The organism is Paraburkholderia sp. UCT31 (assembly GCF_014397655.1).
Taxonomy (GTDB): domain Bacteria; phylum Pseudomonadota; class Gammaproteobacteria; order Burkholderiales; family Burkholderiaceae; genus Paraburkholderia; species Paraburkholderia tuberum.
In genome coordinates, this window is record NZ_VZQP01000013.1 from 1 (window position 1) to 56,769 (window position 56,769).

Consider the following 56,769-nt stretch of genomic DNA (forward strand, 5'->3'; position numbering starts at 1 on the left):
CGACGACGGGGAGCTCCTCGGCGCGGCGTTGCGGCAGCGGTTCCGGGCTACGCCCTCCACCGCTGCCGCAACGCCAGTACTCTCATCCTGATTGACGCGCTGCTCTCATCTTGTTTGACGCGCGGCACTCAAGTATTGCTTAGAGTCATTGAAGTAGTAAGTGCCCGTTAGCAAAAGCGCCGACTTCCGCCTGGTGGTGAACGTGATACGCTCGGTGTCACGGTTTTTCCGTGACACCTGTCAGCCCTCCGACCCGACGCGCCCTTGTAGACAGGGGTTTAGAGCGATTTGGCGGGTACGTCCCTGATTCGCCACCAGCTTCAAGAAAAAGCCGCTGTCCCACAAGGACAGCGGCTTTTTTGTTTTGAAACGCTGCCACGAAGCCTGACGACCGCTGGGCATCCGAGTTCAGGCAGACGCAGCGACACACCACTCAACGTTGGGGAAATAGCGGCAACAATGCGCGCATTTTCCAGACGGATACCCCGGCTATGCCACGTTAGCTCAGGTCGTGAAGAGATTGAGCCGGTGTCGGGTGAAAGAGCAGCAGCACCACGGTCATCAGACCGAAGGCTGCGCCCGCATAAAAGGTCGCGGCTGCGCCCAGACGTTCCCACAACTGGCCTGCGATAACGCTCGAAACCAGCGTCACGATGCCGCTTAGCAAATTGAAGAAACCGAACGCAGTCCCGCGCAGATGCGCAGGTGCCGTGTGCGCGACCATCGTAGCGAGCAGGCCTTGCGTCATCCCCATGTGCAGCCCCCACAGCGCTACGCCTACGACGACTATGCTCCAGTGGGTGCCGTGTGCAAGCACGAGGTCGGCGCCAATCGACACGATCAGACCACCTATCAGCAGCCGCGTATGCCGCATCGTGTCCGCGAGCTTCCCGAACGGATAAGCGGACAGCGCGTAGACGATATTCATTGCCACCATGACGAGCGGAACGAGCGCAATCGGTACGCCGCTGCCCATCGCACGAAGCACCAGAAAAGCCTCGCTGAATCGCGCCAACGCAAAAACGGCGCCTATCCCTACGACCCACCAGTAGTCCAAACCAAGCTCCCTGAGACTCTGCCACCGCACAGGATTGCTTCTTTTGGCGCGAGGCTCGTGCTCAGGCTCCGTGATACCAAACGTCAACAGCGCAACCGCGAGCACACCAGGAATGACGGCAAGCCAGAAGGCAAGCCGAAAATTATCTGCCCATATCAGCATGATGAGAACGGCCAGCAGCGGTCCGAGGAACGCACCGACCGTATCGAGCGACTGGCGCAGGCCGAAGGCCGCGCCACGCAGGTGCTGCGGCGTGACATCCGCGATGAGTGCATCGCGAGGCGCACCGCGAACGCCCTTGCCGACACGGTCAATGACGCGCGCCGTCACCACGACTCCAACCGACGACGCAATGGCAAAAAGCGGCTTGCTCATTGCGCCGAGCGAATACCCTGCTACGGCGAGCCACTTTCGGTTGCCGAGGTAGTCACTCAGCGTTCCCGAAAACACCTTGACCATCTGGGCCGTGGCCTCCGCGATGCCCTCGATGAGCCCGATCGTGCCGGCGCCGGCGCCAAGGCTTGCCAGCAGAAACATCGGCAGCAGGCTGTGGATGATTTCGGATGAGATGTCCATGAAAAGACTCACACATCCTGGAACCCACACGCTGCGTGGAATCTGCCGGACGACATTGACTTGCGGTTCGTTTCGCATTCGATAGGGATGGCATCAAATAACACGTTCGAACGGCGCAGACGCATGCGAGCAGCAAGGCAGCCCGCTACGACCGTTACATCTCATCTGGCTTCGCTGACTCGGATACCCGTCCTCTCACGCCCGAATCGAGTGCGCTCCCTGACACACATCAGTGCACACCTTCCCCGCCCCAGGGCAAAAACTTGCCCTTCGCCGCACAAAGCTAACGATCAACCCTCGGTATGGCCCCTGGCACACTTCCCGCTTTAAAGAGCGCGCAAGGAGCCGGCGCAACTCCGGTTCGACAAACAATCTGGAAATGGACGGCTAGGGTTCCGGCCTGCTTCACGCAGGTGCTGGTCCGAGAGCTGTCGACCTCAGGCGAGGTTACACGGCGGGATAAAAGCCCGGGAGAGAACGCGATGTTTGCGCTGCTCCCTGCCGTCGCTAACCGTCCCCTCCGAGGTCAACCCATGTTCAAGCTCGTTCGCTGTCTTGGCATTGCCGCCGTCTCCCTCGCCACCTTCGCCTCGAGCCCCACGTTCGCCGCGGGCCGCAACGACTTCAAGGTCTGCTGGACCATCTACGCCGGCTGGATGCCGTGGGGTGAGGCGAAAACCCAGGGCATCGTGTCCAAATGGGCCAGGAAATACGGCATCAATGTCGACGTCGTGCAACTGAACGACTACGTCGAGTCCATCAATCAGTACACGGCCGGCAAGTTCGACGGCTGCGCGATGACCAACATGGACGCGCTCACGATTCCCGCCTCCGGCGGCGTGGATTCGACGGCCCTGATCGTCAGCGACTACTCGAACGGCAACGACGGCGTGCTGATGAAGGGCAAGGGCAAGCAGATCGCCGACCTGAAGGGCCAACAGGTCAACCTCGTGCAGTTTTCCGTCTCCCACTACCTGCTCGCACGCGCGCTCGAAAGCGCGCACATGAGCGAGCGCGACCTCAAGGTCGTGAACACCTCGGATGCCGACATCTCGGGCGCATTCGCGACCCCCACGGTTCACAATGCGGTCACCTGGAATCCGATGCTCGCCGATCTGAAGTCGCAGCCGAACGTCAGCGAAGTCTTCGACTCCAGCAAGATCCCCGGCGAAATCATGGACATGATGGTCGTCAACACGAAGACGTTGCAGCAGAACCCCGCCCTCGGCAAAGCGCTGACCGGTGCATGGTTCGAAATGGTCGCGCTGATGCACACCGACTCCGCGGCCAGCACGTCCGCGCTGACCGCGATGGCGAAGGCCTCGGGCACCGATCTCGCCAACTTCAAGGGCCAACTGGCGACGACCGCCCTCTTCTATTCGCCGCAAGCCGCGCTCGACTTCGTCACCAGCGCCGACATGCCGAAGATCATGACGCGCGTCGCGAAGTTCTCTTTCGATCACGGCCTGCTCGGACAGGACGCGAAGAGCGCGGACGCGGTCGGCATGGCGTTCGACAAGGGCGTCGTCGTCGGCAACAAGAACAACGTCAAGCTGCGTTTCGATCCGACCTACGTCGCGATGGCGGCCGCGGGCAAGCTCTGAGCCGGACCGTCCAGGCACTCGCCGGGGGCTCGCTATCGCGGGCTCGCACCCCAGCTTTCCAACCAGGCGCTCACCATGCGACTCATCAATCGACATCCGAGCCGGATCGGCGGCTTGATGCTGCTCCTGCTGCCGTTCGTCGTGCTGTTCGCGGTCTACTTCACCGGGTCCTCGATGCGACTCTCGCTCAATCCCGATGACAAGCTGCTGCCGAGCGCGGCGCAAATGAGCGACGCGATGAAGTCGGCCGCCTTCACCGAGGACAAGCGCACCGGCGAGTATCTGTTGTGGACCGACACGCTGTCGAGCTTGCGGCGGCTCGGCATCGGCCTTATCGTCAGTGCCGTGATCGCACTGGTGGCCGCGATCGCGACCGGTTCGTTTCCGCTCGTCAGCGCGACGCTGTCGCCATTCATCACCGTGATCTCAATGGTGCCGCCGCTGGCGGTGCTGCCGGTCCTGTTCATCGTGTTCGGGCTCGACGAGTTGTCGAAGGTCGTGCTGATCGTCGTCGGCATCACGCCGGTGATCATTCGCGATCTGCATGCTCGCGCCCGCGAGATTCCGGTCGAGCTGTGGGTCAAGGCGCAGACGCTCGGCGCCACCAGCTGGACGCTGATTCTGCGTCTGGTGCTGCCGCAACTGCTGCCGCGTCTGCTGGCGGCGACGCGTCTTTCTCTCGGCGCGGCGTGGCTCTTTCTGATCGCCGCCGAAGCGATCGCGTCGACCGATGGCCTCGGCTACCGCATCTTTCTCGTGCGCCGCTATCTGTCGATGGATCTGATCCTGCCGTACGTCGCGTGGATCACGCTGCTCGCATGGCTCACCGACGAGCTGCTGCGCCGGATCACGCAATGGTGCTTCCCGTGGTACGGAGGCGCGCGATGATCGAAGTCCGCAACGTCTGGAAAGAATACGGCGACCAGGTCGTGCTCGAGCGTTTGAATCTGACCGTCAAGGAAGGCGAGTTCTGTTCGATGGTCGGCGCGTCCGGCTGCGGCAAGTCGACGTTTCTGCGCCTGCTGCTGGGTCAGGAGCGCGCGACGCGCGGCGAGATCCTGCTGGACGGCAAGCCGCTGCCCGGCGAACCGGACAGGCATCGCGGCGTCGTGTTTCAACGCTACTCGGTGTTCGACCATCTGAGCGTGTTGCGCAACGTGATGCTGGGGCTGGAGCTTCCACAGGCGAAGTTCACCGGCCGGCTATTCGGTGCCCGTCGGCGCGTGGCGCAAGACGAGGCAGCGGCCATGCTCGAGCGCGTCGGTCTGGGCGCGGCCTTGAACAGGTTTCCGCAGCAACTGTCGGGCGGCATGCAGCAACGCCTCGCGATCGCGCAGGCGCTGATGATGAAGCCTCGCGTGCTGCTGCTCGACGAACCGTTCGGCGCGCTCGACCCCGGTATCCGCAAGGACATGCATGAGCTGCTCTCCGACCTGTGGCGCGAAGCGAAGCTCACGATCTTCATGGTCACGCATGACCTGAAAGAAGGCTTCACGTTGGGAAGCCGCGTGCTGGTTTTCGACAAGGTGCGCGTCGACCCGCAGGCGCCGGGCGCCTATGGCGCGCGCATCACCTACAACATTGCGCTCGACCGTAGCCGCGATTCCATGTCCGCCGTGCATATCGCCGAGGCTGCCGTGCGAGGCGCATCGCCTATCGAACTGGTCTCCGACTGAAGGGAACTCAGGTATGAACTCAGATACGACCTTATTGCTTGAAGAAACCGTCCCGGGCGGCGGCCATACGTCGCTGATCGTCAAGCGTGGTCGATCGCTGCGCATTACCGACCTGCGCGGCGGTGCGAACGTCAGCGTGATGATGGTCAACGCGACGGAAAAGAGCGAACGGCTCAATCTGCCGGATTCGTTGAAGTGCCAGCACACGGCCAGGCTCACGGTCGGGCACTGCCTGTACTCCGACATGGGCCGCGTGCTTGCCGCGATCGTCGCGGATACCTGTGGCTGGCACGACAGCATCGGCGGAGCTTCGAACGCCGACGAGGTCCGCGAACGATACGGCGCGGGCCGCTACCAGGAGCTGCGCAACGCGTTCTATCGCAACGGCACGGACAACCTGCTCGTCGAAATGGGCAAGTGGGGACTCGGCATCACTGACCTGCTGATGACGCTCAATCTGTTCAGCCGTGTCGATGTCAGCGACGACGGCGTTCTCAGTTTCGTGCCAGGAAACTCAAAAGCCGGCAACTACGTCGAGCTCTACGCACCGATGAACACGCTCGTCGTGCTCACCGCGATCCAGCACCCGCTCGACCCGAACCCCGAGTACGCGCCGAGGCCCGTCAAGCTCGAGTTGAGCGACGCGCGGCCCGAGGTCGCCGAAGTTTGCCGCACCGCATGCGAAGAGAACGCACGCGGTTTCATCAACACAGAACGCTTCTTTCTTTGAGCGAAGGCCACGCTTATGACCAGCACGCTTATCGTCAGCGACAAACGTCCGGAAACCGCGGTCTATCGCGAGACACTCGCCGCCGGCGAGCCGTGGCTTCACGAGGTGAAGGCCGGGCAAACGCTGCGCATCGTCGATCTCGAAGGCAACCAGGCGGTCGACACGCTGTTCTACAGCCTCGCCGATCCGCGCGAGCGCTTCGACCCGCAACGCACGTTGCGCCGGCAAAAAAGCCTCTACCTGACGTCGGGCTCGGTGCTGTACTCGAACCTCGGCAATCCGATGCTGACGATCGTCGCCGACACATGCGGCCGCCACGATACGCTCGGCGGCGCCTGCGCGCAGGAAAGCAACACGGTGCGCTACGCCCTGGAGAAGCGCTACATGCACAGCTGCCGCGACAACTTCCTGCGTGCCTGCGCTCACGACGGCCGCCTGTCGAAGCAGGACATCGGCGCGAACGTCAACTTCTTCATGAACGTGCCGGTCACGGCCACGGGCGGGCTCAGCTTCGAAGACGGCATTTCCGCGCCGGGCAAATACGTCGAATTGCGCGCGGAGATGGACGTGATCGTACTGATCTCCAACTGCCCGCAGCTGAACAATCCATGCAACGCCTACAACCCGACGCCCGCGGAGCTGCTGATATGGAATTGAAGCGCATCCGCCACTGGCTTTTTCTCCTCATGCTGGTTCGCTCGGGCCGGTACTTCAGCCGTACGCGCGAAGAACTGACCCAGACGCATCGCTGACGCGACTTCGGCCGTGGACGACCACGGCCGGCCATTCCCACGGCGGGACGGCCCGCCTTCGAATCAACACACCTTCCATGTTCGAGAAGATTCTGATCGCCAATCGCGGCGCTATCGCGTGCCGCATTCTCAGGACGTTGCGCGAACTCGACGTCACCGGCGTCGCCATCTATGCGCAAGCCGACCGAGCGAGCCGCCACGTCAGCGAAGCGCCTGTCGCGCATGCGCTCGGCGAGGGTCCGGCCGCGCTGACTTATCTCGACGTGGCCAAGATCCTCGCGATTGCGCGTCGCGAAGGCGTGCAGGCGATCCATCCCGGCTACGGCTTCTTATCGGAGAACGCGGCGTTCGGCGAAGCCTGCGAAGCGGCCGGCATCGCGTTCATCGGACCGACCCCCGCGCAGCTTCGCGCGTTCGGCCTCAAGCACACGGCCCGCGAAATCGCGGCCAACGAAGGGGTGCCGATGCTCGAAGGCACCGGGCTGCTCGCGGACTTGCCGGCGGCGCTCGCGGCGGCACAGGCCATCGGCTATCCGGTGATGCTGAAGAGCACCGCGGGCGGCGGCGGCATCGGCATGCGGGTATGCTGCAACGGCGACGAACTCGGCGCCCATTTCGATGCCGTGAAGCGCCTCGGCGAAAACAATTTCAGCGATGCCGGCGTGTTTCTGGAGAAGTACATCGAACGGGCGCGGCATCTGGAAGTGCAGGTATTCGGCGATGGCAAAGGCGACGCGCTCGCGCTTGGCGTGCGTGACTGCTCGGTGCAGCGGCGCAATCAGAAGGTGCTCGAGGAAACGCCCGCCCCCTGCCTGCCGGACGGCATTCAGGCCGCGCTCTGCGAGGCAGCGGTCAAGCTCGCGAAAGCCGTCGACTATCGCTCCGCCGGCACCGTCGAATTCGTGTACGACAGCGCCGCCGAACAGTTCTACTTCCTCGAAGTCAATACGCGTCTGCAGGTCGAGCACGGCGTCACCGAACAGGTGTGGGGCGTCGACCTCGTGCGTTGGATGATCGAACTGGCGGCCGGCACGCTCGCGCCGCTGAAGCACCTGGCGGCGAGTCTAACGCCGCGAGGGCACGCGATCCAGGCGCGACTCTATGCGGAAGATCCGGGGCGTGATTTCAAACCGAGTCCGGGCCTCTTGACCGATGTCGCGTTCCCGAATGCCGACGGGCGCGCATTGCGCATCGATACATGGATCGAGGCCGGTTGCGAAGTGCCGCCTTACTTCGACCCGATGCTCGCGAAAGTGATCGCGTGGTCGCCGACTCGCGATGAAGCGCGCGATGCGCTCGACGATGCGCTGCGCAACACCCGACTCTACGGCGTCGAGACCAATCGCGACTATCTGCGCCAGATTCTGCGCGACCGGCCGTTCGCGTCGGGCGAACCGTGGACTCGATGTCTCGAAGGGCTCAGGTATCGGGCCAGCACGGTCGAAGTCGTCAGCGGCGGCACGCAGACGACGGTGCAGGACTATCCCGGCCGCCTGGGCTACTGGGCAGTCGGCATCCCGCCGTCGGGGCCGATGGATGACCGGGCGATGCGGCTCGGCAATCGCCTGCTCGGCAATGCGGCCGACGCCGCCGCTCTCGAAGTCACGATGAGCGGGCCGACGCTGCGCTTCAACACGGATGCCGTGGTCGCCATCACCGGCGCGCAGATTCCGGTGCTGCTCGACGATGTCGCTCAGCCGGTGAACACGAGCCTCCATGTGCCGGCGGGTTCGACGCTCGCGCTCGGCACGATACGCGGCGCGGGCGCGCGCGCTTATCTGTGCGTGCGCGGCGGCTTCGACGTCGCACTGTATCTCGGCAGCCGCAGCACCTTTACGCTCGGCCAGTTCGGCGGACATGGCGGCCGCGCGATCCGCGCGGGCGACGTGCTGCATCTTTATCCGCTCGACGATGCGCAGGCCGGCGCGGCGCTCGTCGACGCGCCGACGCTCGACGGCGTGCGCACCGTTCGCGTGATCTATGGCCCGCACGGCGCACCTGAATACTTCAACGCCCGCTATATCGCGCAGCTGCTCGACACCGAGTGGGAGGTTCACTTCAACTCCAGCCGTACCGGCGTGCGCCTGATCGGACCGAAACCCGAGTGGGCGCGCGAGGACGGCGGCGAGGCTGGACTGCATCCGTCGAACATTCACGATAATCCGTACGCGGTCGGCGCCGTCGACTTTACCGGCGACATGCCCGTAATTCTCGGACCCGACGGCCCGAGTCTCGGCGGCTTCGTCTGTCCGGTGACGATCATCGAGGCGGACCTCTGGCAGATCGGCCAGTTGAAAGCAGGCGACAGGATCCGCTTCGCGCCCGTCGAAGTCGAAGAAGCGCGTGAGGCTGCGCGTGAGCGTCGTCGGGAACTGGAGAGCCTCGAGATTGCACCGGGTGCGCCGAGCGAAAGAAGAGCATCGCTGACGTCGCCGATCGTGCTCGATACCGGCGCGGACCGCGACAGACTCGTCGCACGTGTATCCGGCGACACACATCTGCTGCTCGAAATCGGTCCAGCGGAGCTCGACCTTGTGGCACGGTTTCGCGGACATGCGCTGATGCAGTCCCTCGAAGCGCAGCATCTGACTGGCGTCATCGATCTCACGCCGGGCATCCGTTCGCTGCAGATCCACTACCGGCCCGAGGATCTGCCGCTCGCCAGGTTGCTCGACATCGTCGCGCGGGCGTGGGACGAGGTCTTGTTGCAGAAGGATCTGCGCGTGCCGTCGCGGGTCGTTCATCTGCCGCTGTCATGGGACGACCCCGCGTGCCAGCTCGCGATCGAAAAATATATGACCACCGTGCGCAAGAACGCGCCGTGGTGCCCGAGCAACCTCGAATTCATTCGCCGCATCAACGACCTCGACTCCATCGACGCGGTCAGGCAAATCGTCTTCGAGGCGAGCTATCTGGTGATGGGCCTCGGCGACGTGTACCTCGGCGCACCCGTCGCGACACCGCTCGACCCTCGTCACCGGCTGGTCACGACGAAATACAATCCGGCCCGTACGTGGACCGCGGAGAACTCGGTCGGCATCGGCGGCGCGTATCTGTGCGTGTATGGCATGGAAGGGCCTGGCGGCTATCAATTCGTCGGCCGCACGTTGCAGATGTGGAATCGCTACCGCGAAGTCGCGGATTTCGCCGGCCAGCATTATTTGCTGCGCTTCTTCGACCAGATTCGTTTCTACGAAGTATCGGCCGACGAACTGTTGCGCATCCGCGCGGACTTTCCGCTTGGGCGTTTTCCGTTGCGGATTGAAGAGTCCGAGCTTTCGTTGCCGGACTATCAGGCGTTTCTCGCTAGCGAATCCGCCAGCATCGAGCAGTTCCGTTCAAGACAGCAGGCGGCCTTTCAGGCCGAGCGCGCGCGGTGGCGTGAAGCGGGCACCTCGGAAGTCACGTTCGAGACGCCGGTCACCGAAGACACTCAGTTAGCTCCGCTTCACGACGGCGAAGTCGCCGTGGACAGCGAGATCGCCGGCAGCCTCTGGCAAGTCAAGGTGAAAACCGGCGACGCGGTCGACGCGGGCGACGTGCTGCTCATCATCGAGTCGATGAAGATGGAAATCGCGGTGTGTGCGCCGTGCGCCGGAACGGTCGGCGAGATCTACGTGGCGCCGGGTTCGCCCGTGCGCGCGGGGCAACGCGTCGCCGTCGTCGAACGTCACTAATTATCTGGACGCAAACCATGTCTTCATTCTCGTCATTCGATCTTCGCCTCCCGACACTTCGCTGCGCATACCGTGATGGAACGCTCACGCCGCGCAGGCTCGTCGCTGAACTGCTCGAAAAAGCTGCGGCGCTCAATCCATCGTTCAATCTGTTCATCCATCTTCTGACCGAAGATGAAGTCGCGCCCTACCTCGACTGGCTCGACACGCAGGACGTCGAAAGCCTGCCGCTCTATGGCGTTCCGTTCGTGATCAAGGACAACATCGATCTCGCCGGCATTCAGACGACCGCCGCGTGCCCCGCGTTCGCGTACACGCCGTCGCAATCGGCGAGCGTCGTTGCGCAATTGATCGCGCTCGGCGCGGTGCCGCTCGGCAAAGCCAATCTCGACCAGTTTGCGACCGGTCTGAACGGCACCCGGTCGCCGTATGGCAAGTGTCGCAATAGCGTGCATCCCGACTATCCGTCGGGCGGCTCGAGCGCGGGGTCGTCACTCGCGGTCGCGCTCGGCGTCGCCAGTTTCGCGCTCGGGACCGACACGGCCGGTTCCGGTCGCGTGCCTGCCGCGCTGAACAATCTCGTCGGTCTCAAGCCGACTAAAGGCCTGCTGTCCACCGCGGGTGTGGTGCCCGCGTGCCGCACGCTCGATTGCGTGACGTTCTTCACGGCGACGGCGAAAGAAGCGAGCGAGTTGCTTGCGTTGAGCGCGCACCCCGATCCTCGCGATGCATACAGCCGCGCGAATCCGCAATGGAATACGGCAGGCGCGTTTGGCGAGCCCACGGCGTTCAAGTTCGGCGTGCCGGCGCAACTGGAATTCGCCGGCTGTTCCGAGAGCCCCGGGCTGTTCGCGAAGGTGCGCGCGTTGCTCGAAGAAGCAGGTGGTGAAGCTGTCGAAATCGACTTCACGCCGTTTGTCGAAACCGCCAATCTGCTCTATCAGGGGCCGTGGGTGGCCGAGCGTTACAGCGTGGCGGGCGAGTTGATGACGGAGAAACCCGCCGCGGTTTTGCCCGTCATTCGCGATGTGTTGGCGAAGGCACCCGACGCGAGCGCGGTCGAACTGTTTCGCGCGCAGTACCGCTTGCAGGAATTGAAGGCCGTCTGCGATGCGTCGATCGATTCACTCGATTTCGTTCTGACGCCGGCGTATCCGCGTGCCGTGACGCTCGACGAGTTGGAGCGCGACCCCATTGGTCCGAACTCCCTGCTCGGCTATTACACCAACTTCATGAATCTGCTGGACTATGCCGCCGTCGCTACGCCGACCGGTTTCATGAAGAATGGTCTGCCCTGGGGCGTGACCGTCTTTGGCCGCGCGTTCACCGACCAGTATCTGTTGGGTGTGGCCGACCTGCTGCAACGAAAGAGCGGCGTGCACTGCGTCGGAGGTCTAACCGTCGAGCCGGAGCCGCGCGGCGAACGATGCGCGGCGAGCCACGATCGCATGCGGATCGCGGTCTGCGGCGCACACATGCAAGGGTTGCCCCTCAACCGCGATCTGCTTGCCCGACGCGCGCGGCTCTTGCAGGCCACTCAGACTGCCGCGCAATACCGGTTGTCGGCACTGCCTGCGTCGGCGGACGGCACGAAACGTCCAGGCCTGTGGCGCGTCACCGACGGCGGCGCAAAAATTGCTGTCGAAGTGTGGGAAATGCCCAGCGCGGAGTTCGGCTCGTTTATTTCGACCGTTCCGTCTCCGCTGGTTCTGGGGAAGGTCGAACTCGTCGACGGTTCCTGGGTTACCGGTTTCCTCTGCGAGCCCTATGGCGTGCAGTCGGGAACCGATATCTCGGAGTTTGGCGGATGGCGAGCATGGCTTGCCAGCGAGCGTTGCGCGAGTTTCTGATGGAACGAACGATGAGCAGCGGCGTCGCAGGGTATGGGCAGTGAAGCGCCGCGGGTTTTGTTGGCACCTCCGGCTTCCTTCCGCAATTCCGTCGCAACTTCGAGAGGTTCCTTAATGACGCTCCGCACCGTCGCGCTCGCCGCAACCACCGCTGCGCTCACGCTCGCCGGCACGACCGCCGCCCTCATCGCACAAGCTCAAACGCCGAGCACCGCCGACAGTCAATGGCGCGCCAGTTCCACCATGCTCGCGACGCTGCTGCAGGACGGCTACAAGATCGTCGCCGTGGTCAACAACGGTCCCGCCGACACGATCTTCGTGCAGCGCGATCAGAGCGCGTTCAAATGCATCGATCCGCAGCAATCGGATGCAAAAGCAAAAACGTCGGTGGCGCCGGGCTGTTACGAGCTGGTACCGCCGAGCGGCGCCACGCCGGCGTCGGAATCCAGATAACGTGATTTGAAGCGCGAGCTCAACGTAACCTCGGCTCGCGCGAAAGACTTCGGCGTCGCGCCAACACCGCGACGCTTCAGCGATCCACGATCCGGCTCAGATTGCCGCGCACCCGCTGCAGCAGCGCGATCAACTGCGCCGCTTCTTCATCGCTGAAACCATTGAGCGCTTCGAGCGCGACCTCGTCGCCGACCTTGCGCGCCTTGCCGAGCGTGCGCTCAGCCTTCGGCGTCATGCGCACCTGGCGCTCGCGGCGATCCTGCGGATTCGCGGTCCGCTCGATCCAGCCGCCCTCCTCCATCCGGTCGAGCAGCCGGCCCGCCGAGATCGGCGCGACCTCGAGCAGATCCGCCAGCCGGGCCTGATTGATGTCGCCGTAGTGGCCGAGATAGGCCAGCACGCGACACTGCGCGCGCGTCAGATCGACCGACGACCTCGCGAGATCGTCGAACCGCTTGCCCGCCAGCCGGCCGACGTCGTAGATCAGAAAGCCGAAGCGCTCTTCGAATTGGGTTTTCATGCGCGGATTATACGGAAGCACTTCGGCGTACAGCGCGACTGCGTGTGCGTTCTATCCTCGGCACAACTCCGGATAGCGCCAACCCGTATAGTCGATATACTAAGCATGCTTACTATATCGACCCTCCCCACCATTCATGTCTTCCGCCTCCACGTCGACGAGCGCCACTGAGCTGCTCAACCGGCCGATGATCACGATCTCGATCATGCTCGCGACGCTGATCCAGACCCTCGACAGCACGATCGCCAACGTGGCGCTGCCGCATATGCAAGGCACGCTGTCCGCGTCGCAGGACGAGATCACGTGGGTGCTGACCTCCTATATCGTCGCCGCCGCGATCGCCACGCCGCTCACCGGCTGGCTGGCGGATCGCCTCAGCGTGAAGCGGCTGCTGCTGATCGCGATCGGCGGCTTCACCGTGTCTTCCGCGTTGTGCGGACTCTCCGAGACGCTGCCGCAGATCGTCGTGTCGCGTCTGTTGCAAGGGATCTTCGGCGCGTCGCTGGTGCCGCTGTCGCAGTCGATCCTGCTCGACATCAACCCGCGCGAAAAGCAGGGCCAGGCGATGGCCGTGTGGGGCATGGGCGTGATGGTCGGGCCGATCCTCGGTCCGACGCTCGGCGGCTGGCTCACCGATAGCTACAACTGGCGCTGGGTGTTCTTCATCAACGTGCCGATCGGCGCGATCGCGCTGTTCGGCGTCGCGAGCTTCCTGCCGACGCGCGAGCCGAAACACGACGTGAAGTTCGACGCGTTCGGCTTCATCACGCTCGGCCTCGCGATCGGCGCGTTGCAGGCGATGCTCGATCGCGGCGAGCAGCTCGACTGGTTTTCGTCGACCGAGATCGTGATCGAGGCGCTCGTCGCGGCAATCAGCTTCGCGTTCTTTCTCGTGCACACGGCGACGATCGGCGAGCGCTCGTTTTTCAAGTACAAGTTGCTGAAAGATCCGAACTTCGCGACCGGCACGTTGTTCATCTTCGTGATCGGCGCGGTGATGTACGCGACCCGTGCGCTGCTGCCGCCGATGCTGCAAAACCTGATGGGCTATCCGGTCGCGACCACGGGCCTCGTCACCGCACCGAGCGGCGCCGGCACGATGGTCGCGATGCTGATCGCCGGCCGGCTGCTCAAGCGCGTCGATGCGCGGCTGCTGCTGCTCTGCGGCTTCCTGATTTCGGCGTTCGCACTGTGGCAGATGATGCAGTACACGATCGTGCTATCGGCATCGGACATCGTGTGGCCCGGCGTGATCCAGGGCTTCGGACTCGGCCTCGTGTTCGTGCCGCTGTCCACGCTGACGTTCTCGACGCTGTCGCCGGAGCTGCGCGCGGACGGCACCGCGACTTATAGCCTGATGCGCAACATCGGCAGCAGTATCGGCATTTCGATCGTGCAGACGCTGATGACGCGCAACACGCAGATCTCGCACGCGGACCTCGCTGCGAACGTCACCGCGTTCAATCCGGCGCTCCAGTCGATGCTCAACAGCGGCTCGAACTATGACATCGCGGCGCTGAACGCGTCGATCACGCAGCAGGCGGCGATGGTCGCGTATCTGAACGACTTCAAGCTGATGTTCGTGGCGACGCTGCTGGTCATCCCGCTGTTGCTGCTGATCCGGCCGTCGCACAAGGCACCGGATGCGTCGATCGCGCATGCGGCAATGGATTGAGACCGAATGCGCCGACGTCCGCCTCAGCCTTCGATTCGCCCGCGCGTCACGCCGAGCAATGACGCCATCGCCGCGTACGCCGCGGCGGCATCGCGCGCGCGAATCGCGTCGAACACCGCCGTGTGCTCGGCGAGCGACGCGTTGAACACATCGGCGCGTTTCGCATTGAGCCGCAATTGTGCCTCGAGCGTGCGCTCGATCAGCGCGCCAAGCGGGATCAGCAGTTCGTTGCTGCACGCGGTGAGCACGCACAGGTGGAACTGCAGATCCGCGCGCACCCATTCGTCGACGTTGCGCGCCGCCACCATCGCGGTATGCGCGGCCGCAAGCGCACCCAACGTGTCGTCGGTGTGCGCGGCGGCCGCGAGGCCGGCGGCGTAAGGCTCGATCATCTCGCGCATTTCCTGCAGCTTGAGCGCGAACGCCATCGGCTCGGCGACGCGCGAATACCAGTCGAGCAGATCGGCATCGAGCAGATTCCACGCGGACTTGACCCGCACGCGCGTACCCACGCGCGGCCGCGATTCGATCAGCCCTTTCGACGTCAACGTGCGCAGCGCCTCGCGCAGCACCGTGCGGCTCACGCCGAACATCTCCATTAACTCGGCTTCACGAGGCAGGATCGACTCCGGCGCATAGTCGCCGCGCAGAATCGCGGTCGCCAGCAGTTGGGCGACTCGCCCGTGCAGATCGTGCGTAATGGTTTTCTCCTCGCGGTTGATGATCCCGTCGCGCAACGCGCGCGGTAAGTCGGCCAGATCTCACCACTATGTGGCAAATAATACTATTAATAGTATTTAAGTGCAGTTTTGTTGTAGCATGGAATTCCCCGAAATTTTGCATGCCCGCAGACCATGCTTTGCATGGGTTCGGAGTAAGCGCCAAAGCGCCAACTCCGATCGACACCGGAGACACACACCATGAAAATCACCAAGCTCGAAACCTTCATCGTCCCGCCGCGCTGGTGCTTCCTCAAGATCGAGACCGACGAGGGCATCGTCGGTTGGGGAGAGCCGGTGGTGGAAGGCCGCGCGCATACGGTCGCCGCGGCCGTCGAGGAACTGTCCGATTATCTGATCGGCAAGGACCCGCTGTTGATCGAGGATCACTGGCAGGTGATGTACCGCGCGGGCTTCTATCGCGGCGGCCCGATCACGATGAGCGCGATCGCCGGCGTCGATCAGGCGCTGTGGGACATCAAGGGCAAGCATCACGGCGTACCGGTGCATGCGCTGCTCGGCGGCCAGGTGCGCGACAAAATCAAGGTGTACTCGTGGATCGGGGGCGACCGTCCGAGCGATGTCGCGAACAACGCACGCGCGGTGGTCGAGCGCGGCTTCAAGGCCGTCAAGATGAACGGCTCGGAAGAGCTGCAGATCATCGACACCTTCGACAAGGTGCAAGGCGTGATCAACAACGTCGCGGCGGTGCGCGAGGCGGTCGGGCCAAACATCGGAATCGGCGTGGACTTCCACGGCCGCGTGCATAAGCCGATGGCGAAGGTGCTCGCCAAGGAACTCGACCCGTACAAGCTGCTGTTCATCGAAGAGCCGGTGCTGTCGGAAAACGCCGAGGCGCTGCGCGACATCGTCAATCAGACCAACACGCCGATCGCGCTCGGCGAGCGTCTCTATTCGCGCTGGGACTTCAAGCACATCCTGTCGGGCGGCTACGTCGACATCATCCAGCCGGACGCGTCGCACGCGGGCGGCATCACCGAGTGCCGCAAGATCGCCGCGATGGCGGAAGCCTACGACGTCGCGCTCGCGCTGCATTGCCCGCTCGGCCCGATCGCGCTCGCAACCTGTCTGCAGATCGACGCGGTCAGCTACAACGCGTTCATCCAGGAACAGAGCCTCGGCATCCACTACAACCAGGGCAATGACCTGCTCGATTACATCAAGAATCCGCAAGTATTCAAGTACGAAGACGGCTTCGTGTCGATTCCTCAGGGCCCCGGACTCGGCATCGAGGTCAACGAAGAGAAGGTCCGCGAGATGGCGAAGGTCGGTCACCGCTGGCGCAATCCGGTGTGGCGTCACATGGACGGCAGCGTCGCCGAATGGTGATCTGAACACCTGAGCGAAGCAGGCGGAACGCCGCCGGCGGGCCACGTGACGCGCGGGCCGTCGCAGTAACGTAACATCCCGGACCAGCCGGCTCGAACCGGCGTTCGAGCGCTGCCGCCCCGACCTGCATCACTCCCCGCCGAGCCTTATCCCGCCTGGCTTTCGCGACGTTTGTTCGGTATCGGACATACGTATGGCCTGCTCCTTGCTGAAATGCATGCCAACAACGCATGCAGCGAGGAGCACCATGGGCGAATTCCTTCCTGACTATCTGATCCGCGAACAGGCGGCGGTCGGCGCGCTGGTTGCGTTCGGCGTGCTGCGCATCATCGGCGCGATGCTCGCGTACGAGCGCGGATGGAACATCTCGGTAGTCGGGAAATGCTTTATCGCCGCGGCGGTGCTGTACTGCCTGCCGCAGGTCTTCGATCTGCTCACGCAGATGGTCGGCTCGCACGCGGCCGGCGCCGAACTCGAAGGCAAGGCCGCGGGCTGCGCGATCGCGTTGTTCTGCGCGCCGATTCTCGGTCATCGCCTCGGCTTCGAGTAAGCGGGCTTCGCAGTGCGGCGCCTTTTACGCGGCGCGCATCCGCGGGTGCTGTCGTAGAACTGACGCACGATGGACGCGCGCGGCCGTCGCGCATCCATCGCCGATTGGTCAATCGCCTATGCCGCGCCGCGCGTTCAACCGAGCGCAGCGAACGCCGGCGCGGTGTGTGACAACGCGGCCGCGACGACGAACACGCCGATCATCAGGAGCGCTTCCAGATACATCACGTTGACGAAGGTGTGCGCATCCATCGTCGATGCGGTGCGACGCAGGCGTGGCAGCGCCGATGTGCGGTTCAGCGCGCCGAGCACCAGCGCGAGCGCGACCAGCACGAGCTTCAACGTCAGCACATGACCCCACGTGCTCGCCTGAATCGCTTCGAACGAACTGCCCGAGTCGCGCACCGCATTGAAGACGCCCGACAGCAACACCAACGCGACCGCGACGATCGACACGTTCGACACCTGGGTCGCCGTGCGGATCAGCATGCCCCGCGCAGTGGATGCCCCGAGCGCCGGCAGCACCGCCAGGCCGGAGGCCATCGCGAGTCCGCCCCATACGCTCGTTGCGAGCACGTGCAGCGTCTGCATGCCGATCGCGGCCGACACCACGCCGGCATCGGCCGCATGACCGAGCGACGCCTTACCCGCCGCGATCGCGAGCACCGCGAGCCACAGCAGCGTATTGCGCAGCATGCCCGTGCCATGGCTCAGCGCGGTGCCGAGCAGCACCAGCGCGCCGCCGAACGCGACGCTCCAGCCATAGCCGACATGCGTTTGCGTCAGCACCGTCGGCACCGCGCCGAACGCCGCGGACAACGCGACACCGCTCATCGACGCCGCCTGATACAGGAGCCAGCCGAGATCCGCGAGCACCAGCACGATGGTGGCCGCGAGCATCGAGCGTTGCGCGCGCATCCAGCCGGGACGCGCCGGTGAAGTGCCCTGGAGCCCGTCCCTCGCGAGCCATGCGCCGAGTAGCGCCGAGCCGACGGCAAAGCCGAACGAGACGTTCATGAGCGCGGCCATTGCGACCTGCCCGATCCACAGTCCGTCGAAGTTCATTTGACGTTGAACGCGAAGTCGCCATGGGTACGATGGCCGTCGGTGGCCACCGCGATCCAGTGCACCGCATAGCGGCCGCTCGTCAACTGAGGCAGCGCGAGGTGCATCACGCGGGCGTCCGCGCTATCGACCGTCGACGCGCCCGGCGTCGCGGGCTTGCCGCTTGCATCGGCGAGTGTGATCTTGCTGAATGCGGGCTCGAGCGGCTCGGTGAAATGGATCGTCAGGTCGGTAGGCGCGACGGCGTCGGCGTTCGCGGCCGGCACGCTCGAGATCAGATGCGCATGCGCGAACGCGGTGGACGACATGGCCAGCGCCACCGCGCCGGACATCAACGCTCGCAGCGTCGACGAGGAGAAATCGAATAGCTTCATGTAAGGCCGATAGCGGATGAGAACGAACGGAACATAGGCGGGCCGGCGAGGCGCATCGTCTGCACGACGGCCGGCGAGCCCGGAAGTGTACGCTTCGATGGCGCGCGCGGGGATCGGTTCAACCTGGCTTGATCGAATGCGTCACACGGCATCACGTTTGCGGCGATGCCGCCGTGATTATTTTTGAGGCAAAGACGTCGACCACGATCCGTGACGCAACCAAAGTCCGAAACCGGCATAACGCGACACACTGTCGCATGGCGGTCACACCTGGAACCGTCTCTAATGCGGCAAATAGTCACCATTACCCTTCGATGATAGAATGCTGCGTCGCCGCGGCGACGGCTGTCCTTCACACCGAGCCGCCCGAAGTTCGGTCAGGTCCCCGATTCTGATGGAGTTACGCGTGTCTTCAAGACGCCTCTTCCGCCCGTTGCTTGCCCTTCTGTTGATCGGCACCGCGGGTGTCTATAGCGCAGCGAAAGCGCAGACTCAACCGAAGGCCCCCGACACGATGGAAGCGCGCGTGCAAGGCTGCACGGCCTGCCATGGCTCGCATGGGCAAGGTACCGACAACGACTACTTCCCGCGCCTCGCCGGCAAGCCGGCGGAATATCTGTTCAATCAGTTGCAGAACTTCCGTGAAGGGCGCCGCAGGTACCCGCCGATGAACTACCTCGTCACGTATCTCTCCGACGACTACCTGCATCAGATCGCCACCTTCTTCTCGCAGCAGCGCCCGCCGTATCCGACGCCGGCCAAGCCGACGGTCTCGGCCGCCACGCTCGCGCGCGGTGAGCAGATCGTGCTGCACGGTGATGCATCGAAGCAGGTGCCCGCTTGCGCGGCCTGCCACGGCAAGGCACTGACCGGTATGGAACCGGCGATTCCGGGTCTCGTCGGTCTGCACGCCGACTACATCAGCGCGCAGCTCGGTTCATGGCGCTCGGGCACGCGTCACGCGATCGCGCCGGACTGCATGCACACCATCGCCACGCGCCTCAGCGACGAAGACGTGAACGCCGTCGCGGCCTGGCTTTCCACGCAGCAGGCTCCGCCAAACCCCGTGCCGGCTCCGGCCCGCTCCTTGAAGACTCCGCTTGCCTGCGGCAGCGAACCGCAATAAGGCGCCGGGAGAGACATTCAAATGAAACACAAGTCTTTGTTCGCCCTCTCGGCAGTCGTCGTGGTCGCGGCCGCCGCACTCGTTCCCGTCCTCTGGTCGGGCGGCGACAATCTGCATAGCAGCGGCGCAGCCGTGGCGGCAACGCCCGCGGACCAGGCCGACCTGATCAAGAAGGGCGAGTACCTCGCCCGCGCCGGCGACTGTATCGCCTGCCACACGGTGCGCGGCGGCAAGCAGTTTGCCGGCGGCCTGCCGATGGCCACGCCGTTTGGCACGATGTTCACGCCGAACATCACGCCGGACGACCAGTACGGCATCGGCAAGTGGACCCAGGACGACTTCTATCGCGCGATGCACACCGGCCGCTCGAAGGACGGCAGCCTGCTTTATCCGGGCTTCCCGTTCACGAGCTACACGAAGGTCACGCGCGCCGACTCGGACGCGATCTACGCGTACCTGCGCTCGGTCGCGCCGGTCAACGTGCCGAGCCGTCCGCACGAACTGAAATTCCCGTTCAACCAGCGCAACATGCTGATCGGCTGGCGCACGCTGTTCTTCCGTGAAGGCGAGTTCAAGCCGGATCCGACCAAGTCGGTCGAATGGAACCGCGGTGCGTATCTGGTCGAAGGCCTTGGTCACTGCGGCATGTGCCACACGTCGATCAATGCGATGGGCGCCCCGGTCAACTCGGCCGCGTTCGCGGGCGGCCTGATTCCGCTGCAGAACTGGTATGCGCCGTCGCTGACGTCGAACCGCGAAGCCGGCCTCGGCGACTGGGACCTCAAGGACATCGCCGACCTGCTCAAGACCGGCGTGTCGAACCGCGGCGCGGTGTTCGGTCCGATGGCCGAAGTGGTTCACAACAGCCTGCAGTATCTGTCGACCGAAGACATCAACGCGATGGCGACGTACCTGAAGACGATTCCGCAGAAGAGCGAAGCACCGGAACCGCTGCAGCTCGAAACCTCGGAAAAATTCGGCGGCGAACTGCTGAAGCAAGGACAGAAGATCTACGCTGACAACTGCGCGAAGTGCCACGAGGATAACGGTCTCGGCCGGCCGCCGGCATTCCCGCCGCTCGCGAACAACCAGTCGATCCAGATGCCGTCCGCGGTCAACCCGATCCGCATGGTGCTGAACGGTGGTTATCCGCCGAGCACGGAAGGGAACCCGCGTCCGTATGGCATGCCGCCGTTCGCGCAAGCTCTGTCGAATCAGGAAGTCGCAGCGGTCGTGACGTACATCCGTATGTCCTGGGGCAACCACGGCACGGCCGTGTCGCCGCAGCAGGTGGCCGATCTGCGTTCGGCGCCGCTCGACTAAGCAGGGTTCGACGCACCCCGGGCGCGGCCTGCGAAATTCGCGGCCGCGCCCTTCGTTCTTTCAGGACCGGTATCATGTAGGGCTATTTGTGTTGGAGGTTGCCCTCGTGGGACCGTGCAGGAGGAAAGAGTTGTGCCCTTCGGTGAGCGTTTGAACAGCATCACCCATCTCGTCGGCGCCGTGCTGTCGGTGGTGGGGCTGGCGACGCTCGTCACGATGGGCACGCTCGCCGGCGACGCGTACAAGGTCGTCAGCTTCGCCGTATATGGTGCGATGCTGTTTGTGCTGTATGCGATCTCGACGCTGTATCACGGCGTCAGCCATCCGCGTCTGAAGGCGGTTCTGCAGAAATGCGATCATTCGGCGATCTACCTGCTGATCGCCGGCAGCTACACGCCGTTCACGCTCGTCACGTTGCGTGGACCGTGGGGCTGGTCGTTATTCGGCGTGAGCTGGGGGCTCGCTGCCCTCGGCATCGTGCAGGAACTCACGCTCGGGCGACGCACCCGCAGCGTGTCGATGGTGCTGTATGTGTTGATGGGATGGCTCGCGCTCGTAGCCGTCCACCCGCTGGTGCAGGCGTTGCCGGCCGCGGGGACCGCGTGGCTCGTGGCCGGCGGCGTCATCTATAGCGCCGGCATCTATTTCTTCATCAACGACGAGCGCATCCGCCACGGACATGGTATCTGGCACCTGTTCGTACTGGCGGGCAGTCTGTGTCAATTCGTCAGTGTCGCGCGCTATGTCGCGTGACATTCCACGGCGACGAATTGCAACTTAAGGCCAGTCGACGTGTCTGCATAGCGCGTTGAAACATTCGGCACATCTGTGAGCGTGCCGCCGATTTCTCCGTGAACGGAACCGGGCCTCGGCCTCGAACACGCCATGCGGGCGTGTCGATGCCGCGCTGGTTTTTCCGCGTTGGGGTCCTTTGGGCCCAGCGGGGCCGTTCGCGACACTGCATTGCAAAGAGCTTTTATGTCTTTTGATTCCCTCGGCTTGTCCGAACCGCTGGTCCGCGCTGTCAATGAACTCGGCTACACCAGCCCGACTCCGATCCAGACTCAGGCGATCCCGGCCGTGCTCAACGGCGGCGATCTGCTCGCCGGCGCGCAAACCGGCACCGGCAAGACCGCCGGCTTCACGCTGCCGATCCTGCAGCGCCTGAATTCGATGCCGCCGGCCGCCGGCGGCAAGCGCGTGGTGCGCGCGCTGATCCTCACGCCGACGCGCGAACTTGCCGCGCAGGTCGAAGAAAGTGTGCGCGCCTACGGCAAGTATCTGAAGCTGAAGTCGACCGTGATGTTCGGCGGCGTCGGCATCAATCCGCAGATCGATGCGCTCAGGCGCGGCATCGATATCGTCGTCGCGACGCCGGGCCGTCTGCTCGATCACATGCAGCAGAAGACCATCGACCTGTCGCATCTCGAGATCCTCGTGCTCGACGAAGCGGACCGCATGCTCGACATGGGCTTCATCCACGACATCAAGCGCGTGCTCGCGAAGCTGCCGCCGAAGCGCCAGAACCTGCTGTTCTCGGCGACCTTCTCCGACGAGATCAAGACGCTCGCCGATGGCCTGCTCGACTCGCCGGCGCTGATCGAAGTCGCGCGCCGCAACACGACGGCCGAAACGGTCGCGCAGAAGATTCACCCGGTCGATCGCGACCGCAAGCGCGAGTTGCTCACGCATCTGATCCGTCAGCACAGCTGGTTCCAGGTGCTCGTGTTCACGCGCACCAAGCACGGCGCGAATCGCCTCGCCGAGCAGCTGACGAAGGACGGCATCAGCGCGCTCGCGATTCACGGCAACAAGAGCCAGTCGGCGCGCACGCGCGCGCTCGCCGAGTTCAAGGACGGTACGCTGCAGGTGCTGGTGGCGACCGACATCGCCGCACGCGGCATCGATATCGATCAGTTGCCGCACGTGGTCAACTTCGATCTGCCGAACGTGCCGGAAGACTACGTGCATCGCATCGGCCGCACGGGTCGCGCGGGTGCGACCGGCGAGGCGGTGTCGCTCGTGTGCGTCGATGAACTGCAGTTGCTGAAGGACATCGAGAAGCTGATCAAGCGTCCGGTCCCGCAGGAAGTGATCGCCGGTTTCGAGCCGGACCCGACCGCGAAGCCGGAGCCGATCCTGCGACGCGGGCAGGGCGGTGGCGGGCGCTCGCCGCGCCAGGGACAAGGTGCGGTGCGTCGTGACGGCGGTGCTGGTGGTGGCGCACCGGCCAAGCCGGCTCAAGGCTCCGGTCAGCGTTCGGGACAAGGCACGGGTCAGCGTTCGGGCCAGCGTGCGTCGAACGCTCAGCCCACGCCGCGGCCACAAGGTGCGAAGCCGGCCGGCAATGGCAGTCAGCCGCGTCGCGATACGCAGCGTAACGACGATCGGCCGCGTACCGCCGCGCATGATGGCGCTCCCGCGCATCATGCGCCGCGCAAGCCGCAGGGCAATCGTTCGCACAACGGCAATCCGGGCGCGTTGCTCGGCGGCGGCGCGAAGCGCAACGATGCGCCGCGTGGTGCGCAACCGTCGCGCAACGGCGACCGTGGCCGTTAAGCGTCGCGCGGCCTAAAGGCTGCCCGCGCATCAGCCGTTAGCGCTTCCCTGCTCGAAGACTAACGGCGGCTCGCGGCGGCAGCCTGCTTCAAATGCTCGACCTGCCGTTCCCATCGCTCGAGCACCACACTCCCCTCTCCTTGCAATTCGAACGTGATGCCGCCCGTCAGGCGCGCATAACGGACGCTTTGCGCTTCCGCTGTGTCGATCGAGCCGAGCAGATAGACGAGGCCGCTGTCGTCGCCAGCAACACCGGGCAGCGGCGCGACGCGCAACTGCACCTGATAGAACGCCGCATCGCAGACGAAGCTCAGCGCCGCGCGCCCGCTTTGCGCGATCGCGCGCGTCGCGCGCGCCTGCGGCCATAGCGCGATGCACAGCGTGCGCGAGTCGGGCGCATAGAGTTCGCCGACGCTCAGCAGAGATGTGCGCACGTGGCCGTTCGCATCGACGCTCAGTAGCGACGCGGTGAAGCCCTGCTTGTCCGCAAGTGACGAACCGTCGAACAACGCGCGCACGTTGGCCGGCCATTCGTCGAACACGATCTGTTCGAGCGGGCGCGCGGACGTAGATGCGGAGGAGGAAGCGCTCATACCATCGATCCAGTCGAAGTAGTCGGTAAAGCTCCATCATGCCTCGAAAAAACCAAAGCCCGCATGAGCGGGCTCCGGTTCGTTTCGTCAGGTCGTTGCAGCTGCATTCAGCCGATGTCTCGCGCAACGTTCGATAGCTCAGCGGAAGAATACGTGCTGCGTGATCTTCGCGAGCGGATAATGCACACCCGGCTGAATGCGCGCCGGCAGATCGAGCGGCTTGAGCAGCATCTTCACGCACATGTCGGCGGACAGATTGCGGCGCACCAGCTTGTTGATGCGCGCCGCGCGCTCGCGGTTATACGCGGAGTCGTGCACGCGCTCCGGATAGCGAATCGCGAACACGTGCCGCAACGCGATCTCCGAATCTTCGTTCTTGATTTCCATCACGCGACGCATCAACGCGCCGAGCACCGCGAGCCGACCGTTGCCCTCGATCCGGTTGTACTTCTTGAAGTACCTGAAAAAGTGCTTGTAGTGACGGACCTCGTCGGTGCGGATGTTGTCGGTGATCTGCTTGAGGACCGCTTCGTCCGAGCACTCGTTGATCGCGCGGTACAGCGTCGCGGTACCCGTTTCGACTACGCAACGCGCGACCATCTCCAGCGCGCGGGTCTTTTCGAAATCCTCGACCGAGCACGTGAGCGAATACTCGCCCATGAAATTGCGGAAGGCGGTGTCCCAGTCGAACTCGGGCCATACATACGCGATATAGGTCTTCAGCGCCCGGCCGTGCTGCATTTCCTCGGGCTCCCACTCGTGGTTGAGCCAGGCCGAGACCTCGGGATCGTCGTTGAAAAACGTACTCAGATTGCTGGTGTAGAGATCGGTGCCGCTTTCGATGAACGAAGCCGCGCACAACAACAGCAGCAGGTCCTCGTTGGCCGCGGCCTTCTGACGGTCAATGCGCGTCAGATCGATGTCTTCGATCCGCCAGGGCATGACATGGTTCAGCTCTGTGTGCATCGTATCTTGCTCCCATGCTGTACCGACCCGTGGAGTTCTTCGCAACTGCCACCGCGCTCGCAGTGATGTTTCTGCGTGTCGGATACAACGCCGTGAATTAGAGTTGGGCCCTTGTACTCTGCATCTTAGCCGGAGATATCCGACCATGCAGATCACACAGCACAGACCATGCCGCATCGACGCAGTTCCGATTTCAAGATAGTCGAAATCTTCCAACGTGTTAAAACGATGTGCGCAAGGCAAAAAAAGCCAGCCCAAAAGGCTGGCTTTTCGGACAGACATCAGACCCGGCGGGGTTGGGGACACGGGCGGGCGCCCTAGGCGGGCCCCCCTAGGCGGGCCCCCTCTTTCTCAGGCAGGTTGGACGTCGCCCGGGATGGGACGCACGCGACGCATGCGCAGCGCGACGATGATCAGCGATACGCCCGAAAGTACCGCCGCAAGCAGGACGTAATAACTTGGCGCGAGTTTGTCGCCGGTCAAATGAATGAAGGTTTCGACGATGGTCGGCGCGAAGCCGCCGAAGATCGTCACACCGATGCTGTAACCGATTGAAAGGCCAGTCGAGCGCACCTGGGTCGGGAAGATCTCCGACATCAGCGCGGGCATCGGCCCCGAGTATGAGGCCTTGAAAATACCGGCGACGCCTTGCAGCACGAGCAGCCAGCCAATCGTCGGATGTGTCTGCAGCCATGCGAACATCGGATAGATCAGCAGGCCCATCAGGACCGACGTGCTCAGCATGATGCGAATTCGGCCGATGCGATCGGACAGCGCGCCCATGATCGGCGAGAAGATGAACTGCATGCCGCCGTTCAGCACGACCACGGCGAACGACGCGGCCGCCGCCATATGCAGCTGCTTGACCGCGTAAAGCGGCATGTAGAGCTGCAGCACGTACACGCCGACCGTCGACTGCGCAACCATACCGATCGCGAGCAGCAGGTTGACCCACTGATTCGAGAACGACGCGTCCTTCGTGCCGCTGACGACCTTGTGCTCGCCAGCCGCCTCCCGAGCCGCGCGTTCTTCACGCAATGCGAGGAATTCGGGCGTCTCGTCGAGATGCGAGCGGATGTAGTAGCCGACCGGCCCGACCAGCAGACCGAACACGAACGGCACACGCCAGCCCCAGCTGTTCAGATGCTCGGCCGGCAGCCACGCGGTCAGCAGCGAACCGAAGGCCGCCGCGGTGATCGCCGCGAGACCCTGGCTCGCGAACTGCCAGCTCGCGTAGTAGCCGCGCCGAGTCGCGCTGTGCTCGACCATGAACGCGGTCGCGCTGCCGAACTCGCCGCCGACCGCGAAGCCCTGCACGAGCCGCGCCAGCAGCACCAGCAGCGGCGCCGCGAGACCGATCGTCGAAAACGGCGGCATCACGGCCATCGTGAAAGTACCGACCATCATCAGCGCGATCGCGAGCGTGAGCGCCGCCTTGCGGCCCTTGCGGTCGCCGTACACGCCGAGCACGATCGCGCCGAGCGGGCGCATCAGGAACGAGAGGCCGAAAGTGGCGATCGCGAGCAGCGTCGACAGCCACTCGTCCTGCATCGGGAAGAACTGTTTCGCGATGATCGTCGCGAAGTAGCCGTAGACCAGGAAGTCGAACCACTCGAGCGCGTTACCGATCGACGACGAGAAAACGATCCGCCGCACCATCGCTTTCGAAAGCGGCGCGGCGTGGGGGGAAGCGGTCGTCGAGTGCGACGCGGGGGTGTTCATGATGGTCTCCTGCCTGTCTGCTGCGTGATAGCTGTGGTGGGTGCGGCACCGCCTGGGTCAGCGAGGCGGCTGGCGGGCGCGCAATAGCGCGGCATACGGCATGCCGCGCGTTCGTTACGTGTTACCGGGTGTCGGACCTGAGTCCCGGTGCGGACCTCGGCCCCGGGCGTCGCCTCGTTGTGGCCTAGAAGCCGGCGGCGAGACCGTCGCGGCGGCTGTCGCTGGCCGCCACGTAGCCGCGCTCCGGCTCGTTGCGATCGAGTTGCCAGATGAACTGGCCGGAGCCGAAGTCCATGTACGGATCGTCGACCGACTTGATCGTGTGGCCGAGCTTCTGCAGGCCCTCGGTGGTCTTCGGATCGAGCGTCGACTCGATATCGACCGTGAAGTCGCGGTTGACCTTCCAGCGCGGCGCGTCGCACGCGGCCTGCGGCTGCTGAGCGTAGTCGAGCATGCGCACCACCGTTTGCAGATGGCCTTGCGGCTGCATGTCGCCGCCCATCACGCCGAAGCTCATCACCGCTTCCTGCTGACCGTTCACCTGCTGCGTGAGGAACGCCGGGATGATCGTGTGGAACGGCCGCTTGCCGCCCTCGACGACGTTCGGCGACTTCGGATCCATCGAGAAGCCGCAGCCGCGGTTCTGCAGCGCGATGCCGCTGTCCGGCACCACCACACCCGAGCCGAAGCCCATGTAGTTCGACTGGATGAAGCTGACCATCATGCCGCTCTCGTCCGCGGCCGACATGTAGATGGTGCCGCCCGCCTTCGGCATGCCGAAGTCGAAGTGCGTCGCCCGCTTCGGATCGATCAGCTTCGCGCGCGAGCTCAGGTACGCGTCGTCGAGCATCTGCTCGGGCGTGACTTCCATCGACCGCGGATCGGCCACATAGCGATACAGGTCGGCAAACGCGAGCTTCATCGCTTCGATCTGCAGATGCTGCGACTCGACGCCGTCGACCTTCAGCGACTTCACGTCGAACTTCTCGAGGATGCCGAGCGCAACCAGCGCGGCGATGCCCTGGCCGTTCGGCGGAATCTCATGCACGGTGTAGCCGCGATAGTCCTTGCCGATCGGCTCGACCCAGTCCGGGCGGTAGTTGCGGAGATCGTCGGCGCTCAGCGCGGCGCCGCCTTCGCGTGCGAACGCGGCGATCCGCTCGGCGATCTCGCCTTCGTAGTACGCGCGCGGGCCCTGCTCGGCGATCAGGCGCAGCGTCTTCGCGTGACCGGGCAAGCGCACCAGCTCGCTGACCTCAGGCGCGCGGCCGCGCGGCATGAAGGTCTGCGCGAAGCCCGGCTGATCCTTCAGTTCCGGCACCGCGGCCGCCCATTTGTACGCGACGATGCTCGCCACCGCGTGACCGCGCTCGGCGATCTCGATGGCCGGCTCCATCAGGTCGGCGAACGGCAGCTTGCCGAACTTCTGGTGCAGCGCTTCCCAACCGGCGATCACGCCCGGCACCGTGACGGCGTCCCAGCCACGCTTCGGCTGTTTCGCGAAGCCGTTTTCCTCGCCGTATTTGCGCTTGAAGTAATCGACGTTCCACGCAGCCGGCGACACGCCCGACGCGTTCAGACCATGCAGCTTCCTGCCGTCCCACACGAGCGCGAACGCGTCGCCGCCCAGGCCGCACGACACCGGCTCGACCACTGTGATCGCTGCGGCGGCCGCGATGGCCGCGTCGACGGCATTGCCGCCCTTCCACAACATGCGCAGCCCGGCCTGCGCCGCGAGCGGATGCGAGGTCGAAACGATATTGCGTGCGAATACGGGCAGACGTTGCGTCGGATAAGGGTTTTGCCAGTTGCTGAAGCCAGTCATGTCGAACACTCTCGAAAGCGCGGGCCGGCACGAAAAAGTCGCCGGACATCATGGGAAAGGTTGTAAAGCAGGTAAATCGCGGAACGCAGGATTGCATCGCGAAGCGCACCAAAAAACAAATTCATTTATCAAATGAATAAATGCGTCTTGCACCTGAATGAAGGTTCGAGCAGGTCCGGAGCGTTCGCGGCGAGTTGGCGGACAAGGGACAAGGGGCGCGATGGTTTTACAATAGCCGCAATCGCGTTCGTCGACGGCGGGCCTCCTGCCAGCCGCTCGATGATCGCGACGGACCACGCCGACACGACAGCCACCACCCGAGACACATGACACGAGACCCCCGCCTGACTCTCAACGCCCGGCAACAGGAATTGCTGGAGTGGGTGCAACGCGACGGCTTCGTGACCGTGGACGACCTCGCGAGCCACTTCGACGTCACCCCGCAGACGATCCGCCGCGACGTCAACTGGCTCGCCGATATGAATCTGCTGCGCCGCTATCACGGCGGCGCCAGTCTGCCGACCAGTTCCGAGAACGTCTCCTACACCGCGCGCCAGCGCATGTTTCATGAAGAGAAAAGACGCATCGCGGCGCTAGTCGCCACTCACATTCCCGATCAGGCATCGCTCTTCATCAATCTCGGCACGACCACCGAGGAAGTGGCACGCGCGCTGAACCGCCACCGTGGACTGCGCGTGATCACGAACAATCTGAACGTCGCGAGCATGATGAGCGGCTACCCGGATTGCGAAGTGCTGGTGACGGGGGGCATCGTGCGGCCGTGGGATAAGGGCATCGTCGGTGAACTGGCGATCGACTTCATCCGGCAGTTCAAAGTCGATTTCGCGATCATCGGCACGTCGAGCATCGAAACGGACGGTACGCTGCGCGATTTCGACACGCGCGAAGTGCGTGTCGCCGAGGCGATCATCGAGCACGCACGCACCGTGTTCCTCGCCGCCGATCACTCCAAGTTTGGCCGCCCGGCGCTAGTTCGCCAGGGACATCTGGAGCAGATCGACGCATTGTTCACCGACGCCGCGCCGGCCGCCGACATGGCCGAGGCGCTGAACGCCGCGAATTGTCAAATCTATATCGCCGGATAATTCCAGGCGATCTCCGCCATGCTGCGGTGCACGCAAAACCTCGCGTGAAATCAAGAATCTGGCTGCGGGGCCGGACCGCCTATCGCGCGCCCAATTGTCAAATGGAAAATTTACGGGGACCAGGTTGGCGTTTCATCGGTGCTCGCCTACACTCCAGTTCCCCAACGTGCGTTGCGAGTCTCGCACGGCGTCGGTTTGTGAATCTGTCGTGTAAGCCGTACCTCCCGCCCTGATCCTTAGCGGACCCCGCCCCGGCCTGCCGGTCGACTGCAAGGCTGTCCGCAATTTGCTGACATGGAGAGAACGATGCTGAGTCCGCATGAATTCGCCACGTTGTTACTCGTCAAGGACGCCCCCAACCAGGTCGAAATGGACCGAGAAGAACTCGATGCGTTGCTCGAACGCCAACTGGTGCAACTCGAACGCCTCGCATCGGGCAACGAAGAATGGCGCGTGACCGAAACCGGCGACACCGCATTGCGGGCCATCAAACGTTTTTCCTGAGATTCCCTGTCGTTCGATCCGAGAGCCGTTGGCGGCGTATCCGCGCCGCCCTGGCGGATGCGCCGCGCGCTTCGCTCGCGACTGCGGGGCTCGTATCGTTCATTCCCTGACAGCGGGCCGCCTTCGCGGCCCTTTGTTGTGCGCATCTCATTTACACAGTAAATTCACGCGACGGACTTCCCCGCCCTCGCGCATGCCCAAGACGCTCTCCGCCGACGACATCCAGCAGTTTCGCGAAGCCATGCGACGCGTCGCCGAAAACGCATTTGCGACCCGCGGCGCGCAAGGCGTGACGATGCGCGAGCTGGCGAAGGAGCTCGGCTGCAGCGCGATGACACCGTATCGCTATTTCCGCGACAAGGAAGAAATTCTGGCGATGGTCCGCGCCGCCGCGTTCAACCGCTTCGCCGCGCGCCTCGAAGCGGCCGCGCGCGGCATCCCCGCGAACGCCCCCGCCATCGATCACAGCGCCGTCGGCCGGGCCTACGTCGACTTCGCGCTCGATGAACCGCACGCCTACCGCTTGATGTTCGATCAGACGCCGCAACAGCAAGGCGCTTACCCTGAACTGGCCGCGGCGTCGCAGCGCGCGTGGCGTCTGCTGGAAGCGCACTTCGAGCGGCTCGTCGAGGCGGGTATTCTCGAAGGCGATCCGCGCCTGATCGGCTATGCGTACTGGACGAGCCTGCACGGCTTCACGATGCTTGCGTTCGCGAACCAGCTACCGCCGTCGGCGGCGCAACAGGCCGATTCCGCCGGCGACGGAGCGCCGCAGCCATCACGTGAAGCCGTGTTCGCGCAGCTTTTGCGCATGCTGTGGCGCGGAGCGTCGGCGCCGCACAAGTGACCGGCTCGCCGGTCAACCCGCTGCTGCTTACCCGTTACGCAAGGTCGGATCGGCACTCGCACGCCAGCTGATCGCCCTTGCGCGCTGCTCGTTGAAGAACTCGACCCACTGGTTGCGCACCTTCGGATCGCTGCTCGTCGCCTCGCTCGCATGGCGCTGCGCGATCGATGCCTGGAACGCGCAGAAGTCGTCGTTCGACAGCCGGCCGCGCCGGTTCGCCACATAGGCATCGAAGAACGTCTCATAGACGTTCTGCGCGTCGCTGCCGTAGTCGACGGTTTGCGGCGAGCACATCTTCTGCAACGCCTCGAACGACGTTGCGCCCCTCGTCCCTTCCAGACTCGGCGTACTCACGCATCCCGCCAGCAGCGCCGCCGCGCCGATCATCAAAAGTCCACGCATACATCACCTCGAAATGGCTGCTACCGGGAGTATCGTCCGCGGTCGCGCGTTGTGCCACTCCCGTGCCATTCGACCCAGGCTCGCTCGGGTCGAAGCGAACTTTACTTTTTCGAATATGTTCATTAAAGTTCGAAAACGAACATGCTTCGTTCAATTAGCTTTCCAACTGACTCCCAGATTCGATGCAGAGGCTCACCAGGTGACGCAAGGCACGAAATACGATTTGCTCGTCGTCGGTGGCGGGATCAACGGCGCCGGCATCGCCCGCGACGCGGCCGGCCGCGGCCTGGCGGTGCTGCTGTGCGAGCAGGACGATCTGGCCGCGCACACCTCGTCGGCGAGTACCAAGCTGATCCACGGCGGCCTGCGCTACCTCGAGTACCGCGAGTTCGGGCTCGTGCGCAAGGCGCTGCAGGAGCGCGAGACGCTGCTGCGCGCGGCGCCGCACATCATCTGGCCGCTGCGCTTCGTGATGCCGCATATGCCGGATCTGCGCCCCGCCTGGCTGATCCGCGCGGGTCTGTTCCTGTACGACCATCTGGCCAAACGTGAGCTGCTGCCGGGCTCGCGCGGCATCGTGATGAGCCGGCATCCGGCCGGCGCGCCGCTCGTCGAAACGATCAAGCGCGGCTTCGTTTATTCGGACGGCTGGGTCAACGACGCGCGCCTCGTCGTCCTGAACGCGCTCGACGCGCACGAGCGCGGCGCGACGATCCTCACGCGCACGAAGCTGGTCAACGCAGAGCGCGCCGGCGGCGAGTGGCGCGCGCAACTGCAACGCGCGGACGGCACGACACTCGACGTGCGCGCCGCCGCGATCGCGAACGCGGCGGGCCCGTGGGTCGGCGAGCTGCTGAAGGGCGCGCTCGGCCGGCCATCGTCGCATAGCGTGCGGCTCGTCAAGGGCAGCCACATCGTCACGCGGCGCCTGTTCGAGCACGACCACGCGTACATCTTCCAGAACGCCGATAAGCGGATCATCTTCGCGATTCCCTACGAGCACGACTACACGCTGATCGGCACCACCGACCTCGAATATCGCGGCGACCCGTCGCAAGTCGCGATCGACGCCAACGAAACGCAGTATCTGTGCGATTCGATCAACCGCTACTTCAGGCAGAAGATCTCGCCGGCCGACGTGCGCTGGAGCTATTCGGGCGTACGCCCGCTGCTGGAGGACGAGAACGCGGACAATCCGTCGGCGGTCACGCGCGACTACTCGCTCGAACTCGACGCGCCCGCGGAACAGGCGCCGCTGCTGTCGGTGTTCGGCGGCAAGATCACGACGTTTCGCAAGCTCGCCGAGCAGGCCGTCGATACGCTCACCGACGCGCTGCGCCACGGCGGGTCCGCGTGGACCGTCGACGCGCCGCTGCCGGGCGGCGACATCGCACAGGCGAACTTCAATCGCTTCCTCGGTGAGTTCTCGCGCGAGCATGCGTGGCTGCCGGCGTCGCTCGCGCATCGGCTCGCGCGCGCGTATGGCACGCGCGCGAATCGCGTGATCGGCCTCGCGCGCTCGCGCGCCGAGCTCGGTCGCGAGTTCGCGCCGGGACTGCACGAAGCCGAGCTGGTTTATCTGCGCGATACCGAATGGGCGCGCACCGCGCAGGACGTGCTGTGGCGGCGCTCGAAGCTCGGCCTGCACGTCGAGCCGGGCACGCTCGATGAGGTTACGCGCGATATCGACGCGTGGTTCGCGCGCGAACCGGCCCGGCAGAACGCGTAGGCGGCCCGGCCGGGCAAACTGGCATGCCCCGACAAAAGCGGCGGCAAACACAACGCGGCGCCAATGCCGGGTGAAGCAAACGGCGCGAGCCCGTAGAAACGGCGCACGCCATCCGCGCCTCCCGGGCCGGCCCCACCGCAGCTTCGGCTGGACGACACCGGCACGCGCCCTCACACTATGGCGGCCCGCTCACGACAACACGCCGCTCGCATCGCCGGCCAGCAATCCGGCGATCCGTAACATGCATGGAGAAGAGACAATGCTGGATCAGTACGTTCTCGCGCTTGACCAAGGCACCACCAGCTCGCGCGCGATGCTGTTCGACCGGCGCGGCAACGTCGTGTCGACCGCACAAAAGGAATTCCAGCAGATCTACCCGCACCCGGGCTGGGTCGAGCACGATCCGCAGGAAATCTGGTCGACGCAGGCCGGCGTCGCCGCCGAAGCGGTCACGCGAGCCGGCATGAACGGCACGTCGATCGCGGCGATCGGCATCACGAACCAGCGCGAAACCACGATCGTGTGGGATCGCGAAACCGGCCACCCGGTCTACAACGCGATCGTCTGGCAGGACCGTCGCACCGCCGACTTCTGCGACGACCTGAAAGCGCAGGGTCTCGAAGCGAGCGTGCGCGCGAAGACCGGCTTGCCGATCGACTCGTATTTCTCGGCGACCAAAATCCGCTGGATTCTCGACAACGTCGAAGGCGCGCGCGAAAAAGCGCGTCAGGGCCGGCTCGCGTTCGGCACCGTCGACAGCTGGCTGATGTGGAATTTCACGAAGGGCGCGCTGCACGTCACCGACGTGACCAACGCGTCGCGCACGATGCTGTTCAACATCCACACCCTGAAGTGGGACGACGAACTGCTCGCCGCGCTCGACATTGCGCGCAGCATGCTGCCGGAAGTACGGCCGTCGTCGGAGGTGTACGGGCCGACGGTGACCACCGTGTTCGCGTCGAAGATTCCACTCGCGGGCATCGCTGGCGATCAGCACGCCGCGCTGTTCGGCCAGATGTGCACCGAGTCCGGCATGGTCAAGAACACCTACGGCACCGGCTGCTTCCTCGTGATGAACACGGGCGCCAAACCGATCGAATCGAACAACAATCTCGTCACGACGATCGCCTGGCAGATCGGCGAGCGTATCGACTACGCGCTCGAAGGCAGCATCTTCATCGGCGGCGCCGTGGTGCAGTGGCTGCGCGACGGCCTCGGCATCATCAGGAACGCGGCGGAAATCGAAACGCTCGCGCGCGGCGTGCCGCATTGCGACGGCGTGTATCTCGTGCCCGCGTTCGCCGGCCTCGGCGCGCCGCACTGGAACGCGCATGCGCGCGGCACGCTGTTCGGCGTCACGCGCGGCACGACCTCCGCGCATCTCGCGCGCGCGGCGCTCGATTCGATCGCCTATCAATCGCTCGACGTGCTGAAGGCGATGGAAGCCGACTCGGGCATTCGCATCGGCGAGTTGCGCGTGGATGGCGGCGCCTGCGCGAACAATCTGCTGATGCAGTTCCAGGCCGACATCCTCGGCGTCGACACGGTGCGCCCCCAGGTGTCCGAGACCACCGCACTCGGCGCCGCCTATCTGGCCGGTCTTGCGGTGGGCTACTGGAAGGACATCGACGAGTTGAAAAGCCAGTGGAAGCTCGAGCACCGCTTTACGCCGGCGCTACCGCATGCGGAGGTCAGGACCTGCCTCGATGGCTGGCAGCGCGCGATCCGCGCGGCGAAGGCCTGGGCCGATACGCCGTAAGGTCGCGGGCACGCAGAACGCCAAAAGGACGCGGTCCGAAAGTACGTATGATGACGCTTTTCATCCCGGCGCGCGGGCCCGCAACCCGCCGCCCGCGCGCTTTGCGCTTACCGTTTTTCAGGCATGATCGACCACCTCATCTGTGACTGCGACGGCGTGCTCGTCGACAGTGAAGTCATCGCCGATCGCGTGATGTTCGACACGCTGACGGCCACCTTCCCCGGCATCGATTTCGCCCCCGTCGTCAAAAGCGCGTTCGGCCAGCAAACCTCGCGCTTTCTCGCCGGCCTCGAAACGCAGTTCGACATCACGCTGCCTGTGAACTTCCTCGACACGATCGAGCACTATGTCGAGATCGCGCTCGCCGCGTCGCTCGGTCCGATCCACGGCGTGCGCGACGCGCTGCAACGCGTGACGCTGCCGGCTGCGGTCGTGTCGAACAGCCGTATGTCGCGCGTCGCCGCATCGGTACGGCGCGCGGGTCTGCAGCAGATTTTCGGCGAGCGCGTGTTCAGCGCCGAGCAGGTCGCGCGGCCGAAGCCGTATCCGGACGTCTATCTGTTCGCGGCCACGACGCTTGGCGTCGTGCCGGCGCGTTGCCTCGTCGTCGAGGACAGCGTCGCGGGTTTGAACGCGGCGCGTGCGGCCGGCATGAAGACGATCGCGTTCGTCGGCGCGAGCCATATTCCGGACGGCTACGCGGATGCGCTGCGCGCGATGGGTATCACGCGAATCATCAAGCATATGGATGAACTGCCGGCGCTGATCGAGGCGGGCGTGCGCGGCGAATTCGGCGACGTGCAGTCGTAGCGGTTTTGCGCAACGCCGATAAAAAAGCCGGTTCTTCGGAAGAAGAACCGGCTTTTTTGCGTCATGGCGTCGCGTGCCGCTCGATGGATGGCCCGTCAAGCCTCGGCCATCGCGCCCTCGCGCACCTGCGCGAGCGACTCGCGAAACTCGACCAGCTCGGCGATCGTCAGCATCGGCAGATCATGTTGCGCGGCGAAGCGCTCGACGTCCGCGCCGCGCGTCATCGTGCCGTCGGCGTTCATCAGTTCGCACAGCACGCCGGCCGGCTTCAGGCCCGCGAGAATCGCCAGATCGACGGTGCCTTCGGTGTGGCCGCGCCGCGCCAGCACGCCGCCCGGCATCGCGCGCAGCGGGAACACGTGGCCGGGGCGCACGATGTCGGCGGGTTTGGCCGTATCGGCGATCGCGGCGCGGATCGTGGTCACGCGATCCTGCGCGGACACGCCGGTGCTGACGCCTTCACGCGCTTCGATCGACACCGTGAACGCGGTGCCGTGACGGCTTTCGTTGTTGACGGCCATCGGCGGCAGTTCGAGCGCGCGGATCTTGTCGTCGGGCAGGCACAGGCAGACGATGCCGCTGCATTCCCGGATCAGCAGCGCCATCGTTTCGACCGACAGGCGCTCGGCCGCGACGATCAGATCGGCTTCGTTCTCGCGGTCGTGGTCGTCCTGCAGCACCACGGCGCGGCCCTCGCGCAGCGCCTGCAAGGCGGCGGCGATACGCGGCGGAACGGCTTCGGTGGCAAGCAGCGGGAGATCGGCGAAGGCATCGTCTGCAATCGTCGACGGAGCAGGAAAAGTAGCAAAGGACATGGTTGAAACGCTCATCGCAAAAGTTGGGCGAGAAACGTTTCAGGGCATTGCAAACAGACTGACACGCGCCGCCCAGGCGCCGCGCGGAAGCGGACGCTGATACGCCACCCAGGCTACAGGCGGCGTCGCGGAACGCACATGACTATCTGCACATCTTCTTCCATCCGGACTATGACCGTCGGCTCTGGCTTCTGACCAGATCTGCTGACCCCGCTCCTGTCTCCGCTATGCCGAAGGCTAAGCGATGCGGGCGCTCGCGGGCTTGCCGGCTCACGCTGTCGCGCTGCCGGCCCACCGCCGGTGGGGAATTTCACCCCGCCCTGAAGACGCACTGATTGCCGGTTCGACCGGCGGGCGAAGCATATAACAGTCGCGCGAGCGCTGCAGCGCGACGAACAAAGACCCTACTCACTGCATTTGACCTGCATCGACGCCCTGACCCGCGCTTGAACCTCGACGCCGTCGATTCTCAACCCGGCACACCTTCGCGTGCGGCCTCGTCGCGTGCGGCGCCCGCGGCCGGCACTTCCCAGCGCGGCGGCGTCTCAGCCCGCAGCGTCACGCGAAACGCGCGCGCCTCGGTGTCGCCGGGATTGCGCAGGCTGTGCGGCTGGTCGGCGTCGAACACGATCGCGTCGCCGGTCGCGAGCAGTTGACGCTGGTCGTGCACGCTGACTTCGAGCGTACCGTCGCTGACCACCAGATTCACCGTCGTGCCAGGCGCGCGGCGCACGCCCGCTTCGGTATGCAGCGGGGCGATCCGCAGTTCGTGAAACTCGGCGGCGATCGACTCGTCGTCGGGATAGAGCGGGCGCACCGAGTAGCGACCGTTCGCGCTGACCACGCGGGCCGAGCGCTCGGCCGGCAGATGCTCGAAGCCGTTGGTCGCGTGACGCCGCAGGAACGCCGCCACCGACACCTTCAGCGCCGCCGCCACCTTGCACAGCACCTTGATCGACGGCACGCTGCGCGCCGATTCGATCTGCGCGAGCATGGCGCGCGACACGCCTGACGCGCGCGCCAGCGCATCGAGCGAAAGCTGCCGTTCGGCGCGCAGCCGCGCCAGATTCACGCCGACCAGCTGTTCGAGCGCATCGAAGGGTTCGGCGGAGCGCGGCGCCGCGTCGGTGTCGGCATCGGCAGAGGGATCGCGGACCAGCGCGAGCGGGGAATGCATATTGGCCTCCAGAGCGCCGCCAGGCGGCGCAAGAGCAGTAAGTGGAAGCAAGATAGCATCGGCTTTGGCCGCGCCCAACGAAGTTATCTTCACACTGTTATCAGCATTGCGGAGGCAAGCAACTGACGACTCACGCGCTTTGCGCGAGCGCGCGCGCCGGCGCATCCATGCGCGCCGCGAACCACGTCAGCAGCAGCGCGGCGACGCTGACCGCGGCCGCGACCCACGGCAAGGTATCGAGCGCGTGACCGTGATTGATCACGAGACCGCCGAGCCACGCACCCGCCGCATTGCCGACGTTGAACGCGCCGATGTTCAGCGTCGATGCGAGATTCGGCGCGGCGGCCGCCTTCTCGACCACGCGCATCTGCAACGGGGGCACCGTCGCGAACGCCGCGATGCCCCACACGAACACCGTGATCGCGGCAGCCGCTTGCGAATGGCTGGTGCGCGCGAAGATCGCCATCACGACCGCGAGCGCGGCGAGAATGCCCATCAGCGACGGCATCAGCGCGCGGTCCGCAAGCTTGCCGCCGACCATGTTGCCGACCGTCAGGCCCACGCCGAACAGCACGAGGATCAGCGTCACGCCGCGCGGCGAAAAACCGCTCACCTGCTCGAGGATCGGCGCGATATAGGTGAACACGACGAACACGCCCCCGAAGCCGAGCACCGTCATCGCGAGGGCGCTCCACACTTGCGGGTCTTGCAGCACGCGCACTTCGTGGGCGAGGCCGGCGGGGCCGGTGTCGTGGCGGTTCGGCACCAGCGCGCTGATGCCCGCGAGCGACAGCACGCCGAAGCCGCTGACGATCCAGAACGCCGCGCGCCAGCCGAACTGCTGGCCGATGAAGGTACCGAACGGCACACCGAGCACATTCGCGAGCGTTAGGCCCGTGAACATCAGCGCGATCGCGCTCGCGCGCTTTTCGGCCGGCACGAGCGAGGCCGCGACCACCGCGCCGATGCCGAAGAACGAGCCGTGCGCGAACGAGGTCACGACGCGCGCGATCATCAGCACCGAATAGCCCGGCGCCACCGCGCACAACACATTGCCGACGATGAACACGCCCATCAACAGCTGCAGCGCGAACTTGCGCGACATCCTGCTCGTGACTACCGCGAGCAGTGGCGCGCCGACCGCGACGCCGAGCGCATAGCCGCTGACGAGCAGGCCCGCGGACGGGATCGACACGGCCAGATCGCGCGCCACTTCGGGCAACAGGCCCATGATGACGAATTCGGTCGTACCGATGGCGAATGCGCTAATCGCGAGCGCGATTAATGGAATGGGCATTTTTCCGCTCCGGGAATGAGGTGGGATCAGGGTTTGGGTTGAAGGGCCTGGCGCGCCGCCGTCACGAATTCGATGACGACGCCCGGCGCGAGCGCGACGAACAGCTGCCGCTGCTCCGGTTGCACGGCGCTCGCCGGCACCTGGCGGTCTGATAGCCGATGTCGTGCGCGTCGAGCCGCTCGAGCAACGCTTGCCGTTCGCCGGCGCTATCGAGCCGAAAGGCGATGTGATCGATGCGCGGCATGACGCGGCCCGCCGCGCCGGAAGCCAGCGCGGCGATCCGATGCACTACCGGGCGGCCGCTTGCGTTCAGCCAGTAGCCGTCGACGGAAAACGGCAGGCGCGCGCCTTCGGTGAACCCGGCAATGTCGACGAAGAAACGTCGGGCGGAATCGAGGTCGGCGGTGACGATGGTCGCGTGACCGAGTTGCATGACGAAGGACAGCAGCGGAGGTTTCGACGGCTGCATTGTCGCGGCGTGACGCCAATTTGATAATTGGCGTAGCATTTGAAGCATTTTCAAATTCCGCTTGAAAGCCAGCGATGGATAACCTCGGCGACATCCGCCTCTTCGTCGAAGCGGCCCAGCAAGGCAGCCTGTCGGCGGCGGGCCGCAAGATGGGCCTGACACCCGCCGCGGCGAGCGCGCGGCTCGCGAAACTGGAAGCGAGGCTCAAAGCGCGCCTGTTCGAGCGCACCACGCGGCAGCTACGGCTCACCGACGAAGGCCGCCTCTACCTGAACTGCTGCCGCCAGGCGCTGCAATCGCTCGACGACGCCGAAGCCGCGCTGCAAGCGGGCCAGAACGTCGTGCGCGGCAAGGTGCGGGTGTCGGCGACCTCGGATTTCGGCCGCAACCTGCTGATGCACTGGCTCGACGAATTCAACGCGCTGTACCCGGACGTGACGTTCGCGTTGACGCTGTCGGATGCGCTGGCCAATCTCGTGCAGGAGGACATCGATCTGGCGATCCGCTTCGGCGTGCCGCAGGACAGCTCGCTGGTCGCGCGCCGGCTCGCGCCGAACCCGCGGGTGCTGTGCGCATCACCTGAATACGTCGGGCGTCGCGGCGAGCCGAAGAACCCGCTCGACCTCGCCAATTTCGACTGCATCGTGCTCGGCACCGCATCGGGGCCGGCCAGCGAATGGCGCTTCACGCGCGGTGACGAGGTGCAGCACTACAGCGTGCCGTTCGAAGCGGCGCGCGAAACCAACGACGGCGCGGTCGCGCGCGAATGGGCGCTGCGCGGCTACGGCATCGCGATCAAATCAATGTGGGACGTGGAAGCGGACCTGCGCGCCGGCCGCCTGAAGATCCTGCTGCCGGAATGGCGCTACCCCGATGCCCCGCTGCACGCGCTGTATCACCGCAATCGCTTCATGGCGCCGCGCGTGCGCGTGCTGCTCGATTTCCTCGCCGAGCGCTTCGCGCAGGTGTCGGATGAACTGGAAAGCCTGCTGGGACTGCCGCCGGACCGGCCAATGAGCGCCGAAACCCCCGTTGTGTGAAGGGCTATAATATCGAGTTACGCTGCAAAGACACGCGCAAGCCGGCCATCACGCGCCGCGCTGTCCCGCGCCGCGGCCTCCTTCACCTTTTTACGACGCCCCCAGGTTAACCACTGCGACCGGCGAAATTCGATGACCAAGAAAGTTTATGTAAAGACCTTTGGCTGCCAGATGAACGAGTACGACTCCGACAAGATGGTCGACGTGCTCGGTGCCGCTGAAGGACTCGTCAAGACCGACACGCCCGAAGACGCCGACGTGATCCTGTTCAATACCTGCTCGGTGCGCGAAAAAGCGCAGGAAAAAGTCTTCTCCGACCTCGGCCGCGTGCGCGAGCTGAAAGACGCGAATCCGAATCTGATCATTGGCGTGGGTGGCTGCGTCGCGAGTCAGGAAGGCGCATCGATCGTCGCGCGCGCGCCGTACGTCGATATCGTGTTCGGTCCGCAAACGCTGCACCGCCTGCCGCAGATGATCGACGAGCGCCGCGCGAGCGGCCGCGCGCAGGTCGATATTTCGTTTCCCGAAATCGAGAAGTTCGATCACCTGCCGCCGGCGCGCGTCGAAGGTCCGAGCGCGTTCGTGTCGATCATGGAAGGCTGCAGCAAGTACTGCAGCTACTGCGTCGTGCCGTACACGCGCGGCGAGGAAGTGTCGCGTCCGCTCGACGACGTGCTGACCGAAATCGCCGGCCTCGCCGACCAGGGCGTGCGCGAAGTCACGCTGCTCGGCCAGAACGTGAACGCTTATCGTGGAAAATTCGGCGGCGCGCTGACCGTGGGTTCGACCGAGATCGCCGACTTCGCGACGCTGATCGAATACGTCGCGGACATCCCCGGCATCGAACGGATCCGCTACACGACGTCGCATCCGAAGGAATTCACGCAGCGCCTGATCGACACCTACGCGAAGGTGCCGAAGCTCGTCAGCCACCTGCATCTGCCGGTGCAGCACGGCTCCGACCGCATCCTGATGGCGATGAAGCGCGGCTACACCGTGCTCGAGTACAAGTCGGTGATCCGCAAGCTGCGCGCGATCCGCCCGGACCTGTCGCTGTCGACGGACATGATCGTCGGCTTCCCCGGCGAGACCGAGGAAGACTTCGCGAAGATGATGGCGCTCGTCGAAGAGATGAAGTACGACACGAGCTTCTCGTTCATCTATAGCCCGCGTCCCGGTACGCCGGCCGCGAACCTGCACGACGACACGCCGCGCGAGGTGAAGCTCAAGCGCCTGCAACATCTGCAGGCCACGATCGAAGAGAACGTGCAGCGCATCAGCGACGCGATGGTCGGCAAGGTCGAACGCATTCTGGTCGAGCGCCCGGCGCGCAAGGACCCGAACGAGCTCGCGGGCCGCACCGGGAACAACCGCGTCGTCAATTTCCCGGCGCCGGTCGCGTCGCATGCACGGCTGATCGGTCAGATGGTCGACGTGAAGATCGTGCACGCGTATCCACACTCGCTGCGTGGTGAACTCGTGATGGTTCACGACGACAGCGCCGCGACGACGCATTGAACGACATTCCGAGTACCGCAACCGACAGGATCGACTCACCGCCTTGAAGACCACTCAGCAGCCTCTGGAATTCACCGCACCGCGCGAAGATAATGCGCGGCTCGCCAACCTCTGCGGACCGCTCGACGAAAATCTGCGGCAGATCGAGCAGGCGCTCGACGTGACCCTGCAGCGCCGCGGCCACCGCATCGCGATCCGCGGGCGCGGCGCGAAGCTCGCGCTCACCGCGCTCGAAAACTTCTACAACAATGCGCGCGAGCCTTTGTCGGTCGACGACATCCAGCTCGCGCTCGTCGAAGTGCGTCATCCGGTGCGTCATCGTTCGAATGGCAACGGCAATGGCAATGGCGACCCCGTCGACGCGCACTTCGCCGGCAATCCCGATCACCCGTTCGACCAGCCCGCCGACGCCAATGCGAGCGAGGACGACTTCGAGGAATACGGCCCGAAGCTGTACACGCGACGCGCGGATCTGCGCGGCCGCACGCCGGCGCAGCGCGAGTACCTGAAGCAGATCGTGTCGCACGACGTCACGTTCGGCGTCGGCCCCGCCGGCACCGGCAAGACCTATCTCGCGGTGGCCTGCGCGGTCGACGCGCTCGAGCGCGACCAGGTCAAACGCATCGTGCTGACGCGCCCGGCCGTCGAGGCGGGCGAGCGGCTCGGCTTTTTGCCGGGCGATCTCGCGCAGAAAGTCGATCCGTATCTGCGCCCGCTCTACGACGCGCTGTACGACCTGCTCGGCTTCGACAAAACCGCGAAGATGTTCGAGCGGCAGATGATCGAAATCGCGCCGCTCGCATACATGCGCGGCCGCACGCTGAATCACGCGTTCATCATCCTCGACGAGGCGCAGAACACCACGCCCGAGCAGATGAAGATGTTCCTCACGCGAATCGGCTTCGGCTCGAAGGCGGTCGTCACCGGCGACACGACCCAGGTCGATCTGCCGCGCGGCCAGAAGAGCGGGCTGATCGAAGCGCAGCAGGTGCTCGCGAACGTGCGCGGCATCGCGCTCACGCGTTTCACGAGCGCGGACGTGGTGCGGCATCCGCTGGTCGCGCGAATTGTGGAGGCGTACGATGCGCATGCGCAGAAGTCGCCGGCCGCGGTCGATCCGCGCTAAAGCGATGCGCTTCGCAGCGCGAGGCCCGCGTCGCCTCGCCGCAAAAAAAAGACTGAGCCAGGAATGCCACGCATAGAAACCGCATGAGCCGCACCCCGAAACTGACGTTGAGCCTGCAATTCCCCGCCGCCAAAGCCTGGCCGGAACACAAGGTGCTGCTGCCGCGCGCGACGGTGGCCGGCTGGATCAAGGCGGCGCTGTTCGCGGACGGCCAACTGACGGTTCGGTTCGTCGACGCCGAAGAAGGCCGCACGCTGAATCGCACCTATCGCGGCAAGGATTACGCGACCAACGTGCTGACCTTCGCCTATGCCGAATCGGAAGATGATCCGGTCACGGGCGATCTGATTCTGTGCTGCCCGGTGGTCGAGAAGGAAGCCGCCGAGCAGGGCAAGCCGCTCGCCGCGCATTACGCGCACCTGCTCGTGCACGGCACGCTGCATGCACAGGGCTACGACCACGAGGTCGAAGAAGAAGCCGAGGAAATGGAAGCGATCGAAACCGAAATCCTCGGCAAGCTCGGCTTTCCGGACCCTTACCAATAGGCGTTCCGCCCCTCCTCGACGCCAACCCGCCCGAACCCACCGTGAGCACTCCGTCCCCCGAAGCCGATATCCCCGTGCGCTGTCCGGACTACCCGCCGGTGCTCGGCGACTCGCGGCTTCTGACGGACGACGAACTGCACGCGTCGCTCGAATCCACGTTGCGCGGCTGGGACCGCCAAAGCGATCTGTGGCTGTTCGGCTATGGCTCGCTGATCTGGAACCCGGGCCTGCCGACCGTCGAGGCGATGCGCTCGAAGGTGCACGGCTATCACCGCGGCCTCTATCTGTGGTCGCGAGTCAATCGCGGCACGCCAGAGCAGCCCGGCCTCGTGCTCGCGCTCGATCGCGGCGGCTCGTGCACCGGCATGGCCTTCCGGCTCGCGGCCGATGGCTCGAGGCCGCATCTCGAAGCACTGTGGCGCCGCGAAATGCCGATGGGCTCGTACCGTCCCGCGTGGCTGCCGTGCGTGCTCGCGGACGGCCGGCGCGTCGACGCGCTCGCATTCGTGATGCGCCGCGACGTGCCGAGCTACACCGGCAAGTTGCGCGACGACATCATCCAGACCGTGCTGGGCTGCGCGAGCGGCCGCTACGGCACGACCTTCGATTACGTGAGCCGGACCGTGCACGCGCTGCGCGAGAGCGGCATGCCGGACCGCGCGCTCGAAGCGCTGCTCGCGCGTTGCAAGCCGGCCGTGTGACCGCGGCATCTCGGCAAAACCCCACCCGCGACTTTTTTGGCGGCGAGCGCTTTTGCCCGCGTAATCGGTTAGGATGATTCCACGCTCCGCCGTCGCGGCGGGGCCGTTTCACCCTGGCTTCGCTCATCGCCGGGCCCGGCAGGACACGGTTCCGCCATGCGCCTGGTGTATCCTTAACGCTCTGCAACAGCGCGCCCAGTCTCGCCGGGCGCACTACCATGAACGACACGTATCCCAGTCGACGCCATACCGGACGTCAACTCGACAAACCGCAGGAAAAGCGCACGCTGCTCGAGCGCCTGACCGACTTCATCTCGCCCGAGCCCGACTCGCGCGCCGAACTTCTGGAAATTCTGCAGGACGCGCACGAACGCAACCTGATCGACGCCGACTCGCTGTCGATGATCGAAGGCGTGTTCCAGGTGTCGGAACTGAGCGCACGCGACATCATGGTGCCGCGCGCGCAAATGGACGCGATCAACATCGCGGACAATCCCGCTGAATTCATCCCCTACGTGCTGGACAAGGCGCATTCGCGCTATCCGGTCTACGAGGGCAATCGCGACAACATCATCGGCGTGCTGCTCGCGAAAGATCTGCTGCGCTACTACGCCGAAGAAGAGTTCGACGTACGCGGCATGCTGCGCCCTGCCGTGTTCATCCCCGAGTCGAAGCGGCTGAACGTGCTGCTGCACGACTTCCGCGTGAACCGCAACCACCTCGCGGTGGTCGTCGACGAGTACGGCGGCGTCGCGGGCCTGATCACGATCGAAGACGTACTGGAGCAGATCGTCGGAGACATCGAGGACGAATACGATTTCGACGAGGAGAGCGGCAACATCATCGCTTCGCCGGACGGACGCTTTCGCGTGCGCGCGCTGACCGAGATCGAGCAGTTCAACGACACCTTCGGCACGCATTATTCGGACGACGAAGTCGACACGATCGGCGGGCTGGTCACGCATCACTTCGGCCGGGTGCCGCATCGGGGCGAGAAAGTCCGCCTCGACGACCTGATCTTCGAGATCCTGCGCGGCGACGCCCGCCAGATCCACATGCTGCTGGTGCGCCGCGACCCGCTCGCGGGCGAGCGCGAGTCACAGCACGTGCAGACCTGAGCCGGCGGCTCGGGCCGATGCACGGCCTGAGCGCCCGCGCGCTTTCATTGCCGGCGCATTTGCCAACTCGTTTTTTTACCTACCGAGTTGCCCTTTCAACTACCGACGCCGACCGCGCGACAATGGCCGACCCGATCACTTCCCGTTCGCACCGCGGCGTGAGCGCCCCCGCTCCCACCGAAGACGGCACGCGCAGCCGCGCGCTGCCGCGCTGGCACTACCTCGTCGCATTGGCCGCGGGCGCGGCCAATACGCTGTCGTTCGCGCCGACGCCGCATGGCGGCTGGCTGCAACTCGCGATCTTCGTGTTCTTCTTCGCGTGGCTCACGCGCAGCACCGGCTGGAAAAGCGCCGCGCTGACGGGCGGCGCGTTCGGCTTCGGCAACTTCGTGAGCGGGGTCTGGTGGCTGTATGTGAGCATGCACTACTACGGTGGCATGCCGGCGCCGCTCGCCGGCACGGCGCTCGTGCTGTTCTCCCTGTATCTCGCGGTCTATCCGGCGCTCGCCGCGGGGGTGTGGTCGTTCTGCGCGGGCCATGCGCGCAACGGCGCGGCCGACGAGCGCGCGCCATTCTCGCCGACCTGGCACGGCGCGCTCGCCTTTGCAAGCGCGTGGGCGATCGGCGAATGGCTGCGCGGCACGGTGTTCACCGGCTTTCCGTGGCTCGCCACCGGTTATGCGCAGGTCGACGGCCCGTTGGCGGGGTTTGCACCGGTGGTCGGCGTATATGGCGTCGGTTGGATGGTTGCGCTGACGGCCGCGTTGATCGTGCAGGCGTTGCTGGCGCTGCTGCCGTCGTGGCGCTCCGGGCGGGCGAATGAATCGCTCGAGCCGAACGCCAGCGCCGCTGATGACGCCGGCGGTCGCGCCGCGCGGGGCCGCGGCACGCGCGTCGCCCCCATCGTCGTGCCTGCTGGCGTCGCGCTCGCGCTGCTCGTGATCGGCCTGCTGCTGCCGCTCGTGCAGTGGACCACGCCCGCCAACGCGCCGCTGTCGGTGCGGCTGTTGCAAGGCAACGTGAAGCAGGAGATGAAGTTCGAGGAAGCCGGCTTGCGCGCGGCGGTCGACGAGTATCAGCAGATGATCACGTCGAAGCCGGCCGATCTGATCGTCACGCCGGAAACCGCGATCCCCGTGCTCGCGCAGCAGCTTCCGCCGAACTTCGCGGCCGCGATCCGCCAGTTCACGGATTCGACCGGCAGCGCGCTGCTGTTCGGCGCGATCGGCGGCACGATCACGCCGGACGGCCGGGTGGTCGACTACACCAACAGCCTGTTCGGCGTCACGCCCGGCTCGCACGAGATTTATCGCTACGACAAGCACCATCTGGTACCGTTCGGCGAATTCGTGCCGTGGGGCTTCCGCTGGTTCGTGAACCTGATGAACATTCCGCTCGGCGATTTCTTCCCCGGCCCGCCGGTACAAAAGCCGTTCATGGTGCATAACCAGCCGGTCGCGGTGAACATCTGCTACGAGGACATCTTCGGCGAGGAGATCGCGCGCACGCTGCGCGAGAATGCGACGCCCGCCGGCGTGCTGATCAACTCGACCAATCTCGCGTGGTTCGGCGACACGATCGCGCTCGACCAGCATCTGCAGATCGCGCGCATGCGCTCGCTCGAAACCGGCCGGCCGATGCTGCGCGCAACCAACACCGGCATCACCGCCGCGATCGACGCGAACGGCCGCGTGATCGGGCGCCTGACGCCCTACACGGTCGGTTCGCTCGACGTGCGCGTGCAAGGCACCTCAGGCAACACGCCTTACGTGACGAGCGGCAACAACACGGTGCTCGCGGTGTCGGTGCTGCTGCTCGCGTTCGGTTTCGCGTTCGGACCGGGGCTCGCGCGGCGACGCAACGGCAAGCGGTAACGCCGACGTCAAAGGCACGACACCCGCAAAAAAATTGCGCCTGACATGCAGGCGCATTTTTTTCATGCTCGTTCGAGCTTCATCAATCCTTCGGCACCGTATCGATGAACGACTGCCGCAGCGACAGCTTCTGGAAATGCTTGTCCAGGTTCGGATGCGATTCGCGCCAGTTCAGTTCCGGCATACGGAAGTCCAGATAGCCGAGCGCGCAGCCCACCGCGATGTCGGCCAGCGTGTAGTGATTGCTCGCGCACCACGGCTTGCTGCCGAGCCCTTGCGACATCGCGATCAGCGCTTCGTCGATCTTGCGCTGCTGCCGCGCGAGCCACGCGTCCACCCGCTGCTCGGGCGCGCGCTGCGTGCCTTCGAGACGGATCAGCACGGCCGCGTCGAGCAGGCCGTCGGCGAGCGCTTCCCAACAGCGCACTGCGACGCGCTCGCGCCCCGACGGCGGAATCAGCTTGCCGACCGGCGACAGCGTATCGACGTACTCGCAGATCACGCGTGAATCGAACACGGCCTCGCCGTCTTCCATCACGAGGCACGGCACCTTGCCGAGCGGATTGAAGGTGTGAATCCGGGTATCCGGCGCCCAGACGTTCTCGGGCACCAGTTCGTAGTCGATCTTCTTATCGGCGAGCACGATGCGTGCTTTGCGCACGAACGGGCTGCCGAACGAACCGATGAGTTTCATCATGACCTTCTGCCTTTTTCTGAATCCGGCGAAAGTATAAGTGGTCTAAGGCTTCCGCGAGCGTGCTGGCGGCATCTTCACGAACCGCCCGCCGAGCCGCTGTGGACGGATTGCAACATGACGGCGGCCGCCGCGCCGTCCGGAGCCGCACAAAGCGAGTCAATGTCGTGCGCCGAGAATGGGGCCAGGAGAATCGCGGCGCTACAATCGCACGATGAACCAGCCGACCGAACCCACCATCGCCATCGACGTCTACCGCACGCGCCGCGAGCGCGTTCTCGCCGCGCTGCGCGCCGCGGGCGGCGGCGTCGCCATCGTCCCGACCGCGCCGGAAGCGCAGCGCAACCGCGACACTGACTACCCGTACCGCCACGACAGCTACTTCTATTATCTGACCGGCTTCACCGAGCCCGAAGCGCTGCTGGTGCTCGATGCCAGCGCCGCGCCCGGCGCGCCCGCGTCGATGCTGTTCTGCCGCGAGAAAAGCGTCGAGCGCGAGACATGGGAAGGCTTCCGCTTCGGCCCCGACGGCGCGCGCGAAGCATTCGGGCTCGACGCCGCGTTCCCGATCGGCGAACTCGACACGCAGTTGCCGCGCATCATCGCCGACAAGCCGGCGCTGCACTACGCGTTCGGCACCTCGGCGCATTTCGACGAGCAGGTGCGCGGCTGGCTCGACGCGGTGCGCGCGCAAAGCCGCGGCGGCACCGTTGCGCCCACGGCCGCGCGCGACCTGCTGCCGTTGCTCGACGAGATGCGGCTCGTCAAGGACGACCACGAACTCGCGATCATGCGCCGCGCCGGACAGATTTCGGCGGCCGCGCATCGTCGCGCGATGGCGGTGTGCCGGCCCGGTATCCGCGAGTACGAACTCGAGGCCGAACTGCTCTACACGTTCCGCAAGTTTGGCGCGCAGGCGCCGGCCTATACGTCGATCGTCGCGGCTGGCGCGAACGCGTGCGTGCTGCACTACCCGGCCGGCAACGCGATCGCGTGCGACGGCGACCTGATCCTGATCGACGCGGCCTGCGAGCTCGACGGCTACGCGTCCGACATCACGCGCACGTTTCCGGCGAGCGGGCGTTTCACGCCGGCGCAGCGCGAGCTGTACGACATCGTGCTGGCAGCGCAACAGGCCGCCGTCGACGCGACGCGCGCCGGTGCGAGCTTCGACGATCCGCATCAGGCCGCGCTGCGCGTGCTGTCGCAGGGGCTGCTCGACACCGGCATCGTGCCGCGCGCGAAGTTCGCCTCGGTCGACGACGTGATCGCCGAGCGCGCCTACGTGCCGTTCTACATGCACCGCACCGGCCACTGGCTCGGCATGGACGTGCACGACTGCGGCGACTACCGCGAGCGCGGCGCGGCGCGCGACGAAGCGGGCGTGCTGCCGTGGCGCACGCTGCGCGCGTCGATGACGCTGACGATCGAGCCGGGCTTGTACGTCCGCCCGGCCGAGGGTGTGCCCGAACGCTACTGGAACATCGGCATCCGCATCGAGGACGACGCGATCGTGACGCCGACCGGCTGTGAGCTGATCACGCGCGACGTGCCGGTCGCCGCCGACGAGATCGAGGCGCTGATGCAGGAAGCACGAGCCCTCCATCAAGCGTCGCATCAACAGAGGACCTGATCCGCGATGAACGAAGCATCTCCCTCGGCGGTGATCCTGAGGCCCGCCTCCCACCAGCAGGGGTTCGATTTCGACGTGACGATCGTCGGCGCCGGGCCGGTCGGCCTCGCGCTCGCCGGCTGGCTCGCGCGCCGCAGCGTGACGCGCGAGCTGAAGATCGCGCTCGTCGACGCGCGTGAGCCGGAAGACTCGATCGCCGATCCGCGCGCGATCGCGGTCTCGCACGGCAGCCGGATGATCCTCGAGCCGCTGCGCTGGCCCGCCGACGCCACCGCGATCGAGCGCATCCACGTGTCGCAACGCGGTCATTTCGGCCGCACGCTGATCGATCATCGCGAGCACGGCCTGCCCGCGCTCGGCTACGTGCTGCGCTATGGCTCGATCGTGCATGGCCTCGCCGACGCCGTGCATGCGACGCCGGTCCACTGGTTCCGCTCGACCTCGGCCGGCGCGCCGGTTCAGGAGCTCGACGGCGTCACGCTGCCGATCGAAACCGCGGGCGTCGCGCGCCAGTTGCGCACGCGGATTCTGGTCAACGCCGAGGGCGGCCTGTTCGGCGACCAGAAGCAAGCGAAAAGTCCGAGCCGCGCCACGGACGAATACGCCGGCGCACGCGACATCGGTAAAAACAACGCCGGCTCGCGCGACTACGGCCAGACCGCGCTGGTCGGCACGGTCACCGTGTCCGCGCCGCAGCCGCACGTCGCATGGGAGCGCTTCACGTCGCAAGGTCCGATCGCGCTACTGCCGATGGGTGGCGTGCGTGGCGCCGACTACGCGCTCGTCTGGTGCTGCGCGCCCGACGAAGCCGCGCGCCGCGCGCAGCTTTCCGACGAAGCGTTCCTGCGCGAGCTCGACGCCGCGTTCGGCGGCCGCATGGGCCGCTTTACGCACATCAAGGGTCGTGCGTCGTTCCCGCTCGGTCTCAACACGGTCGACACGCTGGTGAACGGCCACATCGTCGCGATCGGCAATGCGGCGCAGACGTTGCATCCGGTAGCCGGCCAGGGCCTCAATCTGGGCTTGCGCGATGCGCACGCGCTCGTCGACGCGCTGTCGGCCGAAGGCCCGACCCCGCTCGCGCTCGCCACCTTCGCTCAACGCCGCGCGCTCGACCGGCGCCTGACGATCGGCTCGACTGACACGCTCGCGCGCCTCTTTACCGTCGACTTCGCGCCGCTCGCGGTACTGCGCGGCCTCGCCCTGACCGCACTCGAATTCGTGCCGCCGGTCAAAGCCGCGCTCGCCCGGCAGATGATGTTCGGCCAGCGCCGTTAAGCGCGAGAAATCGCTGCGCGGTTCTATGAGCCGGGCGACTTTCATAGAAGATTTAACGGGTTACGAGACTCGGTTCGCGAGTCCCGGCAACCCGTTAACGCTAAAATAGCCGTTTTCCCTCGCATTTCGCGCTGCGCCGGCTGTCACGATTGTCAAATCCTGGCCCGTCGTCGGCGCGCGCTCACGCCATGCCCCCTCTCGGCCCCCACAATCTGCGTAACAACCTGTTCGTCGCCCCGATGGCCGGCGTGACCGACCGACCGTTCCGCCAGCTGTGCAAACGGCTCGGCGCGGGCTATGCGGTGTCGGAAATGGTCGCGTCGAACGCGCAGCTGTGGAAGAGCGAAAAGACCATGCGCCGCGCGAACCACGAAGGCGAGGTCGAGCCGATCGCGGTGCAGATCGCCGGCGCGGACCCGGAGATGATGGCCGAAGCCGCCCGCTACAACGTCGCGAACGGCGCGCAGATCATCGACATCAACATGGGCTGCCCCGCCAAGAAGGTCTGCAACGTCGCGGCCGGCTCGGCGCTGCTGCAAAACGAACCGCTCGTGCAGCGCATCGTCGAGGCCGTCGTGAACGCGGTCGGCGTCGGGCCCGACGCGGTGCCCGTCACGCTGAAAATCCGTACCGGCTGGAATCGCGAGAACAAAAACGCGCTGAACGTCGCGCGTCTCGCGCAAGCAGCGGGCATTTCGATGCTGACCGTGCACGGCCGCACGCGCGCGGACCTGTACCACGGCGACGCCGAGTACGAAACCATCGCCGCGGTAAAGGCGGCGGTGCGCATTCCGGTCGTCGCGAACGGCGACATCACGTCGCCGCAAAAGGCGCGCGAGGTGCTCGCCGCGACCGGCGCGGACGCGATCATGATCGGGCGCGCTGCGCAGGGGCGTCCGTGGCTCTTTCGCGAGATCGAGCATTTCCTGCAAACGGGCGAGCTGCTGCTGCCGCCGCGAATCGACGAAATCCAGCAGGTGATGAACGAACATCTCGAAGATCACTACGCTTTTTACGGGGAATTTACCGGTGTCCGCACTGCGCGCAAGCACATCGGCTGGTACACTCGCGGCCTTTCCGGCGCCAACCTGTTCCGGCATCGCATGAATACGCTGGACACCACGCGCGAACAACTCCTCGCCGTCAACGAGTTCTTTGACGCGCAAAAGGCGATCTCAGACCGCCTCGTCTACGTCGACGACGCGCCCGGCAACCCCGGGCTCGACAGCGAGAGCGAGGACAACTCCGACCGACTAGCAGCATGAGCAAGAACAACATCGAACAATCTGTCCGCGACAGCCTGGACGTGTATTTCCAGGATCTCGACGGCTCCAATCCGCACGACGTCTACGACATGGTCATTTCATGCGTGGAAAAACCCTTGCTCGAAGTGGTGCTCGAGCAGGCCGGCGGCAACCAGTCGCTGGCCGCCGAGTATCTCGGCATCAACCGCAATACGCTGCGCAAGAAGCTGCAACAACACGGTTTGCTGTAGCGCGTCGTAGTTTCTCGCGCCCTGCCACGTTTCCCTTCGGCTTTTCGTCTTCATCATGATCAAGCAAGCGCTCATCTCCGTTTCCGACAAGTCCGGCATCGTCGACTTCGCCAAATCGCTATCGGACCTCGGCATCAAGATCCTGTCGACCGGCGGCACCGCGAAACTGCTCGCGGACGCGGGCCTGTCCGTCACCGAAGTCGCCGACTACACGGGTTTCCCGGAAATGCTCGACGGGCGCGTGAAAACGCTGCATCCGAAGGTGCACGGCGGCATCCTCGCGCGCCGCGACCTGCCCGAGCACATGGCCGCGCTCGAGAAGCACGACATTCCGACCATCGACCTGCTGGTCGTGAACCTGTACCCGTTCGTGCAGACCGTGTCGAAGGAAGAGTGCTCGCTCGAGGACGCGATCGAGAACATCGACATCGGCGGCCCGACGATGCTGCGCTCGGCCGCGAAGAATCACCGCGACGTGACGGTGGTGGTCGATCCGGCCGACTACGCGGTCGTGCTCGACGAAATGCGCTCGAACGGCAACACGGTGTCGTACAAGACGAACTTCCGCCTCGCGACCAAGGTGTACGCGCACACCGCGCAATACGACGGCGCGATCACGAACTACCTGACGAGCCTGACCGACGAGTTGCAGCATTCGTCGCGCAACGAGTACCCGGCCACCTTCAACATGGCGTTCGACAAGGTGCAGGACCTGCGCTACGGCGAAAACCCGCATCAGAGCGCGGCGTTCTACCGCGACCTGGCGGTGCCGGGCGGCGCGCTCGCGAATTACAACCAGTTGCAGGGCAAGGAACTGTCGTATAACAACATCGCCGACTCCGACGCGGCGTGGGAATGCGTGAAGACCTTCGACGTGCCGGCCTGCGTGATCGTCAAACACGCGAATCCGTGCGGCGTCGCGCTCGGCGCGGACGCTCACGAAGCGTATTCGAAGGCATTCCAGACCGATCCGACCTCGGCGTTCGGCGGCATCATCGCGTTCAACCGTGAAGTCGACGAAGCGACCGCGCAAGCGGTGGCGAAGCAGTTCGTCGAAGTGCTGATCGCGCCGTCGTTCAGCGCCGAAGCGCGTCAGGTGTTCGCGGCGAAGCAGAACGTGCGTCTGCTCGAAATCACGCTGGGCGAAGGCCATAACACGTTCGATCTGAAGCGCGTCGGCGGCGGCCTGCTCGTGCAGTCGCTCGACTCGAAGAACGTGCAGCCGCGCGAACTGCGCGTCGTCACGAAGCGTCATCCGACGCCGAAGGAAATGGACGACCTGCTGTTCGCATGGCGAGTCGCGAAGTACGTGAAGTCGAACGCGATCGTGTTCTGCGCGAACGGTATGACGCTCGGCGTCGGCGCGGGCCAGATGAGCCGCGTGGACTCGGCGCGCATCGCGAGCATCAAGGCGCAGAACGCCGGTCTGACGTTGGCCGGTTCGGCGGTCGCATCGGACGCGTTCTTCCCGTTCCGCGACGGTCTCGACGTGGTCGTCGCGGCAGGCGCGACCTGCGTGATCCAGCCGGGCGGCTCGGTGCGCGACGACGAAGTGGTCAGCGCCGCCGACGAGCACAACATCGCGATGGTGCTGACTGGCGTGCGTCACTTCCGTCATTGATCGGCTTAAGTTCGGTAGCCGCAAGACAGGCCCGGCGGGTTGTCCGCCGGGCCTTTTGTTTCGCGGCGACGCGTTCAATCGTCCGGCTCTTTGCGCGCGTAACCGTCCCGCACCTGCGCATGCTGGCTGATGTACGTACCCAAACCCCGGCCCCGCCGCGCGAGACGCTTCAGCACCGCGACATGTTCGGCGCCGACACTCGCCTCTGTGTACCAATACACGACGCCCGGCCGAAAGCGCACCTTGATGAAATCGTCGCCGATTTCGTAAGCGTCGACACCCGAGTCGCCGCTGAGATTGCGGTAGCGCTCCATTCTCGATCGCCCTCCCTGCGCAAAGCCTTTAGCAGCTTTTATTCCGCTAAGCATGCTGCCAGCGGACCGCCGCGCGCCGCGTTCGATGTAGTATCGCAGGCACCTGGTTTTTATCGCTTGTGCGGCACCTCATGAGAATTCTCGGCATCGACCCCGGCCTGCGCGTGACCGGCTTCGGCGTGATCGAACAACACGGCCACACACTGAGCTACGTCGCGAGCGGCGTGATCCGCACCGCCGACGCCGATCTGCCGTCGCGGCTCGGCACCATCTTCGCGGGCATCTCGACGCTGATTCGCGAGCACGCGCCGGATCAGGCTGCCATCGAAAAAGTCTTCGTCAACGTCAATCCGCAGTCGACGCTGCTGCTCGGCCAGGCGCGCGGCGCCGCGATCTGCGGGCTCGTCGCGGGCGGCGTGCCGGTCGCCGAATACACCGCGCTGCAGCTGAAGCAGTCGGTGGTCGGCTATGGCCGCGCGACCAAGGAGCAAATGCAGCAGATGGTCGTGCGGCTGCTGAGCCTGTCGGGCGTGCCCGGCACCGACGCCGCCGACGCGCTCGGCATGGCCATCTGCCATGCGCACGGTGGCTCGACGCTGAGCACGCTTGGCGGCATCGCGCCGGCGCTCGCAAAGAAGGGGTTGCGAGTGCGGCGCGGCCGTCTGGTCGGCTAGCGCAACTATGCCCCGCGCCGCCGATCCGCTGCGCTACACTCGCGCTTTCCCATCCGACTCTGAAAACTAATCCGCCATGATCGGTCGCATCGCCGGCGTTCTGCTGGAAAAAAATCCGCCGCATCTGCTCGTCGACTGCAACGGCATCGGCTATGAAGTAGACGTGCCGATGAGCACGTTCTACAACCTGCCGTCGACCGGCGAGCGCGTCGTGCTGCTCACGCAGATGATCGTGCGCGAGGACGCGCATCTGCTGTACGGCTTCGGCACCGCGCAGGAACGCTCGACGTTCCGCGAGCTGCTGAAAATTTCCGGCATCGGCGCGCGCATGGCGCTCGCGGTGCTGTCGGGCATGAGCGTCTCAGAGCTCGCGCAGACCGTCACGATGCAGGACGCCGCGCGCCTCACGCGTGTACCGGGCATCGGCAAGAAGACCGCCGAGCGGCTGCTGCTCGAACTGAAGGGCAAGCTCGGCGCCGACCTCGGCGCGATGGCGGGCGCCGCGTCGCCATCCGACCACGCGTCCGACATCCTCAATGCGCTGCTCGCGCTCGGCTACTCGGAAAAAGAAGCGCTCGCGGCGATCAAGAACGTGCCGGCCGGTACGGGCGTGTCCGAGGGCATCAAGCTCGCGTTGAAGGCGCTGTCGAAGGGCTAAGCGCCAAGCCGCGCGCGGTACAATGACCGCATGATCGAAACCGACAAACTCGCCGCCGAGCGCATCATCGCGGCCACGCCCGTGTCGCCGAACGAAGAAGCGTTCGAGCGCGCGCTGCGCCCGCGTCAGCTCGACGAATATGTCGGGCAGGAGAAAGTGCGCGGCCAGCTCGAAATCTTCATCGAGGCCGCGAAGCGCCGTTCCGAATCGCTGGACCACGTGCTGCTGTTCGGGCCGCCGGGCCTCGGCAAGACCACGCTCGCGCACATCATCGCGCGCGAGATGGGCGTCAATCTGCGGCAAACGTCGGGGCCGGTGCTCGAACGCGCCGGCGACCTCGCCGCGCTGCTGACCAATCTCGAAGCCAACGACGTTCTTTTCATCGACGAAATCCACCGGCTCTCGCCGGTCGTCGAGGAAATCCTGTATCCAGCGCTCGAGGATTATCAGATCGACATCATGATCGGCGAAGGGCCGGCCGCGCGCAGCGTGAAGCTCGATCTGCAGCCGTTCACGCTGGTCGGCGCGACCACGCGCGCGGGTATGCTGACCAATCCGCTGCGCGACCGCTTCGGCATCGTCGCGCGACTCGAGTTCTATAACGCCGAGGAGCTCACGCGCATCGTCACGCGTTCGGCCGCGCTGCTCGGCGCGCAGATCCATCCGGACGGCGCATTCGAAATCGCCCGTCGCGCGCGCGGCACGCCGCGTATCGCGAACCGCCTGCTGCGGCGCGTGCGCGACTTCGCCGAAGTGAAGGCCGACGGCAACATCACCGCGCAGGTGGCCGACGCCGCGCTCAGCATGCTCGACGTCGACGCGGT

General features: G+C 65.1%; 51 protein-coding genes, 1 pseudogene and 2 riboswitches (1 of these 54 only partly in view). Of the genes and pseudogenes, 36 read left to right on the plus strand and 16 right to left on the minus strand.

The genetic code is table 11. From position 1 onward, the window contains the following. Positions 1-499 precede the first annotated feature (499 nt). Positions 500-1,711 carry an MFS transporter gene (locus tag F6X40_RS13160; RefSeq protein ID WP_187628172.1) on the minus strand — a complete coding sequence of 404 codons (1,212 nt, stop codon included), beginning with the start codon at positions 1,709-1,711 and terminating at the stop codon, positions 500-502. 298 nt (positions 1,712-2,009) lie between these two features. Continuing rightward, a riboswitch (guanidine-I (ykkC/yxkD leader) is annotated at positions 2,010-2,109 on the plus strand. Between the two features lie 57 nt (positions 2,110-2,166). Here F6X40_RS13160 and F6X40_RS13165 point away from each other — a divergent pair. The 8 genes from F6X40_RS13165 (at position 2,167) to F6X40_RS13200 (ending at position 12,375) form a co-directional block, all read left to right on the plus strand. Beyond that, the gene (locus F6X40_RS13165) at positions 2,167-3,237 is read left to right on the plus strand and encodes a putative urea ABC transporter substrate-binding protein (protein ID WP_187616418.1); all 1,071 of its coding nucleotides are present in this window, start codon (positions 2,167-2,169) and stop codon (positions 3,235-3,237) included. Between the two features lie 75 nt (positions 3,238-3,312). Beyond that, on the plus strand, positions 3,313-4,125 hold the full coding sequence (locus F6X40_RS13170; protein ID WP_187628173.1) for an ABC transporter permease: 813 nt from the start codon (positions 3,313-3,315) through the stop codon (positions 4,123-4,125). Further along, on the plus strand, positions 4,122-4,913 hold the full coding sequence (locus F6X40_RS13175) for an ABC transporter ATP-binding protein (protein WP_187628174.1): 792 nt from the start codon (positions 4,122-4,124) through the stop codon (positions 4,911-4,913). Before F6X40_RS13170 ends, F6X40_RS13175 begins: the two co-directional genes overlap by 4 nt. A gap of 13 nt (positions 4,914-4,926) precedes the next feature. Beyond that, entirely contained in the window at positions 4,927-5,643 is a 717-nt protein-coding gene (locus tag F6X40_RS13180; protein ID WP_184022980.1) for an urea amidolyase associated protein UAAP1, read from the plus strand. A gap of 15 nt (positions 5,644-5,658) precedes the next feature. After that, on the plus strand, positions 5,659-6,300 hold the full coding sequence (locus tag F6X40_RS13185; protein ID WP_187628175.1) for an urea amidolyase associated protein UAAP2: 642 nt from the start codon (positions 5,659-5,661) through the stop codon (positions 6,298-6,300). Positions 6,301-6,472: 172 nt separating this feature from the next. Then, positions 6,473-10,072 carry an urea carboxylase gene (gene uca / locus F6X40_RS13190; protein WP_187628176.1) on the plus strand — a complete coding sequence of 1,200 codons (3,600 nt, stop codon included), beginning with the start codon at positions 6,473-6,475 and terminating at the stop codon, positions 10,070-10,072. Positions 10,073-10,089: 17 nt separating this feature from the next. After that, positions 10,090-11,922, plus strand: coding sequence for an allophanate hydrolase (gene atzF / locus F6X40_RS13195; protein ID WP_187628177.1), 1,833 nt, complete (start codon positions 10,090-10,092; stop codon positions 11,920-11,922). A gap of 114 nt (positions 11,923-12,036) precedes the next feature. Beyond that, positions 12,037-12,375: a hypothetical protein gene (locus F6X40_RS13200; RefSeq protein WP_187628178.1), complete on the plus strand. Its 339-nt coding sequence runs from the start codon at positions 12,037-12,039 to the stop codon at positions 12,373-12,375. A 76-nt stretch (positions 12,376-12,451) separates the two neighbouring features. Here the strand turns inward: F6X40_RS13200 and F6X40_RS13205 are convergent, their stop codons facing one another. Further along, on the minus strand, positions 12,452-12,895 hold the full coding sequence (locus F6X40_RS13205; protein WP_184066623.1) for a MarR family winged helix-turn-helix transcriptional regulator: 444 nt from the start codon (positions 12,893-12,895) through the stop codon (positions 12,452-12,454). Positions 12,896-13,100: 205 nt separating this feature from the next. On the opposite strand from F6X40_RS13205, the gene F6X40_RS13210 reads away from it, so the two are divergent. Next, a complete protein-coding gene (locus F6X40_RS13210) occupies positions 13,101-14,570 on the plus strand; it encodes a DHA2 family efflux MFS transporter permease subunit (RefSeq protein WP_260336435.1) in 1,470 nt (489 codons plus the stop codon). A gap of 23 nt (positions 14,571-14,593) precedes the next feature. On the opposite strand, the gene F6X40_RS13215 is transcribed toward F6X40_RS13210, so the two are convergent. Beyond that, the gene (locus F6X40_RS13215; RefSeq protein ID WP_184022974.1) at positions 14,594-15,307 is read right to left on the minus strand and encodes a FadR/GntR family transcriptional regulator; all 714 of its coding nucleotides are present in this window, start codon (positions 15,305-15,307) and stop codon (positions 14,594-14,596) included. A 183-nt stretch (positions 15,308-15,490) separates the two neighbouring features. Between F6X40_RS13215 and dgoD the strand changes: the two genes are divergently transcribed. Both dgoD and F6X40_RS13225 read left to right on the plus strand, forming a co-directional pair. Next, positions 15,491-16,639: a galactonate dehydratase gene (dgoD, locus tag F6X40_RS13220; protein ID WP_187628179.1), complete on the plus strand. Its 1,149-nt coding sequence runs from the start codon at positions 15,491-15,493 to the stop codon at positions 16,637-16,639. A 247-nt stretch (positions 16,640-16,886) separates the two neighbouring features. Next, a complete protein-coding gene (locus F6X40_RS13225; protein WP_184006488.1) occupies positions 16,887-17,189 on the plus strand; it encodes a hypothetical protein in 303 nt (100 codons plus the stop codon). 134 nt (positions 17,190-17,323) lie between these two features. On the opposite strand, the gene F6X40_RS13230 is transcribed toward F6X40_RS13225, so the two are convergent. After that, positions 17,324-18,253 carry a CopD family protein gene (locus F6X40_RS13230; RefSeq protein WP_187628180.1) on the minus strand — a complete coding sequence of 310 codons (930 nt, stop codon included), beginning with the start codon at positions 18,251-18,253 and terminating at the stop codon, positions 17,324-17,326. Then, the gene (gene copC, locus F6X40_RS13235; protein ID WP_090801770.1) at positions 18,250-18,627 is read right to left on the minus strand and encodes a copper homeostasis periplasmic binding protein CopC; all 378 of its coding nucleotides are present in this window, start codon (positions 18,625-18,627) and stop codon (positions 18,250-18,252) included. The genes F6X40_RS13230 and copC overlap by 4 nt, the downstream gene beginning before the upstream one ends. Before the next feature lie 394 nt (positions 18,628-19,021). Here copC and F6X40_RS13240 point away from each other — a divergent pair, with 394 nt between their 5' ends. The 4 genes from F6X40_RS13240 (at position 19,022) to F6X40_RS13255 (ending at position 23,635) form a co-directional block, all read left to right on the plus strand. Then, positions 19,022-19,753 carry a c-type cytochrome gene (locus F6X40_RS13240; protein WP_184022971.1) on the plus strand — a complete coding sequence of 244 codons (732 nt, stop codon included), beginning with the start codon at positions 19,022-19,024 and terminating at the stop codon, positions 19,751-19,753. Positions 19,754-19,774: 21 nt separating this feature from the next. Next, the gene (locus tag F6X40_RS13245) at positions 19,775-21,076 is read left to right on the plus strand and encodes a c-type cytochrome (RefSeq protein WP_187628181.1); all 1,302 of its coding nucleotides are present in this window, start codon (positions 19,775-19,777) and stop codon (positions 21,074-21,076) included. 132 nt (positions 21,077-21,208) lie between these two features. After that, complete coding sequence (gene trhA / locus F6X40_RS13250; protein ID WP_187628182.1) at positions 21,209-21,829, plus strand: PAQR family membrane homeostasis protein TrhA; 621 nt, start codon at positions 21,209-21,211, stop codon at positions 21,827-21,829. A 225-nt stretch (positions 21,830-22,054) separates the two neighbouring features. Beyond that, positions 22,055-23,635: a DEAD/DEAH box helicase gene (locus F6X40_RS13255; RefSeq protein WP_184066638.1), complete on the plus strand. Its 1,581-nt coding sequence runs from the start codon at positions 22,055-22,057 to the stop codon at positions 23,633-23,635. Between the two features lie 59 nt (positions 23,636-23,694). Here the strand turns inward: F6X40_RS13255 and F6X40_RS13260 are convergent, their stop codons facing one another. From F6X40_RS13260 to F6X40_RS13275, 4 genes are all read right to left on the minus strand, one after another. Next, positions 23,695-24,228, minus strand: coding sequence for a hypothetical protein (locus tag F6X40_RS13260; RefSeq protein WP_187628183.1), 534 nt, complete (start codon positions 24,226-24,228; stop codon positions 23,695-23,697). A 138-nt stretch (positions 24,229-24,366) separates the two neighbouring features. Continuing rightward, entirely contained in the window at positions 24,367-25,194 is an 828-nt protein-coding gene (locus F6X40_RS13265; protein WP_026226031.1) for a ferritin-like domain-containing protein, read from the minus strand. 351 nt (positions 25,195-25,545) lie between these two features. Next, the gene (locus tag F6X40_RS13270) at positions 25,546-26,916 is read right to left on the minus strand and encodes an MFS transporter (protein WP_187628184.1); all 1,371 of its coding nucleotides are present in this window, start codon (positions 26,914-26,916) and stop codon (positions 25,546-25,548) included. Between the two features lie 184 nt (positions 26,917-27,100). After that, positions 27,101-28,741 carry a gamma-glutamyltransferase family protein gene (locus F6X40_RS13275; RefSeq protein ID WP_187628185.1) on the minus strand — a complete coding sequence of 547 codons (1,641 nt, stop codon included), beginning with the start codon at positions 28,739-28,741 and terminating at the stop codon, positions 27,101-27,103. 326 nt (positions 28,742-29,067) lie between these two features. Here F6X40_RS13275 and F6X40_RS13280 point away from each other — a divergent pair, with 326 nt between their 5' ends. The 3 genes from F6X40_RS13280 to F6X40_RS13290 all read left to right on the plus strand — a co-directional run bounded on the left by F6X40_RS13280 (position 29,068) and on the right by F6X40_RS13290 (position 31,198). Next, positions 29,068-29,847 carry a DeoR/GlpR family DNA-binding transcription regulator gene (locus F6X40_RS13280; RefSeq protein WP_184022964.1) on the plus strand — a complete coding sequence of 260 codons (780 nt, stop codon included), beginning with the start codon at positions 29,068-29,070 and terminating at the stop codon, positions 29,845-29,847. Between the two features lie 306 nt (positions 29,848-30,153). Further along, positions 30,154-30,351 carry a hypothetical protein gene (locus F6X40_RS13285; RefSeq protein WP_167368606.1) on the plus strand — a complete coding sequence of 66 codons (198 nt, stop codon included), beginning with the start codon at positions 30,154-30,156 and terminating at the stop codon, positions 30,349-30,351. A 193-nt stretch (positions 30,352-30,544) separates the two neighbouring features. Then, positions 30,545-31,198: a TetR/AcrR family transcriptional regulator gene (locus F6X40_RS13290; protein ID WP_187628186.1), complete on the plus strand. Its 654-nt coding sequence runs from the start codon at positions 30,545-30,547 to the stop codon at positions 31,196-31,198. Positions 31,199-31,225: 27 nt separating this feature from the next. On the opposite strand, the gene F6X40_RS13295 is transcribed toward F6X40_RS13290, so the two are convergent. Beyond that, on the minus strand, positions 31,226-31,600 hold the full coding sequence (locus F6X40_RS13295; RefSeq protein WP_184050855.1) for a hypothetical protein: 375 nt from the start codon (positions 31,598-31,600) through the stop codon (positions 31,226-31,228). A 199-nt stretch (positions 31,601-31,799) separates the two neighbouring features. Between F6X40_RS13295 and glpD the strand changes: the two genes are divergently transcribed. From glpD to F6X40_RS13310, 3 genes are all read left to right on the plus strand, one after another. Beyond that, positions 31,800-33,329, plus strand: a complete 1,530-nt coding sequence (gene glpD, locus F6X40_RS13300; RefSeq protein WP_187628187.1) for a glycerol-3-phosphate dehydrogenase — start codon at positions 31,800-31,802, stop codon at positions 33,327-33,329. A gap of 259 nt (positions 33,330-33,588) precedes the next feature. After that, positions 33,589-35,088, plus strand: coding sequence for a glycerol kinase GlpK (gene glpK, locus F6X40_RS13305; protein WP_187628188.1), 1,500 nt, complete (start codon positions 33,589-33,591; stop codon positions 35,086-35,088). A gap of 123 nt (positions 35,089-35,211) precedes the next feature. Next, the gene (locus F6X40_RS13310) at positions 35,212-35,898 is read left to right on the plus strand and encodes an HAD family hydrolase (RefSeq protein WP_187628189.1); all 687 of its coding nucleotides are present in this window, start codon (positions 35,212-35,214) and stop codon (positions 35,896-35,898) included. A gap of 95 nt (positions 35,899-35,993) precedes the next feature. Here F6X40_RS13310 and ribB read toward each other — a convergent pair whose 3' ends face one another. The 4 genes and pseudogenes from ribB to F6X40_RS13330 form a co-directional block, all read right to left on the minus strand. Beyond that, positions 35,994-36,713, minus strand: a complete 720-nt coding sequence (ribB, locus tag F6X40_RS13315; RefSeq protein ID WP_176078967.1) for a 3,4-dihydroxy-2-butanone-4-phosphate synthase — start codon at positions 36,711-36,713, stop codon at positions 35,994-35,996. A 148-nt stretch (positions 36,714-36,861) separates the two neighbouring features. Beyond that, positions 36,862-37,045: riboswitch (FMN riboswitch) on the minus strand. A 137-nt stretch (positions 37,046-37,182) separates the two neighbouring features. Further along, on the minus strand, positions 37,183-37,890 hold the full coding sequence (locus tag F6X40_RS13320; RefSeq protein WP_187628190.1) for a helix-turn-helix domain-containing protein: 708 nt from the start codon (positions 37,888-37,890) through the stop codon (positions 37,183-37,185). Positions 37,891-38,020: 130 nt separating this feature from the next. Next, a complete protein-coding gene (locus F6X40_RS13325; protein ID WP_187628191.1) occupies positions 38,021-39,187 on the minus strand; it encodes an MFS transporter in 1,167 nt (388 codons plus the stop codon). Between the two features lie 26 nt (positions 39,188-39,213). Then, a pseudogene (locus F6X40_RS13330) lies at positions 39,214-39,620 on the minus strand (VOC family protein). A 110-nt stretch (positions 39,621-39,730) separates the two neighbouring features. Here F6X40_RS13330 and F6X40_RS13335 point away from each other — a divergent pair. The 7 genes from F6X40_RS13335 (at position 39,731) to lnt (ending at position 47,578) form a co-directional block, all read left to right on the plus strand. Further along, a complete protein-coding gene (locus tag F6X40_RS13335) occupies positions 39,731-40,696 on the plus strand; it encodes a LysR family transcriptional regulator (protein ID WP_187628192.1) in 966 nt (321 codons plus the stop codon). Between the two features lie 132 nt (positions 40,697-40,828). Continuing rightward, a complete protein-coding gene (miaB, locus tag F6X40_RS13340) occupies positions 40,829-42,214 on the plus strand; it encodes a tRNA (N6-isopentenyl adenosine(37)-C2)-methylthiotransferase MiaB (protein WP_187628193.1) in 1,386 nt (461 codons plus the stop codon). A gap of 43 nt (positions 42,215-42,257) precedes the next feature. Next, entirely contained in the window at positions 42,258-43,340 is a 1,083-nt protein-coding gene (locus tag F6X40_RS13345) for a PhoH family protein (RefSeq protein ID WP_184066673.1), read from the plus strand. Positions 43,341-43,423: 83 nt separating this feature from the next. Then, entirely contained in the window at positions 43,424-43,885 is a 462-nt protein-coding gene (gene ybeY / locus F6X40_RS13350; RefSeq protein ID WP_187628194.1) for an rRNA maturation RNase YbeY, read from the plus strand. 41 nt (positions 43,886-43,926) lie between these two features. Continuing rightward, positions 43,927-44,586 (plus strand): gamma-glutamylcyclotransferase, encoded by a 660-nt coding sequence (locus F6X40_RS13355; RefSeq protein ID WP_184066679.1) that lies wholly within the window; start codon positions 43,927-43,929, stop codon positions 44,584-44,586. Between the two features lie 218 nt (positions 44,587-44,804). Further along, the gene (locus F6X40_RS13360) at positions 44,805-45,704 is read left to right on the plus strand and encodes an HlyC/CorC family transporter (RefSeq protein ID WP_187628195.1); all 900 of its coding nucleotides are present in this window, start codon (positions 44,805-44,807) and stop codon (positions 45,702-45,704) included. Between the two features lie 122 nt (positions 45,705-45,826). Next, the gene (lnt, locus tag F6X40_RS13365) at positions 45,827-47,578 is read left to right on the plus strand and encodes an apolipoprotein N-acyltransferase (protein ID WP_187628196.1); all 1,752 of its coding nucleotides are present in this window, start codon (positions 45,827-45,829) and stop codon (positions 47,576-47,578) included. Positions 47,579-47,660: 82 nt separating this feature from the next. On the opposite strand, the gene F6X40_RS13370 is transcribed toward lnt, so the two are convergent. Continuing rightward, on the minus strand, positions 47,661-48,275 hold the full coding sequence (locus F6X40_RS13370; protein ID WP_184022950.1) for a glutathione S-transferase C-terminal domain-containing protein: 615 nt from the start codon (positions 48,273-48,275) through the stop codon (positions 47,661-47,663). A 211-nt stretch (positions 48,276-48,486) separates the two neighbouring features. Between F6X40_RS13370 and F6X40_RS13375 the strand changes: the two genes are divergently transcribed. The 5 genes from F6X40_RS13375 to purH all read left to right on the plus strand — a co-directional run bounded on the left by F6X40_RS13375 (position 48,487) and on the right by purH (position 54,299). Beyond that, entirely contained in the window at positions 48,487-49,905 is a 1,419-nt protein-coding gene (locus tag F6X40_RS13375; protein WP_187628197.1) for an aminopeptidase P N-terminal domain-containing protein, read from the plus strand. Positions 49,906-49,911: 6 nt separating this feature from the next. Further along, on the plus strand, positions 49,912-51,183 hold the full coding sequence (locus F6X40_RS13380) for a UbiH/UbiF/VisC/COQ6 family ubiquinone biosynthesis hydroxylase (RefSeq protein WP_187628198.1): 1,272 nt from the start codon (positions 49,912-49,914) through the stop codon (positions 51,181-51,183). A 188-nt stretch (positions 51,184-51,371) separates the two neighbouring features. After that, a complete protein-coding gene (gene dusB, locus F6X40_RS13385) occupies positions 51,372-52,448 on the plus strand; it encodes a tRNA dihydrouridine synthase DusB (protein ID WP_187628199.1) in 1,077 nt (358 codons plus the stop codon). Next, a complete protein-coding gene (locus F6X40_RS13390; protein WP_008919619.1) occupies positions 52,445-52,678 on the plus strand; it encodes a Fis family transcriptional regulator in 234 nt (77 codons plus the stop codon). The genes dusB and F6X40_RS13390 overlap by 4 nt, the downstream gene beginning before the upstream one ends. Before the next feature lie 55 nt (positions 52,679-52,733). Beyond that, complete coding sequence (purH, locus tag F6X40_RS13395) at positions 52,734-54,299, plus strand: bifunctional phosphoribosylaminoimidazolecarboxamide formyltransferase/IMP cyclohydrolase (protein WP_187628200.1); 1,566 nt, start codon at positions 52,734-52,736, stop codon at positions 54,297-54,299. A gap of 74 nt (positions 54,300-54,373) precedes the next feature. Here purH and F6X40_RS13400 read toward each other — a convergent pair whose 3' ends face one another. Further along, positions 54,374-54,613 carry a hypothetical protein gene (locus tag F6X40_RS13400; RefSeq protein WP_018421774.1) on the minus strand — a complete coding sequence of 80 codons (240 nt, stop codon included), beginning with the start codon at positions 54,611-54,613 and terminating at the stop codon, positions 54,374-54,376. Positions 54,614-54,744: 131 nt separating this feature from the next. On the opposite strand from F6X40_RS13400, the gene ruvC reads away from it, so the two are divergent. The 3 genes from ruvC to ruvB form a co-directional block, all read left to right on the plus strand. Then, the gene (ruvC, locus tag F6X40_RS13405; protein ID WP_184006515.1) at positions 54,745-55,287 is read left to right on the plus strand and encodes a crossover junction endodeoxyribonuclease RuvC; all 543 of its coding nucleotides are present in this window, start codon (positions 54,745-54,747) and stop codon (positions 55,285-55,287) included. A 76-nt stretch (positions 55,288-55,363) separates the two neighbouring features. After that, positions 55,364-55,945: a Holliday junction branch migration protein RuvA gene (gene ruvA / locus F6X40_RS13410; protein WP_187628201.1), complete on the plus strand. Its 582-nt coding sequence runs from the start codon at positions 55,364-55,366 to the stop codon at positions 55,943-55,945. A 30-nt stretch (positions 55,946-55,975) separates the two neighbouring features. Then, positions 55,976-56,769, plus strand: partial view of a Holliday junction branch migration DNA helicase RuvB gene (ruvB, locus tag F6X40_RS13415; protein WP_184022944.1) — the 5' portion only. The gene runs 268 nt beyond the window's last position; only the first 794 of its 1,062 coding nucleotides appear in the window; the start codon lies at positions 55,976-55,978; the stop codon falls past the right edge of the window.

Excerpts from the sequence above, each read along its gene's own strand:
- miaB (WP_187628193.1), top strand. The coding sequence starts at position 40,829 with ATGACCAAGAAAGTTTATGTAAAGACCTTTGGCTGCCAGATGAACGAG.
- ruvA (WP_187628201.1), top strand. The coding sequence starts at position 55,364 with ATGATCGGTCGCATCGCCGGCGTTCTGCTGGAAAAAAATCCGCCGCAT.
- F6X40_RS13280 (WP_184022964.1), top strand. The coding sequence starts at position 29,068 with ATGACACGAGACCCCCGCCTGACTCTCAACGCCCGGCAACAGGAATTG.
- F6X40_RS13175 (WP_187628174.1), top strand. The coding sequence starts at position 4,122 with ATGATCGAAGTCCGCAACGTCTGGAAAGAATACGGCGACCAGGTCGTG.
- F6X40_RS13260 (WP_187628183.1), bottom strand. The coding sequence starts at position 24,228 with ATGAGCGCTTCCTCCTCCGCATCTACGTCCGCGCGCCCGCTCGAACAG.
- ruvC (WP_184006515.1), top strand. The coding sequence starts at position 54,745 with ATGAGAATTCTCGGCATCGACCCCGGCCTGCGCGTGACCGGCTTCGGC.
- F6X40_RS13370 (WP_184022950.1), bottom strand. The coding sequence starts at position 48,275 with ATGATGAAACTCATCGGTTCGTTCGGCAGCCCGTTCGTGCGCAAAGCA.
- lnt (WP_187628196.1), top strand. The coding sequence starts at position 45,827 with ATGGCCGACCCGATCACTTCCCGTTCGCACCGCGGCGTGAGCGCCCCC.
- copC (WP_090801770.1), bottom strand. The coding sequence starts at position 18,627 with ATGAAGCTATTCGATTTCTCCTCGTCGACGCTGCGAGCGTTGATGTCC.
- F6X40_RS13240 (WP_184022971.1), top strand. The coding sequence starts at position 19,022 with ATGGAGTTACGCGTGTCTTCAAGACGCCTCTTCCGCCCGTTGCTTGCC.
- dgoD (WP_187628179.1), top strand. The coding sequence starts at position 15,491 with ATGAAAATCACCAAGCTCGAAACCTTCATCGTCCCGCCGCGCTGGTGC.
- F6X40_RS13325 (WP_187628191.1), bottom strand. The coding sequence starts at position 39,187 with ATGCCCATTCCATTAATCGCGCTCGCGATTAGCGCATTCGCCATCGGT.
- F6X40_RS13290 (WP_187628186.1), top strand. The coding sequence starts at position 30,545 with ATGCCCAAGACGCTCTCCGCCGACGACATCCAGCAGTTTCGCGAAGCC.
- F6X40_RS13265 (WP_026226031.1), bottom strand. The coding sequence starts at position 25,194 with ATGCACACAGAGCTGAACCATGTCATGCCCTGGCGGATCGAAGACATC.
- F6X40_RS13375 (WP_187628197.1), top strand. The coding sequence starts at position 48,487 with ATGAACCAGCCGACCGAACCCACCATCGCCATCGACGTCTACCGCACG.
- F6X40_RS13380 (WP_187628198.1), top strand. The coding sequence starts at position 49,912 with ATGAACGAAGCATCTCCCTCGGCGGTGATCCTGAGGCCCGCCTCCCAC.
- uca (WP_187628176.1), top strand. The coding sequence starts at position 6,473 with ATGTTCGAGAAGATTCTGATCGCCAATCGCGGCGCTATCGCGTGCCGC.
- F6X40_RS13390 (WP_008919619.1), top strand. The coding sequence starts at position 52,445 with ATGAGCAAGAACAACATCGAACAATCTGTCCGCGACAGCCTGGACGTG.
- F6X40_RS13335 (WP_187628192.1), top strand. The coding sequence starts at position 39,731 with ATGGATAACCTCGGCGACATCCGCCTCTTCGTCGAAGCGGCCCAGCAA.
- F6X40_RS13200 (WP_187628178.1), top strand. The coding sequence starts at position 12,037 with ATGACGCTCCGCACCGTCGCGCTCGCCGCAACCACCGCTGCGCTCACG.
- F6X40_RS13210 (WP_260336435.1), top strand. The coding sequence starts at position 13,101 with ATGCTCGCGACGCTGATCCAGACCCTCGACAGCACGATCGCCAACGTG.
- F6X40_RS13275 (WP_187628185.1), bottom strand. The coding sequence starts at position 28,741 with ATGACTGGCTTCAGCAACTGGCAAAACCCTTATCCGACGCAACGTCTG.
- glpK (WP_187628188.1), top strand. The coding sequence starts at position 33,589 with ATGCTGGATCAGTACGTTCTCGCGCTTGACCAAGGCACCACCAGCTCG.
- F6X40_RS13400 (WP_018421774.1), bottom strand. The coding sequence starts at position 54,613 with ATGGAGCGCTACCGCAATCTCAGCGGCGACTCGGGTGTCGACGCTTAC.
- F6X40_RS13185 (WP_187628175.1), top strand. The coding sequence starts at position 5,659 with ATGACCAGCACGCTTATCGTCAGCGACAAACGTCCGGAAACCGCGGTC.
- F6X40_RS13165 (WP_187616418.1), top strand. The coding sequence starts at position 2,167 with ATGTTCAAGCTCGTTCGCTGTCTTGGCATTGCCGCCGTCTCCCTCGCC.
- F6X40_RS13205 (WP_184066623.1), bottom strand. The coding sequence starts at position 12,895 with ATGAAAACCCAATTCGAAGAGCGCTTCGGCTTTCTGATCTACGACGTC.
- atzF (WP_187628177.1), top strand. The coding sequence starts at position 10,090 with ATGTCTTCATTCTCGTCATTCGATCTTCGCCTCCCGACACTTCGCTGC.
- F6X40_RS13310 (WP_187628189.1), top strand. The coding sequence starts at position 35,212 with ATGATCGACCACCTCATCTGTGACTGCGACGGCGTGCTCGTCGACAGT.
- F6X40_RS13180 (WP_184022980.1), top strand. The coding sequence starts at position 4,927 with ATGAACTCAGATACGACCTTATTGCTTGAAGAAACCGTCCCGGGCGGC.
- F6X40_RS13360 (WP_187628195.1), top strand. The coding sequence starts at position 44,805 with ATGAACGACACGTATCCCAGTCGACGCCATACCGGACGTCAACTCGAC.
- F6X40_RS13225 (WP_184006488.1), top strand. The coding sequence starts at position 16,887 with ATGGGCGAATTCCTTCCTGACTATCTGATCCGCGAACAGGCGGCGGTC.
- dusB (WP_187628199.1), top strand. The coding sequence starts at position 51,372 with ATGCCCCCTCTCGGCCCCCACAATCTGCGTAACAACCTGTTCGTCGCC.
- ribB (WP_176078967.1), bottom strand. The coding sequence starts at position 36,713 with ATGTCCTTTGCTACTTTTCCTGCTCCGTCGACGATTGCAGACGATGCC.
- F6X40_RS13245 (WP_187628181.1), top strand. The coding sequence starts at position 19,775 with ATGAAACACAAGTCTTTGTTCGCCCTCTCGGCAGTCGTCGTGGTCGCG.
- purH (WP_187628200.1), top strand. The coding sequence starts at position 52,734 with ATGATCAAGCAAGCGCTCATCTCCGTTTCCGACAAGTCCGGCATCGTC.
- F6X40_RS13255 (WP_184066638.1), top strand. The coding sequence starts at position 22,055 with ATGTCTTTTGATTCCCTCGGCTTGTCCGAACCGCTGGTCCGCGCTGTC.
- F6X40_RS13160 (WP_187628172.1), bottom strand. The coding sequence starts at position 1,711 with ATGCGAAACGAACCGCAAGTCAATGTCGTCCGGCAGATTCCACGCAGC.
- F6X40_RS13230 (WP_187628180.1), bottom strand. The coding sequence starts at position 18,253 with ATGAACTTCGACGGACTGTGGATCGGGCAGGTCGCAATGGCCGCGCTC.
- F6X40_RS13170 (WP_187628173.1), top strand. The coding sequence starts at position 3,313 with ATGCGACTCATCAATCGACATCCGAGCCGGATCGGCGGCTTGATGCTG.
- F6X40_RS13270 (WP_187628184.1), bottom strand. The coding sequence starts at position 26,916 with ATGAACACCCCCGCGTCGCACTCGACGACCGCTTCCCCCCACGCCGCG.
- F6X40_RS13295 (WP_184050855.1), bottom strand. The coding sequence starts at position 31,600 with ATGCGTGGACTTTTGATGATCGGCGCGGCGGCGCTGCTGGCGGGATGC.
- F6X40_RS13285 (WP_167368606.1), top strand. The coding sequence starts at position 30,154 with ATGCTGAGTCCGCATGAATTCGCCACGTTGTTACTCGTCAAGGACGCC.
- F6X40_RS13320 (WP_187628190.1), bottom strand. The coding sequence starts at position 37,890 with ATGCATTCCCCGCTCGCGCTGGTCCGCGATCCCTCTGCCGATGCCGAC.
- ybeY (WP_187628194.1), top strand. The coding sequence starts at position 43,424 with ATGAGCCGCACCCCGAAACTGACGTTGAGCCTGCAATTCCCCGCCGCC.